Genomic DNA, 56,145 nt, shown 5'->3' with positions numbered 1-56,145 from the left:
AAAAGGATTTCGCGGGGCGGCCTCTGACAGTTCCGCCCCGGCCGGCCGTACTGCTGGAAGGGGTGAGTGCCGCCCGGCGCGACATTCGTCCCGAGTTGACCTTGGCTGTTTTTGTCGACGCGCCGCCCGAACTTCGCTGGGAGCGCGCGATCGCCCGCGACGGGGACGACAGCGTTGCGTATCGGAAGTACCTTGAGCGCTGGCGGGCCGCCGAGGACAGGCACTTCGCCGTGGACGACACAGCCGCCCAGGCGGATCTGATCATCGACGGCGCGACGGAAGGGTGGGCACGATGACCGACGAAGAGAACCGCCCGGTACGCAGGCGTGTGACCCTGACCGGCATCAGCTCGCGGGCCTGGGAACATCCGGCCGACCGGGGCGCGCTGACCGCCCTGCGCGAGCTGCGCGGCTTCGACGACGTGGTCAAGGCGTTCTTCGGCATGTGGAACGAGCGCGGCTTCCGGCTGCAGTTCCTGGCCGGCGCCATCCGGGTCGACCACCGCCAGTACCCGCGGGTCTACCAGCGCTTCACCGAAGCCGCCACCACCCTCGACGTGGTCGAGCTGCCCGAGCTCTTCGTCTCGCAGGACCCCATCATCAACGGCTCGGCGATCGGCCTCGACAAGCCGTTCATCGTGATCACCACCGGCGCCGTCGAGCGGCTGGACGACGACGAGCTGCGCGCGATGCTCGGCCACGAGATCGGCCATGTTCGCAGCGGCCACGCCGTCTACAAGACCATCCTGATGATCCTGACCCGCTGGGCGGCCAGCCTGAGCTGGCTGCCGGTGGGCGCGATCGCGTTGCGGGCGATCATCACGGCGATGCTCGAGTGGTGGCGCAAGGCCGAGCTGTCGGCCGACCGCGCCGGGCTGCTCGCCGGGCAGGACCCGTCGGCCTCGCTGCGCCTGCTGATGAAGCTGGCCGGCGGCGGCGACCTCTCGCAGATCGACACGGCCGCCTTCCTCGAGCAGGCCGCGGAGTACGAGAGCGGCGGCGACCTGCGCGACAGCATCCACAAGATCGGCATGACGCTGGGCAGCACCCACCCCGTGCCCGTGGCCCGGGCCTCCGAGCTGCGCAAGTGGGTCGACTCCGGGGCGTACGCCGAGATCCTCGGCGGCGACTACCCCCGCCGCGACTCGGACGGCGACGCCTCGGTGAGCGACGACGTGAAGGCGGCGGCGAACTCGTACCGGGAGACGTTCACGAATTCGCAGGATCCGCTCGTCGGTCTGCTCCGCAAGCTTGGCGACGGCGCCGGTGACCTGGCCGGATCGGCTGTACGGGGCGCCCGCGGGTGGATGGGAGACGCCTCACGGCGGGGCCAGCGAGACGACGAAGAAAGCTGAACGGGCCCTAAGATCTCTCTCATGAGCTTGAGTGAGACCGATCTGCGCGCGGCTGTCGCGCGGGAGTTCCCGGGGGTCCGGGCCGACCTGGAGCGGCTGGTCCGCATCCCGGGCATCGCCTTCGAGGGTTTCGACCACTCCCACGTCGAGCGGTCCGCCGAGGCCGTCGCCGAGCTGCTGCGCGGCTGCGGTCTCGACACGCAGGTCGTGGTCCGCGGTGGCCAGCCGGCCGTCATCGGGCGCAAGGCCGCCCCCGAGGGCGCGCCGACCGTCCTGCTGTACGCCCACCACGACGTGCAGCCCGTCGGCGACGTGTCGCTCTGGAGCAGCGATCCGTTCGAGCCGGTCGAGCGCGACGGCCGCCTGTACGGGCGGGGCGCCGCCGACGACAAGGCCGGCGTGATGGCCCATGTCGCCGCGTTGCGCGCCTTCGGCGACCAGCTGCCGGTCGGCGTGGTCGTCTTCGTCGAGGGCGAGGAGGAGTACGGGTCCGAGTCGCTCGACGCGATCATCGAGGAGTTCCGCGAGGAGCTGCGGTCCGACGTGATCGTGATCGCCGACTCCGGCAACTGGGACATCGGCCGCCCCGCCCTGACCACCTCGCTGCGCGGCCTGGTCAACCTGTTCGCCGAGGTCAAGGTGCTCAAGTCGGCGGTGCACAGCGGCATGTTCGGCGGCCCGGTGCCCGACGCGCTGATCACCCTGGCCCGCCTGCTGTCGACCCTGCACGACGAGAGCGGCGAGGTCGCGGTCGACGGGCTGGTCGGTCGTGAGGGCGCGAGCGTCGACTACCCGGCCGACCGGTTCCGCCACGAGGCGGGCATGCTCGACGGCGTCGAACTGATCGGCAAGGGTTCGATCACCGACCGCATCTGGACCAAGCCGTCGGTCTCGGTGCTGGGCATCGACGCGCCCCGCACGTTCGAGGCGGCCAACGCGCTCCAGCCCACGGCCAAGGCCAAGATTTCCGTACGCCTGGCGCCCGGCGACGACCCGAAGGCGGCGTACGCGGCCGTGCGGTCCCACCTCGAGAAGCACGTGCCGTGGGGCGCGCAGGTCGAGGTCACCCTGGAAGCCGACGGTGAGCCCTGCGTCATCGACGCGACCGGCCCCGCGTACGACGCCGCGCGCGCCGCCTTCCGCTCGGCCTGGGACGGCACCGACCCGGTCGACATGGGCGTGGGCGGCTCGATCCCGTTCATCGCCACCTTCCAGCAGCTGTTCCCGCAGGCCGCGATCCTGGTCACCGGCGTCGAGGACCCGCACTCGGCCGCACACGGACCGGACGAGAGCCTGCATCTCGGCGAGTTCGAGCGCGTGTGCGTGGCCGAGGCTCTGCTCCTCAAGAACGTGGCGGAGAACGTTTCGACGAAGTAAGGGGCGGCGGATGGCCGAGCTGTCGTGTGACGTGCTGGTGGTGGGCGCCGGCCCGACCGGGCTGATGCTCGCCAACTGGCTGGTCAAACTCGGGGTCGACGTGATCGTCGCCGACGGCAAGGAAGGCCCGACCCGCGAGTCGCGCGCCCTCGTCGTCCAGGCCCGCAGCCTCGAGATCTACGACCAACTGGGCCTGGCCGACCAGGTGCTCGAGGCGGCCGAGCGCGCTGACGCGCTGGCGCCCGGCTTCCTCGACCGGGTGTTCGGGCGCGTGTCGCTCGGCCGGCTCGGCGGCACCCTCACGCCCTTTCCGTTCATCGAGGTCCTCGAGCAGAGCCGCAACGAGGAGATCCTCTACGAGAACCTGCAGAAGCTGGGTGCCGGTGCTCCTAGCCGGATTGTCCGGTGGGAAACCCCGGTTACGGCGGTCAAGCAGGTGGAGGATGGCGTCGAGGCAAAGGTCGGCAACGACACCGTGCGGGCCCGCTTCTGCGTGGGCTGCGACGGGTCGAACTCGGCCGTCCGCAAGGCGCGGCGCATCGCGTACGAGGGAGTCACCAACCCGCACCGGTTCTACGTGATCGACGCGGTCGGGGCGGCCGGCCTGGTCGAGCACGCGATCAACGTACGCCCGGGTGGGAGCGACTTCCTGCTCGGCTTCCCGATGCGCGGCCGGCACGCGTGGCGCCTGCTCGGCCTGGTGCGCGACGAGGACGGCGACTCGCGGCTCACCGAGGAGGACGTGCGCCCGCGGATCAGGCGGTTCGCGGTCACGTACGGCGAATCGCGGTGGTTCGCCACGTACAAGGTGCACCACCGAGTCGCCGCGACCTTCCGGGACGGGCCGTTCTTCCTGGCCGGGGATGCGGCCCATGTGCACTCGCCGGTCGGCGGCCAGGGCATGAACACCGGCATGCAGGACGCGCACAATCTGGCCTTCAAGCTGGCCGACGTGCTGCAGGGGCGCCGCAAGGACGCGTGGCTCGACCGCTACGAGGCCGAGCGCCGCCCGGTGGCGCGCACGCTGGTGGCCACGACCGACCGGATCTTCGGCGCGATCACCTCGCAGCGGCCGGTCGCGCGGCTGCTGCGGCGAGTCCTGGTGCCGGTTGTGGCGCCGCTCGGTGTCCGTTTCGTGCCCAGGCTGTCGGGCGGCGGGCGGGTGTTCCAGTACGTCTCGCAGATCCGCGTCCACTACTGGATGACACCGAACGCGCGGGCCGCGGCCGGTGGGCGCCGCGATCCGGTAGTGGGCCGGCGGCTGCCCTGGGCAGGCGGCAACTTCGAGGTGCTGCGCGACCTCCGATGGCAAATCCACGCGTACGGCGGGGTGGCGGCAACCGACGTGCCGGACCTCGGCCTCCCGGTGCACGTCTTCGCACCCGCGCCCGGCACCGGTCTGCAGCCGGGGCGGCTCTATCTCGTACGCCCGGACGGGTTCGTGGCCGCCGAGGCCGCCGTCTCGGAGGCAGCGGTTGTCTTCCCCGCGCTGTTGCGGGGCTGAGTGTTTCGAGGCGGCCGTCACGCAGAGCAAACCGGTGCGGCGGGCGATCTCGTCCTGTTAGGATTAGAACATGCGTTCGAACACTGAGCCTGTTGTCACCCCGGGGCCTGCCTCGGTGTCTCTGGTGGTGCGGCCGATGCGCGCCGGGCCGCGCAACGCGATCGACCGTCTCCGTTCCCGTGATCGCCTGGAATCCATCGCCCGCCTGCGCTCCGCCGTGCTGGCGATGGACCAGCTCGACGTGGCCGACTGGGACGACGGCGCCCTCACCGACCATCTAGACGAGCTCTCAGCCACCCTCTGCGCCATCGACGCCCAGGTGACGCGCGTCGCCGAGGCCGTCCGGGCGCGCGGTTTCCGCATCGCCGAGCCGCGCGCCGCCTGACCTCTCAGATCCGTCGCGCGCCCGTGACGGGCCGAAAAGTGTCAGGGGGTGCTGCCAGGATGTGGGAGTGCGATTCGTAGACCTGGCGGCGACCTCGGCGGCCGTCGCGGCGACCCCGGGGCGCAAGGCGAAGGTCGAGCTGCTTGCCGGCGCCCTACGCGCGCTCGACCCCGGCGAGATCGCCGCCGGCTCGGCCTATCTGGCGGGTGAGCTGCGGCAGCGACAGACCGGGGTGGGCTATGCGAGCCTGCGCGACCGGCCGGCGCCCGCCGAGGCCCCCAGCCTCACCGTGGGTGCGGTCGATGCGCTGGTCGCCGAGATCTCAGTGGTCGCCGGGGCCGGGTCGCAGGCTCGGCGGCGCGATCTGGTGGCGGCGCTCTTCGGCGCGGCCACGGCCGACGAGCAGCGACTGCTGGTCGGCTTGTTCAGCGGCGAGCTGCGACAGGGTGCCCAGGCCGGGCTGCTCGCCGACGCGATCGCCAAGGCGGCCGAGGTGCCGCTGACCGCGGTGCGCCGGGCCCTGTTGCTCTCGGGCGACCTGAAGCAGGTCGCGGTGGCGGCGCTCGCGGGCGGGGCCGTCGCGTTGGCCGAGATCAGTCTGCGGGTGGGCACGCCGCTGACGCCGATGCTGGCCCAGAGCGCGCCCGACGTGGGGGCCGCGCTGCTGGCCACCGGCACCCCGGCCACGGTCGACGTGAAGCTCGACGGCATCCGCATCCAGGTGCACCGCTCCGGCGACGAGGTGGCGGTCTTCACCCGCAGCCTCGACGACATCACCGCCCGCATGCCCGAGGTGGTCGAGGCCGTCCGCAAGCTGCCGCTGCGCGAGGTCGTGCTCGACGGCGAGGCGATGACGCTCGACGCGGCCGGCCGCCCGCGCCCGTTCCAAGAGACGTCCAGCCGGGCCGCCACGCGCGGCGCCGCCGCTTCCCGTAAGACTGCCGTCGCCCGCGGCGCAGCGCAGGGCGGGGCGCCTCCGCTCGCTCTGGTGCCGTTCTTCTTCGACGTCCTCCACCTCGAGGGCGCCGACCTGCTCGACGAGCCGGGCCGGGTCCGGTGGGCGGCGCTGGCCGATGCCCTGCCGGCCGAGCTCCTTGTCGGTCGCACCGCCGTGACCAGTGAGGAAGAGGCGGCCGCAGCCTTCGCCGCCGCGCTCGCCGCCGGGCAGGAGGGCGTCGTCATCAAGGCGTCCGAGGCCCCCTACGACGTGGGCCGACGCGGCTCGGCCTGGGTCAAGGTCAAACCCCGGCACACGCTCGACCTCGTCGTTCTCGCCGTCGAGTGGGGCCACGGCCGGCGCAAGGGCTGGCTGTCCAACCTGCACCTGGGCGCCCGCGACCCGGAATCGGGCGGCTTCGTGATGCTCGGCAAGACCTTCAAGGGCCTCACCGACGAGCTGCTGCGCTGGCAGACCGAACGCTTCCAGCAGCTGGCCACCGCCGACGACGGCTGGGTCGTGCGGGTGCGCCCCGAACAGGTCGTCGAGATCGCCTTCGACGGCGTGCAGGCGTCCCCGCGCTACCCCGGCGGCGTGGCCCTGCGCTTCGCCCGGGTGCTCCGCTACCGGGACGACAAGCCCGCGGCCGAGGCCGACACGATCGACATGGTCCGCAGCATCGGCAGCTTCCCCCGGCCGGATCAGCCCTGACAGCGGCCGCCACGAGACCATCGCACCGGCGCAACACCGGTATCGGCGACGATCCCGGTCTCCTCTGCCATCTCGCGCGAGGCGGGCTTGGCCGGTCGACGGGCTGAGCAGCGGGCTCGAGGCCTCCGCCGACTTCGCCCCACTGGCCGCCAGGGCCGGTTGCCGCCCGGTGCGGAGGCCGAGTCGACGATCACCGTGGTCCGCGCCGACGCGCCGAGTCGACGATCACCGTGGTCCGCGCCGACGCGCCGGGCCGGCGACGACCTGAGCGCAAGAACGGGCAGCGGCGTCCGGTCCAAGGGCACCTCCGGCCAAAGGGCACGTCCTGCCCCTATGGCTCGGTGCGCCGGTCAGTCCTGGGCCGACCGGCCCTGGCCCGCGGTGTCCCGGGCACGGTCAGCATCGGAGACGCGATCACCCTGCGTAGCAGTGGCGGCGGCCCGCTTGCGGTCGGCTTCTTCTACGCGGTCGCCTCCGCTGCGGCGTCGGTCGGCTTCCTCCACGCGGTCGGCGGTGGCGGCCCGCCTGCGGTCGGCGTCGTCGATGCGGTCGCCGGATTCGGGACGCGGGCGGGCGGGGGAGCGTTCCCGGGCGGGTTGGTCGCCGCCGTGGGCCTCTTTGCGGGCGTAGTAGACGTAGGCGGCGAGTGCCATGAGCGCGAACAGCCACCACTGCACGGCGTAGCCGCCGTTCTGCCAGGCGTCCTCGTGGTCGATCGGGATGCTGGTGAAGGCGGCGTCGGCGGCGGGCACCTGCTCGGTCAGGAGGACGTAGGCGCCGTACACCGGGTAGGGCATTTCGGGCGCTAGGCGGGGCAGGGAGATCCGGCGGGTGTCGAGACGGCCGTCGCGGCGTTCCACCGCTACGGGTCGGCTTTCCGACAGGTGGATCTGGCCGACTACCGTCACCGGGCCGGTCGGCGCGGGTGGCGCCACGGGCGCGGCGAGCGCGCCGCCAGGCGGCGCCGGCACCCAGCCGCGGTCGACCAGCACTGCCGTGCCGTCGGCCAGCACGAGCGGTGTGACGATCTCGAAGCCGACGTCGCCGTTGACCGTGCGGCCGCGCGCCTGGATCTCGTGCGACGGGTCGTATTGACCGGAAACAGTCACCTTCGTCCAGGCCAAATTCTTGCCCGGAGAGGTTCCGGCCGTGCCCGGCGCGGTCGGCCGGGTGAGCACCGAGGTGAGCGGAACGGCAGCCACCGAATCAGCGGCATCGATCCGGTCGTTTGTCGCGCTGCGCTCCTCATACCGTCGCAGCTGCCAGTTGCCGAGCATCACCATGACCAAGGCGGCGGCCACCGCGAGCGCGGCCGCGGCCAGCCAGCGCGGGCTCAGCAGGAAGCGGTACACGCAACGAGGCTACCCGTCGCGCGGTCGCCGCCTGCCGGAGCCAGGTACTGTCCCTGTCCGGCAACGCAAACACCGGGCCGGCAACGGCGACAGACAGGGTGTCGGCGGCAGGACGCCAGGGCCGGGGATGATACGAAGTCGGTTCGGGATCACACCCGGCCGGCGATTGGCACCGGATCGACGCGGGAAACTTCGGCGCGGCACCGGTGCGAGACCAATCAGGAAACGTCTTGGCTGGTTGAAGCGCGAGCCGGCGGGGAAGCATCCCGGCCGGTGACTGGCACGAGGCCGGCGGGGTCACCCCGGGCCGGCAGCAGAAAGGCCCGGGAAGACACGATGAGCGCCCAGCCCCGCCTGGTCGTGAGCGCCCCCGCCTCGGGGCACGGCAAAACCGCGATCGCGGTCGGCCTGCTGGCGGCGTGCGCGGCCCGGGGTATCCCGGTGGCCGGGTTCAAGGTCGGCCCGGACCACACCGACGCCGCGTACCTCGGTCTGGCCGCCGGACGACCCGGCCGCAACCTCGACCCCCGGCTGGTCGGCGCGCAGCGCATCGCGCCGCTCTTCCAGCACGGGGCGTCCGGCAGCCAGCTGTCGGTGATCGAGGGCGCGATGGGCCTGTTCGACTCGCTGACCGGTCAGCCCGAGATCGACGGCACCGCCGCCGTGGCCGCCGTGCTGCGGGCTCCGGTCGTGCTGGTCGTCGATGTCGCCTCGATGGGGCATTCGCTGGCCGCGCTCGTGCACGGCTTCCGGATGTTCGACGAGATGGTGCACCTGGGCGGGGTCATCCTCAACCGGGTCGCGTCGTCGCGCCACGAGCAGATGCTGCGGACGGCGCTCGACGACATCGGCATGCCGGTGCTCGGGGCGCTGCGTCGCGGCGACCTGCCCAACGTGCTGCCCGCCCGGTCGCACGGCCCGGTGCCGGTCGCGCACCGCACGGTCGAGGCTGTCCGCGCGGTGCGCCGGCTCGGCGAGGCGGTGGCGGGCGGTCTCGACCTGGACCGGATCGTGGCGCTGGCCGGTTCCGCGCCCGCCCTGCCGGGGCCGCTGTGGACTCCGGCCGAGGCGGCCGGGGCCGAGGTCTTCGAGCAGCGTCCGGTGGTGGCGCTGGCCGGTGGGCCGGGCGCGCCCTACACGTACGTCGAGACGGCCGAACTGCTGACCGCGGCCGGCGCCGACGTGGCCGTGGTCGACCCGCTGCGGGACGAGGGCCTGCCCGCCGGCACCCGGGCGCTCGTGGTCGGTGCCGGACTGCCCGAGGGGTACGCCGAGGAACTCTCGGCCAATCGCCGGTTGTGTTCCTCGGTGGCCCAGTTCGCCGCCGACGGCTGGCCGGTGATCGCCGAGGGGGTGGCCCTGCCCTGGCTGGGCCGCGACCTGGACGGCCGCCCGATGTGCGGCGTGCTCGACGCCACCTCAGTGACCGGTGAGCAGACCGTCGCCGGCTATCGCGAGGCCACCGCGCCGGCCACCTCACCGCTGGCCCCGACCGGAGCCCGCATCACCGGCTACAAGCAGCACCGGGCCATCGTCACGCCGCGTGCCGGCGCCGTGCCCGCCTGGACCTGGTCGGGCGGCAACCCGGAGGGCTTCGTCTGGCGCCAGGTGCACGCTTCGCAGCTCGGCCTGCACTGGGCAGCCGCGCCCGAGATCGCCAAGCGGGTCGTCGCGGCTGCCGTGGCCGGCCCGGCGCAGCTGCTGCCGCCGATCCCGCTACGACCCGTGCCGCCGATGTCGCCGCAGGCCCCGGTCCAGCACCAGCCGGCTCAGCATCCGCCGGCCCAGTACAGGCCGGCTCCGGTCGCGCCGAATCTGAACGACACGGTGGACATCACCACGGCCTGACCAGTTCGTCAATCCGGAAAACGACGCTCCGCAAGATCGAAATGTCGGAATGCCTGACTCCGGGAAGCATCCGTGAAAACGCCCTTCGACGAGCGGGAAAGTGTCGCACCCCACCCGTAACGTGGGGTTAACAGGCATGACGCGAAGGGGGATGGCCGTGGCCGATCGTGTTCCTCTGGATTTCGACCCACCGGTGCGGGTGCTGCGGGCTCTGCTGCTCGGCGTCGACAACGGTGAGCTGGCCAATCCCACGCCGTGCCCCGGGTGGACCGTCGCCACCCTGCTCGACCATCTGATGGGCCTGTCCGTGGCCTTCACCCAGGGCGCCCACAAGCGGGTCGACGATTCCGCGCCCGAGCCCTCCGCCCACCATCTGACCCGCCACTGGCGCAGCCGCCTGCCTGTCCTGCTCGAAGATCTCGCCACCTCGTGGAAAGATCCGGCCGCCTGGACGGGCACGTCCCAGGCCGGCGGGGTCACCATGCCCGCCGCCGCGCTGGGTCACGTCGCGATGACCGAGGTGATCATGCACGGGTGGGACCTGGCCCGAGCCACCGGTCAGGAATACTTCGCCGACCCGCGCACGCTCGAGATCCTCGTCGAGTTCCTGGCGCAGGGGCCCGCCGAGGGCACGCCGGGTCTGTTCGGCCCGGTCGTGCCACTGGACGACGAGGCCGGCCTGCTCGACCAAGCGCTCGCTCTGGCCGGCCGCGACAGCCAATGGCGCCCACCGCGCCGCCGGCCGGCCGTGGCGGCCTAATCCTCGTCGCGGTCCCGATCGCGGTCCCGATCGCGGTCCCGATCGCGGTCCCGGTCGTCGTCGCGATCACGGTCGCGATCGCGGCTGCTCCAGCGGTCGACGAGGTCGTCCGAGGGCGGGGTGAACTTCGCCTTCGGACGACCCTTCAGCGCGTCCTTCAGAGTCTCGGCGACGGTGAACTTCGAGGTGGTCGACCGGTTCGAACCCACGTTCATCTCCGGGTTGTCCGGGTCGGCGACGAAGGCGGCCGCCGCCAGCTGGGGAGTGAAGCCGCAGAACCACGCCGTCTTGTTGGCGTCGGTCGTGCCGCTCTTGCCCGCGACCGGCCGCTTCAGCTTCCCGTAGACCATCTCGGAGGTGCCCCACCCGCCGCAGCCGCCGCGCGCCGCGCCGTAGCCGGTCACGCACCGGGCCGCGTCCGTGGCCGCCCGGGCCACGTCGGCGCTGACCGCGCGGTGACAGCGCGGCGTCGCCACCGGCTTGCCCTTGTAGACCGCGTCCGTACCGTCCCGGGTCCTGATCGCCTCGACCGGCAGCGGCTGGCAGTAGGTGCCCTCGGCCGCCACGGTGGCGAAGACGTTGGCCATCTCGACCGGGGTCACGTCGCTGACCCCGAGGGTGAAGGCGCCCCACTCGCTCGCGTGCTCGGGGGAGGCCAGCCTGCGGTCGACCTCGGTGCGCCACCGCAGGCCGAGCCGCTCCGCCATCTTGACGGCCTTCTCGGCGCCGACCTTCTGCTCGAGCTGGACGAAGTAGGTGTTCACCGACTTGCCGAAGCCGCTCCACATGGTCTGCCGGCCGGTCATCGAGGGTGTCGAGTTCTTGGGGCACCAGTGCACGCCGCACGTCGCCGGCCCGGGCGCGGTGATGTATTTCGAATAGAACCGGGGCGGGCTGTAGAACGAGGTGCTCAGCGGCATCCCCTCGTCCAGCGCGGCCAGCATGGTGAAGATCTTGAAGGTCGAGCCGGCCTGGTACCCGGCCATGTCGCCGCCGCCGAGCAACGGGTTCACGGTGTTCGGATAGTTGCCCTTGACGCCCTTGAACCGGCTGTGTTTGGGGTTGCCCTTCTGGTCGAGCGAGTAGCGCCGGTTGACCGCCAGGCTCAGCACCCGCCCGGTGCCGGGTTCGATGATCACCTGACCGTGCGCTATCCGGCTGCGCCGCTTCTCCTTGTCGAGGATGTGCTTCATGGCCGAGGCCTGGATCTTCGGGTCGAGCGACGTGATCACCCGGTAGCCGCCGCGCCGCAGATTCGCCTCGCGCTCCTGCGGGGTGGGCCCGAAGGCGGGTTGCTCCTTCCACCACGACCGTAGGTAGTCGCAGAAGAAGCCCCAGTTGTTGTGCTTGTTGGCGATGCCGATGCAGTCGTTGGGCGGCGAGCTGAGCTTGAGCCGGATCTTCTCGCGCTTGGCCTCGGTCGCCTGCGACAGGGTGATCGCCTTGATCTTGAGCATCTGGTCGATCACGTAGTTGCGGCGGTCGGTGGCGGCCTTGCGGTCGTTGGTGGCCGGGTCGTAGGCCGAGGGCGCCTTGACCAGACCGGCGAGCAGGGCGGCCTCGGTCAGGTTGAGTTCCCGCGGCGTCTTCGAGAAGAAGACCTGAGCGGCGGCGAAGATGCCGTACGCCCGGTGGCCGTAGTACGCGGTGTTCAGATAGCGCTCGAGGATCTGCTGCTTGGACAGGCGCTTCTCGAGCTCGATGGCCAGCCGCATCTCGCGAAGTTTGCGCTGCGTGGTCTGCTCGGTAGCCTCCAGCGCCTCCTTCGGCGTCTGCGCGCTGTCCCGCAGCGCCATCCGCACGTACTGCATGGTCAGCGTGGACGCGCCCTGGGAGACCCCGCCCGCCTGCTGGTTGGCCACGAACGCGCGGGCCACGCCCTTGGCGTCGACGCCGTTGTGCTCGTAGAAGCGGGAGTCCTCGGACGCCACGATCGCCTGGGTGACGTACGGGGACATGTCCTCGATCTTGATTGGCCGGCGGTGCTCCTCGTAGAACATCGTCAGCAGCGTCTTGCCGTCGTTGGCGTACACGTACGTGGTCTGGGCGCTCGGCACCTCGATCAACTCTTCCGGCATGGCCTGAAGAGCTTCGGTGCCGGCCTTGACGCCGAGTCCGGCGACGGCGGCCAGGGGGTAGGCGAGACCGGCGATCACGAGACCCGCGATCAGGCCGGTACGGACGAGGGGTGCGACTTTTCCGGCTGCCACCATATGAAGGTAGGACAAAAAGTCTCATGACCGTACGGATCAGCCGAAAGTGAGACGCCGACCGGGTCGGGCATTCTGATGCCATGACGATCGACCTCGGCCACCACGGCGACGCGGAGGTGGGCGCCGGCCTCGTCGATCTGGCGGTCAACGTGCGCCGCGAGCCCATGCCGGCCTGGTTGTCCGCGCCGCTGCGAGCGTCGTTGGACGATCTCGTGGCCTACCCCGACGCTGCCGGGGCCACCGCGGCCGTGGCCGCGCGGCACGGCCGGGATCCGGCCGAGGTCCTGCTGACGGCCGGCGCCGCCCAGGCGTTCGTGGTGCTGGCCCAGGCGCTGCGGGGAGCCCGCCGCCCGGTGGTCGTGCACCCGCAGTTCACCGAGCCCGAGGCAGCGCTGCGCAACGCCGGTCACCCGGTCGAGCGTGTGCTGCTGCGGGCGGAAGACGGCTTCCGGCTCGACCCCACGCTCGTACCGGCTGACTCGGACCTGGTCTTCGTCGGCAACCCCACCAACCCGACCTCGGTGCTCCACCCGGCGAGCGACATCGCGGCGCTGGCCCGGCCCGGCCGCGTGCTCGTCGTCGACGAGGCGTTCTCCGACACGACGTACCGCGCGGGGGTTCCGGGCGAGCCCGAATCGCTGGCCGGCCGGCGCGATCTTCCCGGTCTGGTCGTGCTGCGCAGCCTGACCAAGACCTGGGGTCTGGCCGGCCTGCGCATCGGCTACCTGCTGGGCCCGGCCGATCTGCTGCCGCGGCTGGCCGCCGCGCAACCGCTCTGGGCAGTCTCGACGCCCGCGCTCGCCGCGGCCACTGCCTGCGCCGGCCCGGTCGCCGTGGCCGCGGAACGCGAGATCGCGGCCCGGCTGGCCGCGGAGCGCGATCATCTGGTGCGACGGCTGCGGCACGTGCCGAACCTCACGGTCGCCGGCGATCCGGCCGCCGCGTTCGTGGCCGTACGCTTTCCCGGCGCCGACAAGACCCGCGTTGAGCTGCGTGAACGGGGTTATGCCGTCCGCCGTGGCGACACCTTTCCCGGCCTGGGCCCCGATTGGCTGCGCATCGCGGTGCGCGACACTGCCACTACCGACGCATTTGTCGACGTCTTGACCGCCGTACTCGAGGAGCGCCCGTGACCGCCGACCTGGAGGCGACGATCGCCGCCGTCCGGCCCGCCGACGAGGTGGCCATGGCCGCCGCCCGCGACCTCCAGGCGCGGCTGACCAAGCCGGCCGGCTCGCTGGGCGCGCTCGAGGAGCTCTCGGTGCGGCTGGCCGGCCTGGCCGAGGTCTGCCCGCCCCCGCTGCCCACCCCGGCCACCGTCGCCGTCTTCGCCGGGGACCACGGCGTGCACGCCCAGGGCGTCACCCCGTGGCCGCAAGAGGTCACGGCCCAGATGGTCGCGAACTTCGTGGCCGGGGGCGCGGTTGTCAACACGTTCGCGCGGCAGGCCGGCGCCGACGTCATGGTGGTCGATGTCGGCGTGGCCATCCCGCTGCACGGCGGGGCCACCCTGCTCGACGCTAACGTCCGCCGGGGCACCCGCGATCTCTCGGTGGGCCCGGCGCTGACCCGTGACGAGGCCCGGGCCGCGGTCGAGGTCGGCGTCGGCGTCGCCGCCGCGCTCGTCGAGTCCGGCGCGAAGTGCCTGCTCACCGGCGACATGGGGATCGCCAACACGACCCCCGCGGCCGCCCTGATCGCCGCCTTCACCGGCGCCGGCCCGGCCGCCGCCACCGGCCGCGGCGCCGGCATCGACGACGCGACGCTCGAGCGCAAGGTGGAGGTCGTCGGGCGGGCGCTGGCCCTGCACCGGCCCGACCCGGCCGACCCGCTCGGCGTGCTGGCCGCCGTCGGTGGCCTCGAGCACGCGGCGCTGACGGGCTTCATCCTGGGCGCGGCCGCGCACCGGGTGCCCGTGATCATCGACGGCGTGATCGCCACGTCGGCCGCCCTGGCCGCGGCCGCGTTCGCGCCCGACGCTGTGGCCGCGATGGTCGCCGGTCACCGCTCGGCCGAACCCGGCGCCACCGTCGCGCTGGCCCACCTCGGCCTCGAGCCCCTGCTCGATCTGGGTATGCGTCTGGGCGAGGGCAGCGGCGCCGCGCTCGCGCTGCCGGTCGTCACGGCCGCCGTGCGGGTGCTGCACGAGGTCGCCACGTTCGACTCGGCGGGAGTGTCGGAGAAGTGAGCAACGTCTATCCCCTCGGTCTCAAGCTGGCCGGCCGCCGGGTGCTCGTGGTCGGCGGCGGCGCGGTGGCCACGCGCCGGGTGCCGGCCCTGCTGGCCGCGGGGGCCGTGGTCGAGATCGTGTCGCCCGAGCTGACCCCGGCCCTGCGCGGCCAGGTCGACGCGGGCCGGGCCGCCTGGAGCGCCCGCCGGTTCGAGCCGGCCGACGTCGACGGCGCCTGGCTGGTGCACGTCGCCATCGACGACCCGGCCGCCGCCGAGCAGGTCAGCGCGGCCGCCGAGCAGCGGCGGGTGTTCTGCGTCCGGGCCGACGACCGCGCGGCGGCGACGGCCTGGACGCCGGCCGTCACCCGGCACGGCCAGGTCACCGTCGCGGTCACCGACGGCGGCGACCGGCGGCGCGCGATGGCCGTACGCGACCTGGTCGCGCACGCCCTCGAGAGCAGCCCGCCCGCCGCCGGAGAACACAAGGGCGTGGCCCTGGTCGGCGCCGGTCCCGGCGACCCGGAGCTGATCACCGTGAAGGGCCGCCGGCTGCTGGCCGCGGCCGACGTGGTGGTGGCCGACCGGCTCGTGCCCGGCCTGCTGCTGGGCGACCTGCGGCCCGAGGTCGAGTTCGTCGACGCGGCCAAGATCCCGTACGGGCCGGCCGCGGCCCAGGAAGAGATCAACCGCATTCTCGTCGAGCGCGCCCTCGAGGGAAAGTTCGTGGTGCGGCTCAAGGGCGGCGACCCGTTCGTCTTCGGCCGCGGCGGCGAAGAGGCGATCGCGTGCGCCGAGGCCGGCGTCCCCGTGCTCGTCGTGCCCGGCGTGACCAGTTCGATCGCCGCGCCCGCGCTGGCCGGCATCCCGGTCACCCACCGCGGCGTCGCGCACGAGTTCACCGTCGTGAGCGGGCACATCCCGCCCGGCCACCCCGACTCACTGGTCAACTGGCCGGCCCTGGCCCAGCTTCGCGGCACCTTGGTCGTACTCATGGGCCTGAAGAACCTGGGCAGGATCGCCGCCCAGCTCCTGGCCGATGGGAAGTCCCCCGAGACCCCTGCCGCCGTGGTGCAGGAAGGCTCGACCAGCCACCAGCGTTTGCTTCGCAGCACCCTCGGCGCGGTCGCCGGCGCGGTCGCCGAGGCCGGCATCCGCCCGCCGGCCGTCGTGGTGATCGGAGACGTGGTCGACGCAGCGGTATAGAAGCATCACTGTCTGGGTAGGTCGTTCGGCATGGACGGACGGCCGCAGATCACACTGACCGCGACGGTGTTGGACGCGCCCGATGCCCGCGAGCTGGCCGGCTTCTATCGGCGGCTCCTCGGGTGGAGCGCGACCCAGGAGGAGGACGACTGGGTGGTGCTCGGCGCTCCCGGCGGCGGCGCCGGGCTCTCCTTCCAGACCGAGAAGCAGTACGCGCGGCCGGTGTGGCCCGCCCAGCCCGGGCAGCCGCAGATGAGCATGCACCTGGACATCCGGGTCGAGGATCTGGAAGCGGCGTGCGAACACGCCACGCAGGCCGGTGCCACGCTCGCCGACTTCCAGCCACAGGAGACCGTCCGGGTCTTCCTCGACCCGGCCGGTCACCCGTTCTGCCTCTACGTGGACTGAGCCTCCGCCGACTCCGGGGCGCGGCCCTCGGCTGCCACCTCGAGCGCCTCGAGGAACGTCTGCGCCCACTGAGCCACGTCGTGCGTACGCAGGTGCCGCTGCATCACCCGCATCCGCCGCTTCAGCTCGGCCGGCTCGGCCGCGACGGCCCGCATCAGCGCGTCCTTCACGCCGTCGGGGTCGTGCGGGTTGCACAGGAACGACTGGCGCATCTCGGTCGCCGCCCCCGCGAACTCGCTGAGCACCAGCGCACCGCCGGTGTCGGCCCGGCAGGCGACGTATTCCTTGGCCACCAGGTTCATGCCGTCGCGGAGCGGGGTCACCATCATGACGTCGGCCGCGACGTACAACGCGGCCAGTTCCTGCTTGCTGTACGACTGGTGCAGGTAGTGCACCGCGGGCACGCCGACCCGGCCGAACTCGCCGTTGATCCGCCCGACCTCGCGCTCGACCTTGACCCGCAGCGACTGGTAGTGCTCGACGCGTTCCCGGCTGGGCGTGGCCACCTGCACCATCACCGCGTCGCCGACCTTGAGCTTTCCGTCGGCGAGCAGCTCACGGAAGGCCTTGAGGCGCAGCTCGATGCCCTTGGTGTAGTCGAGCCGGTCGACGCCCAGGATGATCGTCTTGGGATCGCCCAGCTCGGCCCGGATCTCTTTGGCCCGCGCCTGCACCTTGGGGTCGGCCGCGAGGCGTTCCATCTCCCTGGTGTCGATGCTGATCGGGAAGGCGCCCGCCTTGACCTTGCGCCCGTCGACCTGGATCGACTGGCCCTCGTAGCGCAGCCCGAGCAGGTGCCGGGCCAGGCGTACGAAGTTCTGGGCGGCCAGCCGCTGCTGGAAGCCCACCAGGTCGGCGCCGAGCAGCCCGCGCAGCACCTCGGCCCGGAACGGCATCTGCATGAACAGCTCGATCGGCGGGAACGGGATGTGCAGGAAGAACCCGATCTTGAGGTCGGGGCGCAGCTCACGCAGCATGGCCGGCACCAGTTGAAGCTGGTAGTCCTGCACCCAGACGGTGGCGCCGTCGGCCGCGACCTCGGCCGCGGCCTGGGCGAAGCGCTGGTTGACCGAGCGGTAGGCCTCACGCCAGCGACGCTTGTACACGGGCGTCTCGACGGCGTCGTGGTAGAGCGGCCAGATCGTCGCGTTGGACTGGCCCTCGTAGTAGCGCTCCAGCTCGTCGGCGCTGAGCGGCACCGGATGGATGTGGATGCCCTCGAGGTCGAACGGCTCGGGCGCCTCGCCGGTCCCGCCGGCCCACCCGATCCACGTGCCGCCGTGCTCGGTCAGCACCGGGTGAAGGGCGGTGACCAGGCCGCCCGGACTGGTACGCCACTGGCGTTCCCCGTCCGGGGTGGTGACTTCATCGACGGGCAAGCGGTTGGCGACTACGACGAAGGAACTTCGTTCGGCCACGCTGAGTGCACCTCCGGGTCGTTTCTGTTCCCACTGTGAGCCTACTGTGCGTAGCAGCACGGGGCGTGCCCAGTCTGCGCCGCCGCCCGTGGACTGAGCTGGCGGCCGGGTGCCATCCTGGGCGCGTGACACCGTCCGCTGATCTTTCCCCGCCCCGGCGGCCGATCTTCTTCCCTGTGGTCATTGCCACGGTTTTCTTGACGATCATGGCTATGACGGGGGGCTTCGTCCTGGGTGAGCGCCAGCGAGACGAGCAGCGCGTCAACAGCAACGGGCCGCTGGAGAGCGGGGCGGCGGCGCAGCCGTCGACGTCGGGCTTCGAGCCGCCGGGACCGTTCTGCCTCCAAGCCGCGCGCGACATGGCGGAGGATCAGGGCTACACCACGGAACTGTGGCAGGTGCTCAAGGTCTACGCCGATCGGACCAACAGCACCTGGTGGATCTGCACCGACGCGCAGGGCGGCCTCTATTACCAGAGCTGGACGAACGTCAGCAATCCACTTGTCCAGGGCAAGAACGCTCTCTTCCTGCCCGGCGTGAAGAGGATCGGGAAGGACAGCTACCAGGTGCAGGCGCCGGACGGCAACATCTTCGCGATCTCGTCGACAAGGTTCACGTTGACCTATCGGAGCGGGGCCGAGCCGCAGCGCGACGACGTTCGCCCCATCGACTGACAGGGGAATCCGCGAGCGTGCACCGGGGTTGTTAACAGAGGCCGACAGGGCACCTGGAAAGATTGCCCCTGCATTCTGCAACTCCCGGCGCTGATCCAGCGCCGATCCGGCACGAAATCATCGATCACGGAGGTAGGGCGCACCGTGGCCCAGTTCATTTACGTCCTGGAGAAGGCGCGCAAGGCGCACGGCGACAAGGTCGTGCTCGACAACGTGACCCTGAACTTCCTGCCGGGCGTCAAGATCGGCGTCGTCGGCCCCAACGGCGCCGGTAAGTCGACGCTGCTCAAGGTCATGGCGGGAATCGAGACGCTGAGCAACGGCGAGGCCCGCCTGATGCCCGGCTACACCGTCGGCATGCTGGCCCAGGAGCCCCCGCTCAACGAGTCCAAGACCGTCCTCGGCAACATCGAGGAAGCGGTGGCCGAGACCAAGGCCAAGCTCGACCGGTTCAACAAGATCGCCGAAGAGATGGCGACCGACTACACCGACGAGCTCATGGAAGAGATGGGCAAGCTGCAGGAGCAGCTCGACAACGTCAACGCCTGGGACCTCGACGCCCAGCTCGAGCTGGCGATGGACGCGCTGCGCTGCCCGCCGCCGGACGCCGACGTCACTCTGCTCTCCGGTGGTGAGCGCCGCCGGGTCGCGCTGTGCAAGCTGCTGCTCGAGGCGCCCGACCTGCTGCTGCTCGACGAGCCCACCAACCACCTCGACGCCGAGAGCGTGAGCTGGCTCGAACAGCACCTGGCCAAGTACGCCGGCACTGTCATCGCCATCACCCACGACCGGTACTTCCTGGACAACGTGGCCAACTGGATCCTCGAGCTCGACCGCGGGCGCACCTACCCGTACGAGGGCAACTACTCGACCTACCTCGACAAGAAGGCCCAGCGCCTGGCCGTCGAGGGTCGCAAGGACGCCAAGCTCAAGCGGCGCCTCACCGAGGAGCTCGAGTGGGTGCGGTCGAACGCCAAGGCCCGCCAGACCAAGAGCAAGGCCCGCCTCGACCGGTACGACGAGATGGCGACTGAGGCCGAGAAGACCCGCAAGCTGGACTTCGAGGAGATCCAGATCCCGCCGGGCCCGCGTCTGGGCAGCACGGTTATCGAGACGAAAGACCTGACCAAGGGCTTCGACGGCCGTACGCTCATCGACCACCTGTCGTTCTCGTTGCCGCGCAACGGCATCGTCGGCATCATCGGTCCCAACGGCGTCGGCAAGACCACCCTGTTCAAGACCATCGTCGGGCTCGAGCAGCCGGACGAGGGCACGGTCCGGGTCGGTGAGACCGTCAAGCTGTCGTACGTGGACCAGAGCCGTGAAGGCCTGCAGGGGCCCCAGACGGTGTGGGAGGTCGTCTCCGACGGTCTCGACCACCTCATGGTCGGCAAGGTCGAGATGCCGTCCCGGGCGTACGTCGCGGCCTTCGGGTTCAAGGGTCCCGACCAGCAGAAGCCGGTCAAGGTGCTCTCCGGTGGCGAGCGCAACCGGCTCAACCTCGCGCTGACGCTGAAGATCGGCGGCAACGTGATCCTGCTCGACGAGCCGACCAACGACCTCGACGTCGAAACCCTGGGCAGCCTCGAGAACGCGCTCCTCGAGTTCCCGGGCTGCGCCGTGGTCATCTCCCACGACCGGATGTTCCTCGACCGGGTTGCCACCCACATGCTCGCGTGGGAGGGCACCGACGAGGACCCCGACAAGTGGTTCTGGTTCGAGGGCAACTTCGAGGCGTACGAGAAGAACAAGGTCGAACGTCTCGGCGCCGAGGCCGCCCGCCCGCACCGCGTCACCTACCGCAAGCTGACGCGTGACTGATTCTGCCCCACGGCGGAAAACCCCAGAAAAAGGGCCTGTGAAGAAGTTCATTCACAACGTGCCCGTGCGCTGGTCCGACATGGACGCGTACGGGCACGTCAACAACGCGCGCTTCCTCACTCTGTACGAGGAGGCGCGCGTTGCCATGTTCTTCGTCGGCGCGCGCGAGCACGGGCTGGGCTCGTTCGAGGAGGGCATCGTCATCGCCCGCCACGAGGTCGACTACCTGCGCCCGGTCGACTATGGAGACCCGGTGCGCATCGAGATGTGGATCTGCGAGCAGCGCGCGGCCTCGTTCACCGTCGCCTATGAACTGTTCGACGACGACGTGCCGGCCAGCCGGGCCAGGTCGGTCTGCGTTCCGTACAACCTGGCCAACGGCCACCCGCGCCGGCTCAGCGAGGCCGAGCGCGAGTTCCTGCGGCCCTACCTCGAGTCATGAGCGCGCACGGGCTGCTCGGGGTCCCCGACGCCGGCGCCTTCCTGGCCCGGCTGACCCGGCTTGACCCCGCGGCCCCGGTGCGGTTGCGCAACACCGGTGGGCGGGTCGCCCTCTGGGGCAAGCTGCCGTGGGAAGTGCTGGTCACGCGTGAGGTGGCCGGGCACGGTCCGGGCGACGCCACGGTCGCCGCCGGTCAGCTGCTCGACGTGCTGGCCCGCGGCGGCGACGAGTTGCCCACGCTGCGGGATGCCGACTGGCGCTGGCCGCTGCCCCCGCCGGGCGGTGAGACGGTCGAGGCGGTCTCCGGCGCCGAGCTGAGCCGGTTGGCCGCGGCCGCCGCCGGCACCCTGCGCGAGGTCTCGGCGGGCGGGCTGGCGGGCCGGTCGGTGGGTCAGCGGGCCGTCCGGGACGCTCTGCTCGACCACGTGGCGCTCGTCGTCACCTCACCCACCGGGCGCTCGGTGGAGGTCTCCCAGCGACTCGTTCAGGCGATTTCCCGGATGGGTTTCCTCGGTCCGGGGGAGACTGAGGCTCCGGATACGCGGGTGCGCGTGGCGGGGAACTGGGTGGGCCTTTCGGCACCATATGGAGTGGCGTGGCTACAGGCGGTCAAGAAATTGACCGTAATGCCTATAGGTGGTCACCCGAAAGGGTGATGCATGGTCGTACGAGCGGTCCCGCCCTCCCGTTGGGGGGATGACCTCCGCGACCGGTACGGGTACCGTCGGCCCTCGGATCCACTCGCTACGTCCGGCGGTGGGTTCGCTGGGGAGTGAGGTGCACAAAGATGCCGTGGTGGTCATGGCGTCCGGGCTCGGCGGCAAGTAACGCGCCGGAGGCCGAGGATGATTCGGCGGCGCGCGGCGCTCTGCGTGTCGGTGTTCCCGCGCAGCGTGAGCCGAGCCGGCTGCCGGTCCCGGTGGAAGGCGCCAAAACCGACGAGCCCGAGGTCGTCGCTCCGGTGACGCTCACGCGCATCGGCAAGGCGCTCGATCTGCTCGACATCCGGTTCCTGGCCGACGGGGGCGGAAGCCTGCTGGCGATGTGGGAACGACACGCGGTGCTGTTCACGCTGGAGGGCCCCGACGACGAAATTCTCGTCATGCGCGCCCGCCCGCACTCAACGGTCCCACCCGACTGGGCCGACCGCGCCTACCGCGTGGTCAACGAGTGGAACCACACCCGCCGCTTCTGCAAGGCCTACGTAGGCGACCCCACAGAACGCGGCCAACTACCCATATACGCAGAACTACAGGTCCCCCTAGCCGCAGGCACACACGACGCCCTGCTAACAGAACTCCTGGACTGCGGAGCAGCAGTAGCCACAAGCTTCGTAGATTGGCTGCACGACGAAGGCGCTCTGTTATAAGGCTCCGCTTCGCTCCGCGGCGATTTGCCCCGAGAGGTCGATGAGATGGCGCACGGTTTTCCGCCGCCGCAAACCCCGCGGCGTCGAAAAACCGCACACCATCTCATCGACGGGCAAATCGCGGGTAGCTCCCGTCAGTGCCAGCACCCTGAAAAATAGGCTGTCAGAGCGGGAACATGCCGATCCGGCCGTGGTACTCCTTGCCGAGCTGGTCGGTGTCGGAGCCGACGAGCAGGCCCTGCGGGGTGGCGACGAAGACCCGGACGCCCACGCCCCGCTTGCGGGTCGGGTTCCAGGAGAGGGCGCGCCCCGTGCTCGGGCTGACCGCCCCGATGCCCACCCGCGAGACAGCGCCCGGCCCCGGCCCCTTGGCGTCGGTGCCGTGCGGGTTGTCGAAGTATCGCTGGTGCCCGCCGAGGTACACAGCCGAGCCGGTCACCGCGACCGCGTAGAGCGAGTCACCGCCGGTGCGCTGCACCCACGTCGGGTTGCGCCGCCCGGTGCCGCCGGTCTCGAAGCGGGCCGCCGAGTCGCAGAGCCGGTCGGGCGAGGACGCGCGGCCGGTGGCGGCGACGACGATGTAGGAGCCGTCGGGCGAGAATTTGACCTGCCGCAGGTACGTGTCGAAGCCCTTCATGCACTGCGGCTTGTAGGCGTCGGTGTACCAGCTGGTCAGCTGAGCCGACGGGCCGGCCACGTCGAACATCGCGATCTGCGTACGGTCGTAGCCGCTCGCCCGCAGCAGGGCGCCCACCGCGACCAGCTTGCGGCCGTCGGGCGAGATGTCGAAGTGCTCGACCCGGGTGCGGCTGAGACCGGGGGCGGTCAGCCGGGCGTCGAAGCCGGTGTCCACCGCCCCCGTGGCCGAGCTGAGACGGGCCAGCCCGGCCCGGTTGACGCCGTTGATGTTCTGGAACGTCCCGGCCGCGTACAGCCGGGAACCGCGCGCCTGGACGGCTCGCACGTCGCCCCACCCGATCCGGGCGGTGAAGGCGCTGACCCGCTGGCCGCCGAGCGTCAGCTTGGTGATGCCGCGCTGCGCGGCGCCGTTCACGGTCTTGAAGGCGCCACCGGCGTACACCGTGCCGTCGGCGCCGGGCGCGAGGGCGTAGACAGCGCCGTCGACCTGCGGGGCGAAGGTGCGGATGGCCCCGTCGCGCAGGCCGTACGCGAAGAGGTTCTTGCGGGCGAGGGTGGTCCGCCGGGCGGCGTCGGTGACCTTGGTGAACGCGCCGCCGACGACGACGGTGTCACCGACCACGGCCATCGACCAGACGGTCCCGTCCAGCACGTGCGGCGTGAAGTCGACGGGGTTGGGGGACACCACGGTGGAGTGGGCCATGTCAGCCGCGGCGGGGTGCGCGCACGCCACGACGGCGGCGGCGACGGTGGCGGCGGCGAGCAGGCGGCGGCGCATGGCGGAGCTCCTGGTCGTTATACCCGAATTAACAGGTGATCGGCGGGTTGGTCACCCACTCAACGACCTAGCCACGCCGCCGGAAACGATCAGCCCGGCTCGCTCAGGCGTTGACCATGAAGTACGCGGCGCGTTCCAGGTAGTCCCACAGCTGGTCGTGCAGGGGCTGGGGAAGCTCGAGGGAATCGACGGCGGCGCGCATGTGGGTCAGCCAGGCGTCGCGGGCGGCGGCGTCCACGACGAAGGGCGCGTGCCGCATGCGCAGGCGGGGGTGTCCGCGTGTCGACGAGTAGGTGTTGGGGCCGCCCCAGTACTGCATGAGGAACAGCGTCATTCGCTCGGCGGCGGGCGCGAGATCGCCCTCGGGGTACATCGGCCGCAGCAGCGGATCGTCGGCGATGCCCTCGTAGAAGCGGTCGACGAGGCGCCGGAACGTGGGTTCGCCGCCGACGGCGTCGAAGAAGGTCGGTGCGGTCACCTGTCCATCCTGCCAGGTGTAAGGAGCGGCGACCGCCGCGGTCACTGTCGCTCGGGTGTGACGCTGGTCGTCGCCACCGCCGGCCGGGGCGGCGCGGGTGGCGCGACGGGAGCGACCGGAGCCGGCGGTGGCGGTGGGGGCTGGCTCTCGGCGGCCGCGTCGGTGGCGGCGGCGAAGGCGGCTGAGCTGGGCCACCGGTACGCCAGGAGCGCCAGCGCGATCGTGCCGCCCACGCTCCACAGGCCGACCACCGCCGGCAGCCGGAAGTGGTCGGCGAGCAGGCCGGTGACCATCACGGCGCCGAACTGGCTGAACTGCAGGCCGGTCTGCATCACGCCGTACGCGCGGGCGCGGTAGCCGTGCGGCAGGATCAGCACGAACTTGCCGTTGAGGGTGGGCACCACGCCGCCCTGGGCGGCGCCGGACAGGGCCACCATGAGGGCGACGATCGGCGCCGGCGGCGCGGCGAGCGCCGGCACCAGCGCGAGCGCCGACAGCACGGCGAGCGGCCGCACCAGCCGGTCGCGCAGGGCGGGCCCGGCGAACCGGGTGATCAGCAGGCCGCCGATCACGAAGCCGATCGGCCCGGCCGCCATGATCAGGCCCTGGTTGAGGCCGCGGGCAGCCGGATCGGTGTCGCCCTCGGCGGCCCAGGCGGCGGCCAGTCCTTCGGGCACGATGGCGAACATGGTGAGAACGAAGACCATGATCGCGATGGACCGCAGCGTGGTCGAGCCGAACACCAGGCGGTAACCCTCGGCCGACTCGCGCAGCAGGTGGCGGCGCTCGGCGCGGTTGTGCGCGGCCGGCCGGGGCCGCACCCAGATCGCGATCAGCAGGGCCGAGACGGCAAAGGTGATCACGTCGATGATCAGGGCCACCTGCGGGTTGATCGCGGTGGCCAGGGCGGCGCCGGCCAGGTAGCCGAAGACCTGAGCGGCCTGCACGCTGGTGGCGTTGGTGGCGACCGCGATGGGCAGCATCTCGCGCCCCACCACCAGCGGCTGCAACGCCGAGCGGGCGGCCTGGGTGGGTGGGGTGCCGAGGGCGGCCAGGAAGACGATCAGCAGCATGGCCGGGATCGGCAGGTGCGGGATCAGCAGCAGCGTGATGAGCACCATGCGATAGATGTCGGCGGCGATCAGCACCCGCTGGTAGGGGTAGCGCTCGACCAGAGCCGAGAGCAGGGTGCCACCGATGACCCAGGGCAGGAACGTCACCGCGAAGGCTGCCGCCGACAGCAGCACCGACTGGCTCTGCTCGTAGACCAGGACGGTGATGGCGGCCCGGGCCAGATAGTCGCCGACCCAGTTGGTGACCAGGGAGAGGTAGAGCGCCCGGTATTCGCGAATGGCAAAGAGATCACGGAACGTGATCGGCCGCTCGCTCTCCGTAGGCGCGTCGGCACTGGCTGCCGTTCGCGCATCCGGGTCTTCGGACACCAGGCCCTCCATCGATCTCGGCATTCCGCCTGGTCAGACGGTCACCGGGGCACGCCCGCGCGGGGCCGGCGCCCGACGGGAACGTGATGCCGCATGTGCGAATGCTCAAGCGGATTCTGCCCGATCGTCCGAGCCGATGCTAGGGCGTACGGGCGGATTGTCGGCCATTCGGTCGAGGCCGGACATCACCCGGAAGAACTAATCCCAGCTCAGCTCGCCCCGCCCGGCTGCTGATCGTTCCCCGAATTTCCGAGGTACGCCGGAGGCGCCGCACCGCGCGGCAGCAATCGAGAGGCGGCGATGCGCTCGGAGAGCCCGGAGGCCTCGAGCGCCTCGGTCAGGGCCCGCCGCAACTCCCGCTGGACGGTCGCCTGGCCGTCGGCGGTGGTCTTGGCGATCGTCCGGATGGTCGCGCCGTCGACGGTCAGTTGCTCGACCCCGACCACGTCGGGCGGCTCCAGGAATTCGGTCTGGTGGTCGGGCAGCTCGGCGACGGCCTGGGCCGCTTCGCGCAGCACGGCGATGGCACGCTCGGAGTTGACGAAGCCGATCGGGATGTCGATCACGACCATGGCCCAGCCCTGGCTCTTGTTGCCGACCCGGACGATCTCGCCGTTACGGATGTACCAGAGCACCCCGCGCGCGTCGCGGATGGTGGTGATGCGCAGGCCGACGGTCTCGACCACGCCGGTCGCCTCGCCCACATCGACCGTGTCGCCGACGCCGTACTGGTCCTCGAGCAGCATGAAGAGGCCGGCGATCAGATCCTTGACCAGGCTCTGGGCGCCGAAGCCGAGGGCCACGCCGACGATGCCGGCGCTGGCCAGCAGCGGCCCGAGGTTGAAGCCGAGCTCACCGAAGACCAGCAGGGCGGCCATCGTGAACACCACGGCGCTCACGAAGCTGCGCAGCACCGACCCGATCGCCTCGGCCCGCTGCCGCCGGCGCTCGGGGATGAACTGACCGTCCTCGGCCGTGGCCGTGACCTTCTCGCGCAGCGGCCGCAGCAGGGCCGGCATCGAGGCGCGGCTCGAGGTGTGGGTCAGGCGGTCGATCGCGCGGTGCAGCAGCCACCGGATGAGCAGGGCGATCAGGATGATGCCGATGATCCGCAGCGGCTTCACGATGACCACGTAGCTGCTGTTGGCGAGCCACTGGTTGTGCGTCCACTCGTAGACCCGGCTGCAGACGACATCGGTTTTGCAGATCGCGGACACGTCGGGCGACTGGAAGTAGTCGGTGGGGGTGGGCGAGCTCGGACCGGGGTTGGGGGCTAGCAACAACACGGGGAGCCACCGTACCGGGCGCGGCCGGGCCGGCTCTCAGCCACCACTCAGCGCTGTGACCTCAGACGTTTACCGTCCAGCCACGGATTGTGCTCGCAATTTGGTCATCCATCAGGGACTATTGGCGCACGGGACCTCGTCGCCGAGGCCTCGCTACCGGACCACGGGCAGTATTCGATCGAGCAAAAGCATCAGGAGCGGTGACAAGCACCAACCCCGAAGGGTGACAGCGATGCCTGACATACGACCTACAGTGGGCTCATCCGCGTTGGTTCTGAACGCCACCTACGAGCCGCTGTGCGTCGTATCTGTGCGTCGGGCGACCATCCTGGTGCTGACGGCCAAGGCCGAGTGCGTCTCCGACGGTGACGGCCTGCTGCACAGTGTGCGCACCACCCTTCCCGTCCCGTCCGTGGTTCGCCTGACGAGGTACGTGAAGGTTCCGTACCGTACGCATGTCGGCCTCTCCCGCCGGGCGATCTTCGCGCGTGACGGGGGCCGGTGCGCCTACTGCCGAGGTTCGGCCGAGACCATCGACCACGTGTTCCCGCGCAGTCGCGGCGGCCTGCACGCGTGGGACAACGTCGTGGCGGCCTGCGCCAAGTGCAACCACAGCAAGGGCGACAAGACCCCGGCGGAGCTCGGCTGGCGGCTCCACCAGATACCAGCGGCGCCCCGGGGGGTGGCCTGGCGCGTTCTCGGACACCGCACGCCCGACCCCCGTTGGGCCGACTGGCTCGACCTCCCTGCCGCCCCCGCCGTAACGGCTGAGGCGGCTTGATTGTTTCTAGGGCTCAGTTGGTGGACCTCGCCTCGCTCCCACGTGATCCACCAGATATGCCCTAGGTCTTCTTCGCGGAGACCAGGGACGCGAAGACCACGATGTTGTCGGAATAGCCCGTGCTGCCGCCGACCCAGCGGCCGCCGCAGGTCACCAGGCGCAGTGACGGCCGGCTGTAGTCGCCGTAGACCCGCTGCACCGGCAGCTTGCCCTTGTCGAAGTGCTCGACCGAGTTCACCTCGAAGACGGCGACCGAGTTGTCGGCCCGGGTCACCTCGATGCGCTGACCCGGCTTGAGCTTCGGCAGGCCGTGGAAGACCGAGGGGCCCGTACGCGTGTCCGCGTGCCCGACGATCAGGGCCGGCCCGAATTGTCCCGGGGTGGGCCCGCCGTCGAACCAGCCGGCCTCGTTGTGACGCTTGAGCGGCGGCACCCCGACCGACCCGTCCGAGGCCAGCCCCACCTCGAGGATCGGGGCCCGCACGTTGATGGCCGGAATGCTCAGCCGCTCGGGCCGGCTCGGGTCGAGCACCGGGAACGCCCGCGGCGGGGGCTGGTTCTTCGCCGAACCGCCGAACAGCCCGGTCAGGTCGAGGTTGGTGGCCGCGCCCAGGCCCATGGCGACCACGAACAGGCCGAGGAAGAGCAGCGCGAGCGCGATCAGGCCGATCGGCCACGGCTTCTTGCCGCGCATGGGCCGGGGCGGCTGCCGGGGTTGCGGGCGGGGGCTGGGTGCGCGAAAGGGAGGGCGGCCGCGGGTGCGGGGCGGCGGCGGCAGTGGCCCCGTGATGGTGCCGGGCGGCGGGGCGACGATCTGGGCCGGGCGCTTGCGCAGCACCGACTCGGGCATGCGAGGCCCTCGCACCGGGGGCGGCTGTCGGCTGGCCATGCGGGCCTCAGCCGAGCCGCCGCCGGCGCAGGGCGACCACGCCGAGCCCGATGGCCGCCGCGATGACGGCGAGGCCGCTGCCGATCAACAGGGGCGCGCTGCGTCCCGGGGCAGTGCCGCCCGCACCGGTGGCCGGGCCGCGGGCCGGCTGCACCTTGGCCACCACGTGCAGGGTGGCCGACGCCGTGGCGCCGTCGGGGCAACGCAGGTCGATCCGGTAGTCGCCGGGGCGAGTGCTCGAGGGCACCCGCGCGGTCGCGGTCAGGAAGCCGTAGCGCGGCGCCACCGTGACCGTGCCGAACAGCCCCGAGTTGACCGTCGCTGCCTTGAGATTGTCGTCACACGAGGCGCGAAGTCCGACGTCGTCGCCCGCCGGGACCGTGCTCGGGCTCAACTCGAGAAAGACAGCGGCCCGGGCCGCCGCCGCCGGCTCGGCCGGCAAGATCGGGATGAACAGGACAGGTAGGCCCAGAGCGAGCGCCGCCAGGGCGGCGGGGACGGACAAGCGCATCGATTCCCCCTCCTGCCGTTCGAGGGCGCGTGGGCACGAACGGCGCGTGTGGGTGATTTTCGCACCCCGCGGCCAATTCCGCGTAGATCCCGACGGCGTGAGACCCGTCGGGCCGTCCGCCGGCCGCCCTTGACCAGACTGAAGACCTGCCCTATGCGACACCCGGCGACTCGGGATGTCCGTCGCTCCGCTACCGTGACTGGTGTTCGATTCATCAGGGAATTCAGGCGCCTGGGGGCGTTGAGGTTGTCGATTCTTAGTACCGTGCTGATCTATCTGATCATTCCGGCGGGTGTGATCGCGCTGGTGGCCGCGCTCGTACTGGCGGGCGGCCGCAGCGAGAAGCCTGATCGCCGCTACCGGCCGGGCCGTCCGTACACGTTCCAGCCGATCTGGTTCCTGGCCTCGCCGGAACAGGTCGTCGGCCACGACCAGCCGGCCGCGGCCGGCCGCGGGAACGGCCAGGCCGCCCTCACCGGTCCCGTGCTGGAAGACAGCACCGGCGCCCGGATCAAGGCCGGTCCGACAGGAGGCGCAAGTGACAGCTGGTGACCTGGCCGCTCAGGGTGGGCACAACCAGCCCCTGACCGAGCTCGACCACCCGGGCGGCGACACCATCGTGGCCCACAGCCATGCCGCCGACGGTCCCTTCACCACCCGACAGCTTCTCCGGCTCGACCACGCGCTGCGCGTCGCCAACGACGAGACGGGGCTGACCTTCAGCGTCTACCTCGGCGAGTTCGAGACGCCGGCCCGCGAGTTCGCCGAGAAGCTGCACAAGCAGGTCGAAAACTCCGACCACGGCGTGCTCGTCGCGGTCTCGCCCAACCAGCGCAAGCTCGAGATCGTCACCGGCAACGAGGCGCGCAAGCGCATCTCCGACCGGGACGCGAAGCTGGCCGGCCTGTCCATGGCGGCCGCGTTCGCGGGCGGCGACCTGGCCGGTGGCATCGTCGCCGGTCTCGACCAGCTGGCCACTCACGCGGGCCGCAGTTAGTCAGATCTAGGACAGCGCCCTCGCCCCGCCGCTGGTGGGACGGGGGCGCTCGTCATTGTGCGGAATCCGAAACCGAGCGGTAACAACACTGTGTAGGTAAGCTGATCACCCCGTGCAAGCGGCATCGCGGAGGTGGTCCGGGTGGTGATGACGAGTCCCGCGGCGAGCAGCCCGCCCCGGTGGACTGCGCCGGACGGGCAGTGGACCGAGCCCGATCTGCACCTCTTCCCGCAGGACGGTCACCGTTACGAGATCGTCGACGGCAGCCTGCATGTCGCACCGCCCGAGCCCGAGTCGCACGAGGCGCTGGTGCGCGCGGTCGTCACCACCCTGCGCGCGGCCGCCCCGCCGGGTTGGTGGGTCTGTGACCGACTGGGCGTCGAGATCGGCCAGAGCAACCTGGTGCCCGACGTCACCGTGCTGCGCCCCCGCTCGTCCGGGGCGATCTGGTGCGACCCGGCCGACGTGGCCCTGGTCGTCGAGGTCGAGACGAGCGCCACCCGCCGCTTCGACCGTCTGCTCAAGCCCTCGCTGTACGCCGAGGGCGGCATCCCGGCGTTCTGGCGGGTCGAGCCCGGCCGGCTGAGCCCAGTGCTGCGGACGTACGAGCTGGGCGCCGCCCGCTATCGGGCCCAGCACAGCATCGAGGGCGCCGAGCCGGTCAAGCTCGACGCCCCCTATCCCGTCCGAGTAGCCCCAGCTAGGTGGGGCAATCCCCGCCGAGCGGAGCGAGGCCATCTACACAGCGGCATCCTTCGCTCGGGCCTTGAGGGCGCGGACGACGCCGTCGCGGCCCTCGGCGACCAGGCGCCGCAGTGAGGCCGGGTGCCCGTCGCGGGCCAGCCAGGCGTCGGTGAGTTCCACCGTGCGCTCGCTGACCTGGTAGACCGGGTAGCCCATCTGCACGAACTCCTGCGCCGGCTCGCTGTCCGAGCGGGCCCACACGTCGGCCACCACGTCGAAGTACTTCTCGGCGTAGGGGACGGTCAGCTCGGTCTGCTTGGCGCTCTGGAAGCCGCTGAGCAAGGAGCGGTTGAGCCAGTTGGGCAGGTCGGCCTCGCCGGTCAGCTCGCCCCACACCCGGGCCTTGTTCTCGGCGGTGGGGATGAGCGCCCGGGCGATCGCCGCCTCCCGCTCGCCGCTGGCCGTGCGGTCGGAGTTCAGCTCGGTCTCGATCTCCTCCTCGCCGGCCGCGCCCAGCGACGCCAGCGACTGGAGCAGCGACCAGCGCAGTTCGGTGTCGACGACCAGGCCCTCGGGCACGCCCGTGCCCTCGAGCCAGCCCCGCAGCACGGCCTGTTCCTCCGGCGTACGGGAGGTGGTGATCAGCGAGCGGGCCCAGCTGAGCTGCCATCCGCTGCCCGGCTCGGCCGCTGCCAGCGACGTGCGGGCCAGCTCGGCCAGCCGTGCCCAGCCGGTCGGCGTCCAGGCCGGGTCGGCGTACTGGGCGACGGCGGTGGCCGCCTGCCGGGCCGTCCAGGTGGTGAGATTGATGTCGGTCTCGGCGGGCAGACCCGAGCAGACCAGCGTCACGTAGTCGCGGGTGGCCATCTCGCCGTCGCGCAGCATGTCCCACGCCGCGTTCCAGACCAGCGCGCGCGACAGCGACGAGTCGAGCCCGTCGATGTGCCGCACCACGACGGCCAGCGAACCCTCGTCGAGCCGCAGCTTCGTGTACGACAGGTCGTCGTCGTTGAGCAGCACGACATCGGCCGCCTTGACGCCCACCAGCGCCGGGATCTCGGTGCGCTCGCCGGTCACGTCGATCTCGAGCAGGTCGCGCCGCACGAGGCGCTTGCCCTCGAGGTCGTAGAGGCCGACCCCGATGCGGTGGGTGCGCAGCGTCGGATAGTCGGCCGGGGCCTCCTGGTGCACCAGCACGCGGGTGTAGGCGCCGTCCGGCCCCACCTCGACGATCGGGCGCAGCGTGTTGACCTGGGCCGTCTCGAGCCACTGGGCGGCGAACTTGCGGAGCTCGCGGCCGGACGCCGTCTCGAGCTCGGTGAGCAGATCGTCGAAGGTGGCGTTGCCCCACGCGTGCTTGCCGAAGTAGGCGCGCAGGCCGGCGACGAAGGAGTCCTCACCGACATAGGCGACCAGCTGCTTGACGACGCTCGCACCCTTGGCGTACGTGATGCCGTCGAAGTTGACCTCGACGGCCTCGAGGTCGGGCATCTCGGTGTAGACCGGGTGGGTCGAGGACAGCTGGTCCTGGCGGTAGCCCCAGCTCTTGCGCACGGACAGGAAGGTCGTCCAGGCGTCGGTGAAGCGGGTGGCGTGCGAGCTGCACCAGTGGCTGGCCCACTCGGCGAACGACTCGTTCAGCCACAGGTCGTTCCACCAGCGCATGGTCACGAGGTCGCCGAACCACATGTGGGCCATCTCGTGCAGGATCGTGTTCGCGCGCTGCTCGTACTCGAAGTCGGTGACCTGCGAGCGGTAGATGTAGTGCGACTCGGCGTGCGTGACGCAGCCGAAGTTCTCCATCGCGCCGGCGTTGAAGTCGGGCACCCAGAGCTGGTCGTACTTGGGCAGCGGGTAGCGCACGCCGAACTGCTCGTGGAAGAAGTCGAAGCCCTGCTTGGTGATCAGGAACAGGTCGTCCGGGTCGAGGTACTGAGCCATCGAGGCCCGGCAGTAGACGCCCAGATCGATGCCGTCGTGCGAGTCGCGCACCTCGTGGTACGGCCCCGCGCAGATCGCGGTGATGTAGGTGCTCATCCGCGGCGACTGCTGGAAGTGCACGGTCTTGGCGCCGGGGCCCGCGGCCTCGTCCCGCTCGACCGGCATGTTGGAGACGATCTTCCAGTGCTTCGGCACGGTGGCGTGCCAGGTGTAGACGCTCTTGAGGTCGGGCTGGTCGAAGCAGGCGTAGACCCGTTGGGCGTCGGCCGTCTCGAACTGGCTGTAGAGGTAGACCTCTTTGTCGACCGGGTCGAGGCTGCGCTGCAGGCCCTGGCCGCTGGCCGAGTAGAAGAAGTCGGCGTCGACCACCAGTTCGTTCTCGGCGGCGAGGCCGGTCAGGGTCAGGCCCTTCTCGGCCGAGAAGCCAGTCAGGTCGACCGGCTCGCCGTTCAGGGTCGCGGACCGCACCGACGAGGCCGCGGTCTCGATGAAGGTTTCCGCACCGGGCTCGCGGCAGGTGAACGTCACAACCGTGGTGGAGCGGAAGGTGCCGTCGCCGGGATTGCCGTAGCCGTCGGTCAGATCCAAGGTGATGTCGTATCCGGTGACCTCCAGCAGGCGTGCCCGCTCGGCCGCCTCCACCTGGGTCAAATTACGAACTCCGGCCACAGCCACTCTCCTCTGAGCGCACAAGCTTTCCTCCGCCAGCCTAGGCGGACGCCAGGTGTCCCACCTCACCCGGACCGGAACCCGCGGCGATAGCGACACCAGATAGTTGCGTGGAGGAGTATCTGACTCATGACTGAACGCGCCACGGTCGACATGTGGTTCGACCCCGCCTGCCCCTGGGCCTGGATTACCTCGCGCTGGCTGCTGGAGGTCGAGAAGGTCCGTCCCCTCGACATCCGGTTCAACGTGATGAGCCTGGCCGTGCTCAACCAGGGCCGCGACCTGCCTTCGGACTACACCAGCTTCCTCGAGAAGGCCTGGGGTCCCGTACGGGTCTGCATCGCCGCCGAGGAGGCCGCCGGCCCGCAGGTGCTCCGCGACCTCTACACCGCCCTCGGCACCCGGATCCACCTGCGCAAGTACGAGTTCGGCGAGCAGCTCTACACCGAGGCGCTGACCGAGGCCGGCCTCGACCCGGCGCTGGCCGACGCGGCTGGCAGCAACGCCTGGGACGACGCACTGCGTGGCAGCCACGACGCCGGCATGAAGCCGGTCGGGATGGACGTCGGCACCCCGGTCATCCACGCCCCCGGCCCCGGCGGGGGCGACGAGAAGATCGCCTTCTTCGGCCCGGTCGTCACCCCGGCGCCCAGGGGCGAGGCCGCGGGCCGCCTGTGGGACGGCGTGATGCTGGTCGCCGGCACTCCCGGTTTCTACGAGATCAAGCGCACACGTGACATCGGTCCGGTATTCGACTGATCCCGGCGAAAGCGCTACCGGCCGTTCCGCCACGTCGTTGGATGGGGTGATGCTCACCTCATTCCACGACGAGGCGGAAATGACTGACTCCGACGCGGTCGCCCTGTCGGCCATCACGGTGCACCGTGACGACTGGGTAAACCTCCCGCCCGAGCTGGCCGCGCTGGTGGCGCCGCCGGTCACGGTCTCGGCAGTGCCGGTCGAACGCCCGGTCGGCAGTTGGCGCCGTGGCCAGCTGGCCAGGTCACGGGGCAACATGCCCGTCGGACGGCACCGCGGAGCCGCCCGGTAACTTCTTGTGTCATGACGGTCGTGCACCCGATCAGCCGGGCCTGGGTCACCACTGGTGGCACGGGCGCCCAGAACTACGACGAATTCGCCGACGACGCCGAAATAACGTCCATCATCGCCGACAATCCGCATAGTTCGCTCGCTGTCGAGATGCCGCACCTGGCACCCGAGTCGCTGGGCAAAACCTTTGCCGCCTCGCTGCCCGACGCGGTGGCCCGGCTCGCGCTCGAGCGCGCCGAGGGCCTCTACACGCCGGCCGACGAGGTCGTCGTGCTCTACCGGATCACCGCCGCGGGCGAGCCTCCCGCGTACGGGCTGTGGTGCCTGGTCGACACCGACCAGATCTCGACCAGCGCCGACGAGCCGGGCCTGGTCATCCGCAACGAGGACGTCTTCCTCGAGAAGGTCCGCGAGCGCGTGGCCCTGGCCGAGGCGGTGGGGACGCTGCTGTCCCCGGTCCTGTTGCTGCAGACCGGTAAGGGTGAGCAGCTGCACGCGGCCCTGGCCGCCGCCACCGACGCCGCGGGCGCCCCGGCCGCGACCGACGTCGACCAGACCGGCCGCACCCACGCCATCTGGCTGCTCGGTCCCGGCCCCCAGCAGGACGAGCTGACCGCCCTGGCCGGCGGGGGCGAGCTGGTCGTGGCCGACGGCAACCACCGCAGCCTGGCCGCGCAGACCGCCGGCCTGCCACGCTTCCTGGCCGTCGTCACCACGCCCGCCTCGGTCGCCATCCAGCCCTACAACCGCCTGGTCAGCGAGCTGCCGCTGCCCCTCGACGAGCTGCTGGCGCGGCTGCGCGAGGCCGGGGCGACGGTCACCGAGGTGCCCCGGCCCGCGCGCATTCCGGGCAAGGGCACCATCGAGCTGTATGCCCCCCATCTGCCCGGGTCCTCCGCGCCGTCCGAAGGACCAGGCGTCGGTAGCGGCGCAGGGCGATCCTTCGCCGTCGGCCTGCCGGTCAACACCAACCTGGCCGACGTCGACAACCTCGACCACGCTCTGGTCGAGCGGGTGCTGCTGCGCGACGCCCTGGGGCTCGACCCGGGCGACAAGCGGATCAACTACGTGGGCGGCGACTACCCGGCCGAGTGGCTGCGGGGCGAGGTCGAGGCGGGCCGGTCCGAGCTGGCCGTGCTGATCGCGCCGGTCACCGTCGACGACTTCGTCCGGGTGAATCTCGAACGGCAGAAGCTGCCCCGCAAGAGCACCTGGTTCACGCCCAAGGCGCGGGGCGGTCTCGTCCTCAGCCAGCTCGACTGACCATGCTCAACCCCCAGGTGACGGCTGCGGCCGGGCTGCGTGCCCGGCCGCCGGCTGAGCTCTCCGACTCGTACGAAATCCTGCAGTTCGTGCGGCAGGCGATGGAGGACTCGAACGAGGCCGAGTGCGGCCCGGCCCTGCCGTTGCCGGTGGTGGCCGACGTCGACGCCGGGGGAGTGCCGGCCCGGCTCTACGCCGCCCGGGTCGACGCGCCCGTGTTCGTCTACGTGCACGGCGGCGGCTGGTGCTACGGCAGCATCGAGACCGTCGACCGGGTGTGCCGGCGCATCGCCGACCGGTCCGGCTGTGCGGTGCTCTCCGTCGGCTACCGGCTCGCGCCCGAACACGTCTTCCCGGCCGCTCTGGACGATGTCGAGACGGTCATCGCGTACGTGCGCAAGGCCGGCGCCGAGCTCGGGGTCGACCCTTCACGGCTGGCCATCGGCGGCGACAGCGCGGGTGGCCAGCTGGCCACGGTCGTGGCCCGGCGGCAGCGCGACGCGGCGACCCCGCTCGACCTCCAGGTGCTCATCTACCCCGCGATCGACCCGATGACCGCCTCCGAGTCGTACGACGAGGTCGGCTCGTACGGCCTCGACCGGGCCTCGATGCAGCGGGCCTGGGCGACGTACGCCCCCGATCCGCTGACCCGGTTCACGCCCGACGTGGCCCCGCTGGCCGCGGACGACCTGGCCGGCCTGCCACCCGCGCTGATCATCACGGCCGAGTACGACGCCCTGCGCGACGAGGGCGCCGACTACGCCGACGCGCTGCTCGCGGCCGGGGTGCCGGTGGTGCACACCCGCTACATGGGGGTGAATCATGGATTCGCCCGCAAGCTCGCGGTGATCGACGATGCCCGGGTGGCCACCGATCAGGTCGCCGCCTACCTGCGCGCGGGCCTGACCTTCTGACCGCCGCATTCGAAGAGAGAGTGAGACCATGCGCGTCTACCTGGGTTCCGACCACGCCGGTTACGAGCTGAAGATGCACCTCGTGAACCACTTGATCAAGCAGGGCCACGATGTCGTCGACGTGGGGCCGCACGTCTACGACCCGGACGACGACTACCCGGCCTTCTGCCTGCACACGGGGGCGCGGGTGGTCGCCGACGAGGGCTCGCTGGGCATCGTGATCGGCGGTTCGGGCAACGGCGAGCAGATCGCCGCCAACCTGATCGACGGCGTGCGCGCCGCGCTGGTCTGGCGCACCGAGATCGCCCAGCTGGCCCGCCAGCACAACGACGCCAACGTCATCGCCATCGGCGCCCGCGAGCACACCCTCGACGAGGCCACCGCCTTCGTCGAGACGTTCCTGGCCACCCCGTTCTCGGGCAACCCGCGCCACGCCCGCCGCATCGCCCAGCTGGCCGAGTACGAGGCGAGCCGTCCGGTGCTGCCGGAGCTTCCGGCCAGCTGATCTCAGCGGTTGCGGGGCAGTTCCTCCCGCGGCACCCAGTTCCGGCGGACGATCGTCAGGTTGCGGTCGGCGTCGGCCAGCTCCTGCTCGCTGGGGCGGGCGGCGTCCCGGGCGCGCAGCGCCGCGCCCACGCTGACCTGCGACGACCCCGAGCCGACGAGGCCGCGCAGACCGCGCTCGAGCTCCCGGTCGTCCCCGTTGCCGCCCGGCCCGGGCGGTTGACGACGGCTGCCGCCGTTGCGCGGCGGTCGCACCAGCCGCTCGATCGGCGCCGGCACGGCCGCCCCCGCCGACTCCGCTTCGGGAACCGGGTCGGCGATCGGCTCGGTCAGGGCCGCACCCGCGGCCGGCCCGGCGGTCTCGTCGGTGGTCGGCGGCGGGGACGGCACCGCGGAACCGGAGGAGGGACGCAGGCGACGTCGGCGGCGTTCGGGCTCAGCCATGCCGCCGACGCTACCGCGAGCACCGTCAGAACACCTCGAGGACGCCCGGCAGGCGGTACCACTGGAACGCTGTCGAGGGCAGGTTGCCGGTGAACTGCTGGACGCGGCCGGCCGTGGCCAGCGTGGCCAGCGTCGTGCCGCCCAGGTAGGCCGCGCCCAGCTCGGTGATCGAACAGGCGAAGTCGGGGGCGTCGTCCGTGCGTACGCAGGAAGCCTTCTCGGCGTCGCCGGTGAGCCGCCAGCGTCCGTTGTTGGCCTCGAGAACCGGATCGGTCACCTCGAACACGGCGTCGACCGGGCTCGCGTAGCGGCGGGCCTCGAGCGCGGCCGGCAGGTCGACCAGCCGGATCCAGAGCGCGTCGGCGTAGCGCCGGCCCAGCTTGCGGGGCTCGTCGACCATGAACTGCAGCGGCTCGTCGACGCTCGCGAAGTCGTACGACGCCGTCCGGGCCAGGTCGGTGCCGAACAGGAACCTCCACAGCGCCGCGTAGACGCCCGGATCGCCCGCCACCAGCTCGTTCACGCGCACGTCGGCGGCCGGGCCGTGCGAGTCCCAGTCGCTCTTCACCCGCCACAGGGCATAGCCGACAGGCCCGTCCGCGGTCTCGTAGACCACGCCGCGCATGGTGGTCGCGCCGTCGCGCATCGCGTCGTTGTCGGCCAGCAGGTAGTCCCACCAGTAGCCGGGGCGGCTCGACCAGCCCACCCGATGGATCCGTACGGCGTCGTGCACCGCGACGAGTTCGGCGCGCGCCGCCTTCGGATCGATCAGCCGGAACTTGCCGGCCGGCGCCTCGGGCCCGGTGACGGTGATCTCACGGCTGCGGACGTCGAGGCGGAGCCGGTCGGCGGCCGGGCCGTAGCCGTAGCGCGGGTAGATCGCCGTCTCGCTGGCCCAGAGCGCCGCCACGGGCTCGCGGCCGGCCTCGGCGATGTCGGTGAGCTGGCGGCGCATCATGGCGGTCAGCAGGCCCTGCCGGCGGTGGGTGGGCGCGACGCCCACGCCCGTCACGTGCGCGACCGGGATCACCGCCCCGGGCACCGTCAGGTCGCGCGTCTGAACGGCCGCGTTGCCGACGATCAGGCCGTCGTCGTCGGCCACCACCGACCGCTCGGGCTCGATGATCCGCATCTCGAGGTCACGTTGATCGTCGGTGCCATGCTCATGGAAGAGAAACAGCAACAGGTCGGCGATCCCGCGCCGATCTTCGTCGGTGGCGGCGCGCAGGCGCACGGATTCGAACATAGGACTTGTGTAACGGACCGCGGGCCCGAGAGCGAATGGTTTGCCGGGTCGCTACTCTCGATGAGGGCGGGTGGGACGCACCGCCCGACCGGAGGGGGAACCAATGCCTGAGCAACCGCAGTGGTCGGAGCGGACGCTCGACATGCCGCCACAAGACCCGTGGGCCGACGCGCCCACCACGCCGACGCAGGGTGCGCCCCCGCCGACGGCGCAGTTCCCGGCGCCCGAGGCCGCGCCGCCCGCGCCGTTCAACCAGGGCCGTGCTCAGGTGAACGCCCGGCCGCGGGCCGAGCACGAGCCGACGGGCGTGGGCTGGCCCGGCGCCCCGGCGCCGCACGCACACCACCCCATCAGCTGGAAGTGGAGCGAGCTGCGCCAAGGCGGCGAGTGGACCAGCGCCGCGGTGCTGTTCGCCTTCGTCTGCTGGGGCATATGGGCCCTGTCGGGCGAGGGCCCGTTCGGCACACCGACGATCGTGCTGGTGGTCACGCTGGCCGTCGCGGTCGGCGTCTTCTGCCTGGCCCGGGTCGTCGGCCACCTGGTGATCGAACGCCAGATGGGCCGTGTCCGGCGCACCGCCCGCGGGTCACACCTGGTCACGGCCCTCTTCCTGGCCGGCGTCGGCCTCGCCTGGCTGCAGCAGACCGAGTGGGTCATGGACGCCTTCCACTGGGTCGTCGACCTGTTCGCTAGCTGACGGGCTTGCCGCCGGTGACGCCCAGCACCTCACCGGTGGTGTAGCTCGACTCCGGGCTGGCGAAATAGACGTACGCGGCGGCCAGCTCGGCCGGCTGCCCGGCCCGGCCGAGCGGGACGTCCTCCCCGAAGGTCTTGATCTTTTCCTCGTGCATGGTGGCCGGGATGAGCGGCGTCCAGATCGGCCCTGGTGCGACCGCGTTGACCCGGATGCCCTGTTCGGCCAGATCCTCGGCCAGCGCCTTGGTGAAGGCCACGATGCCGCCCTTGGTGGTGGCGTAGTCGAGCAGGTGGGCCGAGGACTGATAGGCCTGCACCGACGCCGTGTTGATGATCGTCGCGCCCGGCTGCAGGTGCGGGACGGCCGCCCGGCAGAGCCAGAACATCGCGTACAGGTTGGTCTTCATCACCCGGTCGAACTGCTCGTCGGTGATGTCGGTGATCCCGCCCGGCTGGGCCATCTGATAGGCCGCGTTGTTGACCAGGATGTCCAGGCCGCCCAGCTCGGTCCGGGCCCGGTCGATGATCGCGCGGCAGTGCGCCTCGTCGCGGATGTCGCCCGGAACGAGCACCGCCTTGCGGCCGGCCTTCTCGATGTGCTGGGCGGTGTCGCGCGCGTCGTCCTCCTCCTCGGGCAGGTAGGAGATCAGCACGTCGGCGCCTTCCCGCGCGTACGCGATGGCGACCGCCCGCCCGATGCCGGAGTCGCCGCCGGTGATGACCGCCTTGCGGCCGCTGAGCCGGCCCGAGCCCTGGTAACTCTGTTCGCCGTGATCCGGGCGGTCCGGCATCGCCGCGGTCGAGCCGGGCGGTTCCTGGTCGCCGCCGTCGAGCGCCGGCCCGGGGTACTTGCTGCGCGGATCCAATCCGGTTACCTCCTGATTACCGTCCGAGGTGTGCTGACCAGCACGGTATGCCCGCGAACGGACCGGGTAATCCGGCCGCCGTGATTGATCAGCGAGTGGGCGTCGTCGTGATCACCTGGCAGCGGCGCGATGAGGCGGTGGCCGCGGTGCGGCGCCTTCGTGAGCTGCCGGGGCAGCCCCCGGTCGTGCTGGTGGACAACGGCTCCACCGACGGCACGGCCGAGGCCGTCCGGCGGGAGTTCCCCGAGGTCGACGTCGTGGCGCTGACCGAGAACCTGGGTGCGGTCGGCCGCAACATCGGGGTCGCCCGCCTCCGTACGCCCTATGTGGCGTTCTGCGACGACGACACCTGGTGGGAACCGGGTTCGCTGACCCGGGCGGCCGACGCCCTCGACGCTTTCCCGCGCCTGGCGCTCGTCAACGCGCGCATCGTCGTGGAGCCGGACGGCGTGGACGACCCGATCGTCGAGGAGCTGCGCGGCTCGCCCGTGCCCGGCCCCGACTGGCTGCCCGGCCCGGCGCTGGGCAGCTTCCTGGCCGGCGCCTCGGTGGTGCGGCGCGAAGCCTTCGAGCAGGCCGGCGGCTTCAGCGAGCGGCTCTGGCTGGGCGGCGAGGAGGAGCTGCTCGCCACCGACCTGCTCGGCTCGGGTTGGGAGCTGTGCTACCTGGAGGATCTGGTGGTGCACCACCGCGCGTCGGTGCTGCGCGACGCCGTCCACCGGCGGCGGGTGGGCTTGCGCAACACGCTGTGGTTCACCTGGCTGCGCCGACCGATCGGCCCGGCCCTGCGCCGCAGCGCCTTCCTGGCCCGTACGGTGCCGCACGACCGCACCTCGGCGCTGGCCGTGTGGGATGCGCTGCGGGGACTGCCCTGGCTGCTGACGGCCCGCCGGCCGCGCCCCGCCGATGTCGAGGCGCGGCTGGCCGGACTGGACGAGGCGCAACGCCGCTCGAAGGCCCGCCGCTACGCCGGTTGACCGCGCGGCTCGGAGACGTGGGCGGCGACGATCCGCCAGCCCTCGGGCAACCGCACCCACGTCTGCGACTGGCGGCCGAGCACCTCGCTGCCGGGATAGCCGAACAACGTGTTCACCACGGCGACATCCGGCCCGTAGGCCTGGATGATCGTGTCCTTGAGGCGCCGGCCGGGTGGCAGCGGCGGCTGCGCGAGCCGCCACCGCCGCTGCTCCTCCAGGCCGACCTGCATGTCGGCGAGGCCGTAACGGACGGCGTCGCCGGCGAAGAATCCGATGATCGCGTCGACGTCGTTGCGGATCAGGGCTTTCTCGTACGCCTCGAAGGCCGTACCGACCTCCGCGATGACGTCCGCGTCCACGACATTCCTCCGGTTGCGCTCGATGATCAGGAAACGGCGGGCTCTTCCTTACGCGGAGTCGGCACTCCACCTTCCGGCGCCTCGGTGAAGCTGTTGCCCTCGAAGCTCTCCTCTTCGTCCTTGTCCGGCACGCGGGGCGTCGGCTTGCCGAGCGCGAACACCACGCACACGACGGCGAGGAACAGGTAGCCGAGTGTCACCTGCCCGTCCGCGTTCCACTGCACCTTCTCGGCGTGGATGAGGCCGATGAAGCTGAGCACCGCCCCCGACCCGGCGAAGACCGCGGCGTGCCAGAACCGTTTGTCGATGATGAAGGCGACGATCGCGCCCAGCACCAGGCCGGCCAGGATCGCGCCCTCGCCCAGCGTCTTCAGCCCGTCGTAGACCACGCCCGCCCCGGCCAGCGCGCCCGTGCCGACCTCGGCCGCGGTGGTTCCGGCGGCGGCCAGCGCGTTGTCCATCTGTCCGGTGGCCCACGAGGCGATGTTCGGAATGAGCGCCGCGACCACCGCCGCCGCGTGGGCCCGCGGGGTCGCCTGGAAGGCCTGGGCGCCGATCAGCAGGCCGATGTAGAGCAGGATGGGCACGATGGCGGCGGTCGGGAAGATCGCGCCGAGCAGGCCGAACAGCCCGAAGAAGCAGAGCAGCGCGATCACCACGCCGGTCGCCATCGAGTAGCCGGTCCGGCCGCCGGCCGCCTTCCAGCCGGGGTGGCCGACATAGACCGCGGGCGGGAACGGCGAGCCCAGGCACGAGCCGATCACCGCGCCGGCGCCGTCGGCCAGCAGCACGCTGCGCAGGTTGTAGCGGTCGCCGGCGGTGGCGGCGCTCTCCACGTTGGTCATCGCCTCGGTGAAGTTGTAGACGCCGAGCGGGATCGCGGTGGCCAGCAGCGGCGCCATGTCGCGGAGCCCGTCGACCAGCAGGTCGAACTTGAGATGGGGGAAGGCGAACGCGATGTCCCGGGCGGCCGAGGTCACGTCGGGCACCGACATGGCCCCGCCGGCCCAGCCGATCGCCGTGCCGACGAGCAGCGCGGCCAATCCGATGGGGAAGTTGAACGGCAGCTTCACGTCGGTCAGCAGCCCGATCAGCAGCAGGCCGAGGACCGGCAGGGCGATCCACGCGTAGTTCCACATGTTGCCGGCCGGGTTCATCGAGATGAACGTGATCGAGATGCCGGCCAGGGTGCCGAGCAGCGCCGCCCGCGGGGTGTACTTGCGGATGTACGGGCCGACGAACGCGCCGATCAGCACGATCACGCCGATGATGAAGGCCCACGCGATCCCGGCCGTCCACGCCTGCACCGGGTTGCCGGTGTTCAGGTAGATCGGCAGCATGATCACGAAGATCACGATGAACATGTGCGGCACGCTGGGCCCGTACGGCAGCGCGGTGACGTCCGAGCGGCCTTCCTTCGCCGCCAGCCGCCGGGCCAGGAACGTGTAATAGACGTTGCCCGCGACGAGCGCGATGCCGAGCGCGGGCAGGATCACGCCGAAGACGTCGGACGCCGGCATCTTGATGACCCCGATGCACAGCGCCGTCAGGGTGAGGACGTTGACCAGCACGTTGACGCCGAAGCCGAAGAAGGCGTTGGTGTCTCCGCGTACCCAGATAGGAAGTTTGGCCGCAGTGGTGGTCGTCATTTCTGCTCCTGGAGGGCGGCGATGACAGTGGGGGAGTCGGCGACCCAGCCGAAGATGCCGCCCTGCGCGGCGATCATCTCCAGCCCGACGCGCTGGAATTCGGGAAAGTACGAGCCGACGCAATCGGCGAGCACGAGGCAGTCGTACCCGCGGTCGTTGGCCTCGCGGACCGTGGTGTGCACGCAGACCTCGGTCGTGACGCCCGTGACGATCAGTCGCCGGGCGCCGAATTTGTCGAGGATGCCGGACAGCTCGGTCGCGTAGAAGGCGCCCTTGCCCGGCTTGTCCACGACGATCTCACCGTCGACCGGCGCCAGCTCGTCGACGATGTCGTGGCCGTACTCGCCGCGCACCAGGATGCGGCCGAACGCGCCCTGCTCGCCGATGCCTCCGCGCGCCAGCTTGGCCGGTGGGCAGTCGGACAGATCGGGGAGGTGGCCTTCCCGGGTATGGACGATCGGCAGGCCGGCCGCGCGCCAGGCCGCCATGAGCGTGCTCAGTGGCTCGATGGTCCGGCTGAGCTGGGAAACGTCGTTGCCCAGGCTCTCGCCGAAGCCGCCGGGGAGAAGGAAGTCGCGCTGCATGTCGATGACGAGCAGCACGGTGCTGTCGGTGTCGAAGGAAAACGGGCCGGGGGTGGCGTCGACAGTCGGCATGGGAACCGCCTTCAGGCCGCTTGTGGGTGGTGGGCGGGGTGGCTGGACGGCTCCGTTGCCGTGATCACGTCGTCCGAGGTGGCGACGCAGCCGAAGACGCCGCCCTGCATGGTGACCATGTGCAGGGCGGCGGTGTGGTTGGACGGGTCGGTCGCGCCCGTGCAGTCGCTGAGGATCAGGCACTCGTACCCGCGGTCGTTGGCCTCGCGCATCGTCGTGTGCACGCAGACGTCCGTGGTGATACCGGTCAGGATCAGGTGGGTGATGCCGTGCGTGCGCAGGACGAGGTCGAGATTGGTGGCGTAGAACGCGCCCTTGCCCGGCTTGTCGACGATCACCTCGCCGGCCACCGGGGCGACCTCGGGCACGATCTCCCAGCCGGGTTCGCCCTTGACCAGGATCCGGCCGCACGGCCCGTCACTGCCGATCTCGGCGCCGATCCGGGCCGAGCGCCAGCGCTTGTTGGGCGGCAGGTCGGACAGGTCGGGGTCGTGCCCTTCACGGGTATGGATCACGAGCATGCCCAGGTCGCGGACGTGCTCGAGGAGCCGGGCGGTGGCCGGCAGCCCGGCCCGGGTCAGCTCGATGTCGTAACCCATCGAGTCGACGTAGCCGCCCTTGCCGCAGAAGTCGGTCTGCCAGTCGATGCAGATGAGCGCCGTCCTCGACACGGGAACCGTGCCGTCGTACGGCCAGGGGTAGGGGTCGGCCTGGACCGGCCCGATCGATGCGGTCATGTGGTGGCTCCTCTCGCACGGTAGTTACGCCAGCCGCCACTGGCCGTGATGTCAGGGGCGCCGGCCGCCGCGTACGCCTCGCACAGGAAGCCGGTGACCTCGGTGCCGTCGTCGAGGGCGACCCGGCCCAGCGACAGGGGCGCCGCGATGCCGGCCAGGAAGCTGCCGACCTCGGTGGCGGGCATCTGCCAGAGCTCGATCTCGATCGACTCCCCGGCTTCGCTGCGCACCAGGCCGGGAGCACCCGAGGGCAGGTGGTACAGGCGGTAGCAGGGTGCGGTGCGGGCTACGCCGACCAGGGTGGCGCCCCGGTCGAGCAGCTCGCCGTTGCGCGGCTCGCCGCTGAGGTGCAGTCCCACCACGGCGAGGGTCAGGCTGTTGTCGACCGGCAGCGAGCGGGCCAGCAGGGCCAGGGTGTCGTCGCTGAAGGCCGGCCCGAACAGGGTGATCGAGGCGGGCCGGCCGTCCGCGGTGAAGCCGTTGGGTACGGTCACGGCGGCCAGGTCGAGCAGGTTGGCGAACTGCGTATAGCGACCCAGGGTGAGATTGTGGCCGATCAGATCCTCGCCGATCTCACTATGAGTGAAGGTGGTGCCGATCGTCGGAAGGGCCAGGACGTCGATCCGTTCCCACATGCGGTCAGCCGCGTTCCGCAGTTCCTGCAGGCGATGCTGGGCGCGGAAAGCGTCGACCGCCGTGAACCCGTGGCCGGTCTCCAGGACGGCCCGGGTCACCGGGAGCACCGATTCCGGATGCGCCTGCAGGAAGTCATCCAGGTCGGCCAGCCGCTCCGCCACCCACGGCCCGCGATACAGCAGGTCACCGGCCTCGAGCAGCGGTCCGACGTCCACCGTCACGTCGCACCCGAACCGGGCGAAGGCCTTTTCCTGCCCGGCATCTCCGAAGAAATCCAGGGCTTCCGGTACGCCGATCCGCGGCTCGGCCAGCAACGGCCGGCATCCCTCGCGTGACCACGGGTCTTCCCGTACGCGACCCCGCGCGACCCGCATCACCCGGTCCGCCGTGGGCACGTCCCGGGCGAAGATCGAGACACAGTCGAGCGAGCGGCACGCCGGCACCACCCCGAGCGTGCTCAGCAGACCCCGGGTCGGCTTGATCCCGACGATGCCGTTGAGCGCGGCCGGCACCCGGCCCGACCCCGCGGTGTCCGTGCCGAGCGCGAAGGCCACAGTGCCGTCAGCCACCGCGACCGCCGACCCGGAACTCGACCCGCCCGAGATGAGCCCGCCCCCGAAGACGCTCTCCGGCGCGCCGTAGGGGGAGCGCGCCCCGGTCAGCCCGGTGGCGAACTGGTCGAGGTTCGTCTTGCCGACCACGATCGCGCCCGCCTCGACCAGGCGCTGCACGACCGGCGCGTTCCGTTCCGGCAGGTACGCGAAATCGGGGCAGCCGGCCGTCGTCGGCAGGCCGGCCACGTCGATGTTGTCCTTGACGGCGAACGGCATCCCGGCCAGCGGCAGCCGGGGGTCCACCTGCTCGGCGCGTTCTCGCAGCTCATCGGCGCCGAATGCGCTGATCCAGACGTCCGGCCGGCCGCGTACGGCTTCGACGATCGCGTTCGCATCCACATCGTCGATTGTCGACAATTCTGTTACGGGGAATGCTGCGCTTTGTAACGGCGCGATTTCCCTTAGCTCAGATACGTCCGGGCGCCGTGCGCGCTCAACGCCTCGAGGATCGCCGCGGTGTCGCCGCGCTCGACCGCGGCGAACAGCCGCTCGTGCCGGGCCACACCGTCCTCGGCACGGGCCACCTCGGCCTCGCGCCGCATGTTGACCGCCATGTAGAGCTGGATGCGCACCAGCACCGAGCCGTACAGCTCGGCCAGCTGGCGGTTGCCGCTCAGGGCAACCACCGCGATGTGGAACCGGCGGTGCGCGTCGGCCAGCTCGAGCCGGTCACCGGCTTCGGTGGCCGTCCGCATCACATCGAGCGCGGCCCGCAGCGCCGTCAGGTCGGGATCGGCCGGAATCGTGGAGACGGCGTGCCGCTCGAGAACATCCCGCACCTCGTACAGCTCACGCACGTCGTCGTCGGAGAGCGTCGCCACCCGGGCGCCACGCCGCGGAATATGCTCGACCAGCCCCTGCTGGGCCAGCAGCCGCATGGCCTCCCGCAGCGGCGCCCGGCTGATCCCGAGCCGGCGCGTGAGCTGTTCCTCGACGAGGCGCTCGCCCGGGTCGGTGTGCCCACCGAGAATCTCATGACGGAGACGCTCGACGGCCAGCTCGACAAGGCTGTACGTCTGAAGCTCCCCGGTGCTCACGCGACGAGTCTGCCAGCCCGCGCACAACGCCGCGTCAGGCGCTGTCCCGTTTGTCGTCGTGGCGTCGCCGACCTTCGCGCACGCTGGGCCACATAGCCACCAAAATCATGACCACCCCAACAATGATGAGCGCTGTCCACAGCACGGTCATCGTGCGAGGCTACGCCGTCCCCACCCCCTTGGCAGGGTGCCGTAGTGCGCCATCCGCGCATTCAGCCCAAGCCCACCCCGCCCCCTCTTCGACGGCACGTGCCACACCGGCCCTCCCGGCGGTGCCTGGGCGGCCGCCTGAACGCGCACAGCCAGCCGCTCGCACGACGTCGGCTTCGTGGCAACTCGCGGGGCTGTGCAGGTTCTTCCGAGATCCAGGCCTCGGCTCGCCGGCCAGCCGCAGTTCAGGGAGGTGCAGCCCGCACCCAACCTCGGTCGCCCATGATCGCGCTGAGTGACCCGACCCGAACCTCACAGTGCGATTTAAGCCAGACCTAATAGACGGACATCAAAGCACAGGACTAAATTCTCCGCGGGTATCTGGAGCACCATCCTCCAGAAGCTCCCGGCCGAGGCACCCAAGCCGGCCGAGACGCGCGGCGCCGGGTGGCGGCCCGGCGCCGCGCCCCGAACCACCAAGAAACCCGCCACACATGCCAGCCTCGACCGCTAATCCAGCGCCGCCAACCCCCGCACGTCGGCTACGCCACCACGTCGGCTACTCACGACGTCCAGCGCATCAGCGGCGTCACCGTGTGCAGCACATCGGCAGCGCCACCACGTCGCCTACTCAGCACGCCCACCACGTCGGCGACACGGGATACCCAGCGCCTCGACGACGCCCGGCCCACTAAGTCGACTGGCCACGCTCCGCACACACAGCGCCCCCACGGCACTCCGGACCCAGCCTCACCGCGAGCAAACACATCCCGCCGCTCTCCGGCGCCCAAACCCAGCCCGTGACGCACCCACACCCGCGTCAGCCTCAGCCGTGCCGCTCGGCCCCCGGCAGAGCACATAGCCCGTACAAAAAATGATCGAACCAACCACCAAGAGCAAGAAAGCCTTCACCCCCCCAGCCGAAATCGAACCAACCAAGAGCAAGAAGGCCTTCACCCCCAGCCGAACTGGATGCCGAAGGCGACAGGAGCCGAACCCCCCGCCCCGCCACCAACGGCCGCGACACACCGCAACGTGGGGTCTGGGGGCTCGGCCCCCAGGAAGAATGCGAGGAGGCCAGTCCGCGCGTTCTGCGGACAGACCTCCCCACCGACGAGCGGGCGACGAGAATCGAACTCGCGTAATCAGTTTGGAAGACTGAGGCTCTACCATTGAGCTACGCCCGCAACGCCCCCGTCTTGGACGGGGATGCTCGCACAGCTTACTGAATCATCTCCCGTTCACGCGAACCGGATTCCCCGGCAGGTGACTCCAGCGCACGCTCGTGGAAGCGGACCGCATACACTGGCCGTCGCCACGGGGTGTGGCGCAGCTTGGTAGCGCACTCGCTTTGGGAGCGAGGGGCCGTGGGTTCAAATCCCGCCACCCCGACTGACATCAACTATCCGCAGCAACAAGGAGTACGCCTGTGAAGAGCACCGTCGAGACACTGAGCCCGACTCGGGTGAAGCTCGCCATCGAGGTGCCGTTCGACGAGCTCAAGCCGAGCCTGCAGAAGGCGTACCGGGAGATCGGCGCGCAGGTGCAGGTGCCGGGCTTCCGTCGCGGCAAGATCCCTTCAGCGGTCATCGACCAGCGTGTCGGGCGTGGCGCGGTCCTCAACGAGGCCGTTCAAGAGGCGATTCCTCAGCAGATCCTGGCTGCCGTGCGTGAGCACGACGTCAAGACGCTGGGCCGCCCCGAGGTCGAGATCACCGAGTTCGGCGACAACGAGCCGCTGAAGTTCACCGCCGAGGTCGACGTCCGTCCCGAGATCACCGTGCCCGATCTCAAGACCATTTCGGTCACGGTCCCGGCGGTCGAGATCGGCGACAACGAGATCGACGAGCAGATCAACGGGCTGCGGGAGCGTTTCGCCACCCTGAAGACGGTGGAGCGGCCGGCCGCCGAGGGCGACTACGTGCAGCTCGACCTGAAGGCGACCGTGGACGGCACCGAGGTGCCGGGCGGTTCGGCGACGAACATCTCGCACGAGGTGGGCAGCAAGCAGCTGCTCCCGGGCCTCGACGAGGTTCTCGTGGGCCTGGTGGCCGGCGCCGACGCCCAGTTCACGACGCAGCTGGTCGGTGGCGACTTCGCCGGCCGGGACGCGGACGTCGAGGTGACGGTCCGCAGCGTGAAGGACAAGCAGCTGCCCGAGGTCGACGACGATTTCGCGCAGATGGCCAGCGAGTTCGACACGCTGGAGGAGCTGCGCAACGACCTGCGTGAGCGGCTGACCAAGGTCAAGAAGGTCGAGCAGATCTACGCGGCTCGTGACGAGGCGCTGAAGCAGCTGGTCGAGACGGCCGACATCCCGGCGCCCGAGGGCGTCGTCAAGGACGAGGTCGAGGGCCGCAAGCAGGCCATGACCGACCAGCTGGAGCGGATCGGCGCGACCCTGCAGGACTACCTGAGCTCCGAGGACAAGACCGAGGAGCAGATCGACCAGGAGCTGACCGAGGCCGCTCAGGAGGGCGTCCGCATCCAGCTGCTGCTCGACACGATCGCCGACGCCGAGGACGTTCAGGTCTCCGACGACGAGTTCGGTCACGAGATCGTGCACCGTGCGCAGCGCGCTCAGATGCAGCCTCAGGAGTACTACGACCAGCTGGTGCAGTCGGGTGCGGCCTCGGCCGTGTTCGGCGATGTGCGCCGCGGCAAGGCCCTGGCTTCGGTGATGGAGCAGGTCGAGATGAAGGACAGCGAAGGCACCGTGCTGACCCTCGACGACCTCCGCGCCGCCGGCGAGGACGAGCACGCGGGCCACAACCACTGAGGTTCTAGCTATAGAACGCGATCGCCCCGCTGACGATGAGACGGTGTTTTCCGTCACCGCGCTCTTTGCGGCGACGGAAAACCACCGTCTCATCGTCAGCCTCAGAGGGGCATCGCGTTCCGGCTGGCTCAGCCGCGTGCGCTGTCAGCGAACACCTGCCCGAGCGGGAAGCTGATGCGCAATGGACCGGTTAGGTTGGTCGTACGACGGACAACTTGCCGGCCGCCACCGGCCGACACAGTCAGCTGTGAAGGGCTGCCATGACCGATCTTCATCTCCCCGCGAGCCCCGTGCTCCGCGGTGATTCCCTCAGTGGCAACCTCGACGACTCGGTCTTCAACCGCCTGCTGCGTGAGCGCATCATCTTCCTCGGCAGCGAGGTGACCGACTCGGTTGCCAACCGCATCTGCGCGCAGCTGCTGCTGCTTTCCGCCGAGGACCCTGAGCGCGACATCAACCTTTGGATCAACTCGCCCGGTGGCTCGGTCTACTCGGGTATGGCGATCTACGACACGATGCAGTTCATCGACAACGACGTTCAGACCGTCGCGATGGGCATGGCCGCGTCGATGGGCCAGCTGCTGCTCTGCGCCGGCGCCCCGGGCAAGCGATTCTCGCTGCCGCACGCGCGAATCATGATGCACCAGCCGTCCGGTGGCATGGGCGGCACGGCCGCCGACATCGCCATCCAGGCCGAGCAGATGCTGTACACCAAGCGCATGTTCCAGGAGCGGGTCGCCTTCCACACCGGCCAGACCCAGGAGCAGATCGAGCAGGACTCCGACCGTGACCGCTGGTTCACGGCTCAGGAGGCCATGGATTACGGCTTCATCGACAAGGTGATCACCGGGGCCACTCAGGTTCCCGAGGGCGCCGGAACGCTGAACTGAGGAGCTGAAAGATGACTGACATGACCCTGCCCTCCGGGTTCGCGCCGGTGCACAACCGCTACGTGCTGCCTTCCTTCGTCGAGCGTTCCTCGAACGGGATGATGAAGGAGACAAACCCGTACAACAAGATGTTCGAGGACCGGATCATCTTCCTCGGCGTGCAGGTGGACGATGCGTCGGCCAACGACGTGATGGCCCAGCTGCTGACGCTGGAGAGCTCCGACCCGGACCGCGACATCCTGATGTACATCAACTCGCCCGGCGGCTCCTTCACCGCCATGACGGCGATCTACGACACGATGCAGTACGTCCGCCCCGACATCTCGACGGTCTGCCTCGGGCAGGCCGCCAGCGCCGCCGCGGTTCTGCTGGCCGGCGGTACGGCGGGCAAGCGCATGGCGCTGCCGAACTCGCGTGTGCTGATCCACCAGCCGGCCACCGAGGGTGGTTACGGCCAGGGCTCGGACATCGAGATCCAGGCGCGTGAGATCCTCCGCATGCGCACCCAGATGGAGCAGATGATCTCGCGGCACACCGGCCGCCCGCCCGAGCAGGTCCGCAAGGACGTCGACCGCGACAAGATCATGACGGCCGACGAGGCCAAGGAGTACGGCATCGTCGACGTCGTGCTGGCGAGCCGCAAGAAGAGCCTGCAGTCGGTGGGCTCCGGCAGCTGAGGCATCATGTCGGGGGCCGGCCGGTGCCAAATAGACTGGCCGACCCCTGACACGCCCGTTTTGGGGGGTCGGAGAACCGCACCTTTGCGGGTAACGTCGAGCATGCAGCCTCAGTTACGCGGTTCGGCAGACGATGAGATGGCAACGAGGCAATCAGTCCTCAGATCAGGGCCGGCGCAAGCCGGCCGATGAGCTCAAGGAGTACGTAGGTGGCACGGATCGGCGACGGCGGCGACCTACTGAAGTGCTCCTTCTGTGGGAAGTCCCAGAAGCAGGTCAAAAAGCTCATCGCGGGCCCTGGGGTCTATATCTGCGACGAGTGCATTGACCTCTGCAACGAGATCATCGAAGAGGAGTTGGCCGAGACCGGCGAGGTGAAGTGGGAAGAGCTTCCCAAGCCGATGGAGATCTGCCAGTTCCTCGACCAGTACGTGGTGGGTCAGGAACAGGCCAAGAAGGCGCTCTCGGTCGCCGTCTACAACCACTACAAGCGGATCCAGGCCGAGTCGAGCGGCGCGCCCGGTGCGGGCAGTGACGTCGAGGTGGCCAAGTCCAACATCATGCTCATCGGCCCCACGGGCTGCGGCAAGACCCACCTGGCGCAGACGCTGGCTCGCATGCTGAACGTGCCGTTCGCGATCGCGGACGCCACGGCTCTGACCGAGGCCGGCTACGTGGGCGAGGATGTGGAAAACATCCTGCTCAAGCTGATCCAGGCCGCCGACTACGACGTCAAGCGGGCCGAGCAGGGCATCATCTACATCGACGAGGTCGACAAGATCGCCCGCAAGAGCGAGAACCCGTCGATCACCCGCGACGTCTCCGGTGAGGGCGTCCAGCAGGCTCTGCTGAAGATCCTCGAGGGCACGGTGGCCAACGTTCCGCCCCAGGGCGGCCGGAAGCACCCCCACCAGGAATTCATCCAGATCGACACCACCAACGTGCTGTTCATCGTGGGTGGCGCGTTCGCCGGCCTCGATCGCATCATCGAGTCGCGGGTGGGTCACGGCGGTGTCGGTTTCGGCGCTCACCTGCGCTCGATCTCCGAGCGGAACACCGACGACATCTTCAGCCGCGTCATGCCGGAAGACATGCTGAAGTTCGGCCTGATTCCCGAGTTCATCGGTCGTCTGCCGGTCATCACCACGGTCCGCAACCTCGACCGCGAGGCTCTGATCAAGATCTTGACCGAGCCCCGCAACGCCTACGTGAAGCAGTACCAGCGCCTCTTCGAGCTGGACGGGGTCGAACTCGAGTTCGACTTCGGCGCTCTCGAGGCCATCGCCGACCAGGCGATGCTGCGCGGCACGGGCGCCCGCGGTCTCCGCGCCATCATGGAAGAGGTTCTGCTCTCCGTGATGTACGAGGTGCCGAGCAACCCCGACGCCGCTCGTGTGGTCATCAACCGCGAGGTGGTTCTCGAGAACGTGAACCCCACGATCGTCCCGCGCGAGTTCGTCGGCCGCCGCCGTCGCGAGCGCGAGGAAAAGTCGGCCTGACGTTGTCAGAAGCCGCCGCTGTCGTTCCTCCGGGTGCGACGGCGGCGGCTTTTTCGCGTACGCGGTGAGTCCCTACCCGCTCGTGCCGGGCACTTCGGCGTGGCGGTTGGTGAGCGTCTCGAGCACGGTGGTGGCCCACCGGATGTTCGTCTGCTCGTACATTCGCCCCGCCATGAGTGTCAGGTAGGGCCCGACCTGGTCGCTCTCGCGCAGGAACTGGTCTTCGTCGCGCCCCGCCAGCATCCGCTCCCGCAGCTGGTCGTACTGGGCGAGCTTCTCGCGCGACCGTCCGATCCGCTCGGTGGCCGCAGCGAGGATCGCCTCGGGCCGTTCCGGGTCGACGGCCTGCAACTTGACGAGGAACTCGTCGCGCATCGCCGGCGGCTTGGCCGGTCGCTCGCCGAACGCCCGCAGCTCTTCGCGTCCCTCGGCGGTCAGCACGAACACCCGCTTGTTGGGCCGGCGGCTCTGCTCCACCACCCGGGCGCTGACCAGGCCGTCCTGTTCGAGCCGTTCCAGATCCCGGTAGAGCTGCTGCGGAGTGGCTGACCAGAAGTTGGCGACTCCCACATCGAACCGCTTGGCCAGCTCGTACCCCGACGCTTCGCCCTGCGCCAGGGCCGCCAGCAGTGCGTGGCGCAGCGACATCTGGACACCTCCTCGAGCGCAGGTTAGCGTAATCCGCACCTATTCAATTAGTTGACTATAGGGGCCCGCCTTGCACCCGTTCCGAGCCGCCATCGAAGCCCAGGACATCGACGCTGCCCTGGCACTGCTCCACGAGGACGTCGTCTTCCGCAGCCCGGTTGTCTTCACTCCCTATCGCGGCCGTTTCGCCGTGGCCCCGATCCTCAAGGCCGTCGTTCAGGTCTTCGAGGACTTCCACTACACCCGCGAGCTGACCTCCCCGCCCGACCACGCCCTGCTGTTCCGCGCCCGCATCGGGGACATGCACCTCGAGGGCTGCGACTTCCTCCAGGAGGCCCCGGACGGCCAGATCACCGAATTCACGGTGATGATCCGCCCGTTGAAGGGCATCCACGCGCTGGCCGAAGCCATGCAGTCACGCCTGGCCTGACCCGGGTTCTCGCCATGCCCTCGCAGATCTCATCCCGGACGCGGCCATGATCACCGTTCGCGAGATCGAGACGCCGCCCGGCCTCGAGGCCCTCGCCGGCCTGAAACCCGTTGACTACCGCGAGTCGTTCACCTTCACCACGTCGGTCGACCGGCCAGCGGAGCAGTGGGCGCGGCAGACCCTGGAGCGCTGCCCTCGGGGTACCCGGGCGCAAATGATCGCCGTCTGGACGCTGCTGGGCATCCCGCTGGCGCCACCGTGGTCGCGTGCCCAGGTGCTTGGATGGCGGATCCTTCACAACAGTTCCTCTCACATCGTCCTCGAATCGCGGGCCGCGACCGGCGTGACCGCGCGTCTCGTCCTGCACAGCACGGGAACCGACGTGACCCAGGCGATGCTGGTCCGTTTCGACCGCCCCCTCGGGCGCCGGATCTGGACCCGCCTGGCCCCGAAACACCGGCGCTTCCTGCGTGCGCTCCTGGCCCGGGCGGCCGCATCGCCCCCGCCCGCATCGCCCCCGCCCGCGTTCCCTCCGTCTGCATCGCCTCCGTCTGCCTCGCCTCCTCACGCCTGACCGGTCGCGGCTTCGATCGAGTAGGTGGGAGTCAACCGTGGAGCCGCCGCCACGGGTAGGGCCATCGGTAGGGGGTCGGGACAGTTCTTTGGTACTGCCTCCTCCCGGTGAGGGTTGGGCTGCGCCCGGAGCGCTCGTAGGCTTCAGGAATGCGTGTTGCGGTGTGTCAGGTGAACTCGCGGGCCGACCGGGATCACAACCTCGTGGTGGCCCGCGATCTGCTCGAACGCGCGGCAGCGGCCGGGGCCGAACTGGCGGTGCTGCCGGAATACGTCGACTACCTCGGTCCGGGGCAGACGGCGCCCAAGGCCGAGCCGATCGAGGGCGACTTCGCGGAGTTCTTCTCGAACGCGGCGCGTGAGATCGGCATCTGGGTGCACACCGGCTCGTTCCACGAAAGCGGGCCCGACGCCGATCACACCTACAACACGTCCCTGGTCTTCGACCCCGACGGTGGACTGGTCGCGCGCTACCGCAAGATCCATCTGTACGACGTGGAGATCGCCGGCCGGGTCTCCTATCAGGAATCCCGATCGGTGGCGCCCGGCGACGAGACTGTCGTGGCCAAGATCGCCGGCGTCCGCACGGGCCTGTCGATCTGCTACGACCTGCGTTTCCCCGAGCTCTACCGCCGGCTCGCCGTCGAGGGTGACGCGCGCGTCCTGGTCGTGCCGGCCGCTTTCATGATGCACACCGGCCGTGACCACTGGGAGGTCCTGCTGCGGGCCCGGGCGATCGAGAACCAGTGCTACGTCGTGGCGGCCGGCCAGATCGGAGACCACGACCCCGGCCGTACGTGCTTCGGCCGCAGCATGATCATCGACCCCTGGGGGACCGTGCTGGCCCAGGCGCCCGACACCGTCGGCGTGGTGACCGCCGACCTCGACTTCGACCGTCTCGACAAGATCCGCACAGAACTGCCGAGCCTCGCCAACCGGCGCCTCTAGGTTCTGTTGCGTGGGCGGGATCCGGGCCTCGCCAAAGCCCCGCCTCAACTACGAGACAGAACCTGGTTCCGGCTGGAAGGGCGCTCGTCCGGTAGCCGGTGTTTGAGGTGTGTGCTCAGTGGGTCACCGCTGAGGTGTCAGCGGCGTCACAGAAGCTGGATCAAGTAGCCGACCAGGGCGAAGCCGATGACCGCGCCGCCCGACAGGAGCATTGCGCCCCCCATGCGGGAAGGCCCTCGCACGAGGAGCCGGCGCACCGAGACAACCAGCGTGACCAGCACAAGAGCGCCGATGACGAACTGGCCGAACGGCATGATCATGTCTACGAGCACGTCGGCCGCCAGCGTCCGCGAAGCTCCCATGTGCCCACTCTTTCACGTCGCGAAGCGGTTTCGGGTCGTCTCGGAGCACAGATGGGCACGGGGGTCGATTTGCATGAGCGGCACCCGGTCGCGTAACTTTCTCTCTGCCCGAGGGAAACCCGGACGAACGGCGCGAAAGCGACGCTCGCACGGCGTTCCCGATGGGTAGGCGTTACGGTTGACCGGCATGGCCGGGTGGAGCAGGGCAGGGCGACTTGCGCTAGCGAAACCAACCGGGTAAGTTAGTCAAGCCAGCGGGAACCGGGCAAGCAGATCACTCAGTGATCGTCGGCCGGTCCGCGAGGCCACTCTCACGATCTACCCGCCGGAAAGCGGGTGCCTGTCGTGGGGAAAACTTGGGCGATGCGAGCACGATTTCAGATCTTGCGCTTGCGAAGTCGACCAGGTAAGTTTGAGCGGTTGCCCCGGAGCGGTTGGCCGGGTGTGGTTGTTCTTTGAGAACTCAACAGGGTGCTTGATAAGCCAGTGCCAATTAGT

At 70.4% G+C, this 56,145-nt stretch carries 55 protein-coding genes, 2 tRNA genes and 1 pseudogene (1 of these 58 only partly in view); 36 read left to right on the top strand and 22 right to left on the bottom strand.

The genetic code is table 11. The features are described from left to right. From LXN57_RS43755 to LXN57_RS43730, 6 genes are all read left to right on the top strand, one after another. Window positions 1–296, top strand: the 3' portion of a protein-coding gene (locus LXN57_RS43755) for a uridine kinase family protein (RefSeq protein WP_251804216.1). The gene continues 271 nt to the left of window position 1, outside the view; the window shows 296 of its 567 coding nt (coding positions 272–567); its start codon lies beyond the left edge, outside the window; it ends in the stop codon at window positions 294–296. Beyond that, a complete protein-coding gene (locus tag LXN57_RS43750) occupies window positions 293–1,354 on the top strand; it encodes a M48 family metallopeptidase (RefSeq protein WP_251804215.1) in 1,062 nt (353 codons plus the stop codon). The genes LXN57_RS43755 and LXN57_RS43750 overlap by 4 nt, the downstream gene beginning before the upstream one ends. Window positions 1,355–1,375: 21 nt before the next feature. Then, complete coding sequence (locus LXN57_RS43745; RefSeq protein ID WP_251804214.1) at window positions 1,376–2,731, top strand: dipeptidase; 1,356 nt, start codon at window positions 1,376–1,378, stop codon at window positions 2,729–2,731. 10 nt (window positions 2,732–2,741) lie between these two features. Beyond that, window positions 2,742–4,235 carry an FAD-dependent monooxygenase gene (locus LXN57_RS43740; protein ID WP_251804213.1) on the top strand — a complete coding sequence of 498 codons (1,494 nt, stop codon included), beginning with the start codon at window positions 2,742–2,744 and terminating at the stop codon, window positions 4,233–4,235. Between the two features lie 70 nt (window positions 4,236–4,305). After that, window positions 4,306–4,620, top strand: coding sequence for a hypothetical protein (locus LXN57_RS43735; protein ID WP_251804212.1), 315 nt, complete (start codon window positions 4,306–4,308; stop codon window positions 4,618–4,620). Between the two features lie 67 nt (window positions 4,621–4,687). Beyond that, entirely contained in the window at window positions 4,688–6,268 is a 1,581-nt protein-coding gene (locus LXN57_RS43730) for an ATP-dependent DNA ligase (RefSeq protein WP_251804211.1), read from the top strand. A gap of 569 nt (window positions 6,269–6,837) precedes the next feature. Here the strand turns inward: LXN57_RS43730 and LXN57_RS43725 are convergent. After that, a pseudogene (locus LXN57_RS43725) lies at window positions 6,838–7,620 on the bottom strand (SURF1 family cytochrome oxidase biogenesis protein); the annotation flags it as partial. Between the two features lie 336 nt (window positions 7,621–7,956). On the opposite strand from LXN57_RS43725, the gene LXN57_RS43720 reads away from it, so the two are divergent. Both LXN57_RS43720 and LXN57_RS43715 read left to right on the top strand, forming a co-directional pair. Next, a complete protein-coding gene (locus LXN57_RS43720; RefSeq protein WP_251804209.1) occupies window positions 7,957–9,468 on the top strand; it encodes a cobyrinic acid a,c-diamide synthase CobB in 1,512 nt (503 codons plus the stop codon). A gap of 136 nt (window positions 9,469–9,604) precedes the next feature. Then, complete coding sequence (locus tag LXN57_RS43715; RefSeq protein ID WP_251804208.1) at window positions 9,605–10,228, top strand: TIGR03086 family metal-binding protein; 624 nt, start codon at window positions 9,605–9,607, stop codon at window positions 10,226–10,228. On the opposite strand, the gene LXN57_RS43710 is transcribed toward LXN57_RS43715, so the two are convergent. Continuing rightward, the gene (locus LXN57_RS43710) at window positions 10,225–12,456 is read right to left on the bottom strand and encodes a transglycosylase domain-containing protein (RefSeq protein ID WP_251804207.1); all 2,232 of its coding nucleotides are present in this window, start codon (window positions 12,454–12,456) and stop codon (window positions 10,225–10,227) included. The genes LXN57_RS43715 and LXN57_RS43710 overlap by 4 nt on opposite strands. Before the next feature lie 65 nt (window positions 12,457–12,521). On the opposite strand from LXN57_RS43710, the gene cobC reads away from it, so the two are divergent. Genes cobC through LXN57_RS43690 form a run of 4 tightly spaced genes read left to right on the top strand, consistent with a single transcriptional unit; the run spans window position 12,522 to window position 16,224 of the window. Next, a complete protein-coding gene (gene cobC / locus LXN57_RS43705; protein WP_251804206.1) occupies window positions 12,522–13,574 on the top strand; it encodes an Rv2231c family histidinol phosphate aminotransferase CobC in 1,053 nt (350 codons plus the stop codon). Further along, the gene (gene cobT, locus LXN57_RS43700) at window positions 13,571–14,629 is read left to right on the top strand and encodes a nicotinate-nucleotide--dimethylbenzimidazole phosphoribosyltransferase (RefSeq protein ID WP_285904748.1); all 1,059 of its coding nucleotides are present in this window, start codon (window positions 13,571–13,573) and stop codon (window positions 14,627–14,629) included. Before cobC ends, cobT begins: the two co-directional genes overlap by 4 nt. Further along, entirely contained in the window at window positions 14,626–15,816 is a 1,191-nt protein-coding gene (gene cobA / locus LXN57_RS43695) for a uroporphyrinogen-III C-methyltransferase (protein WP_251804205.1), read from the top strand. The genes cobT and cobA overlap by 4 nt, the downstream gene beginning before the upstream one ends. Window positions 15,817–15,846: 30 nt before the next feature. After that, window positions 15,847–16,224 (top strand): VOC family protein, encoded by a 378-nt coding sequence (locus tag LXN57_RS43690; RefSeq protein WP_251804204.1) that lies wholly within the window; start codon window positions 15,847–15,849, stop codon window positions 16,222–16,224. Here LXN57_RS43690 and LXN57_RS43685 read toward each other — a convergent pair. Continuing rightward, on the bottom strand, window positions 16,212–17,642 hold the full coding sequence (locus LXN57_RS43685) for an alpha,alpha-trehalose-phosphate synthase (UDP-forming) (RefSeq protein WP_251804203.1): 1,431 nt from the start codon (window positions 17,640–17,642) through the stop codon (window positions 16,212–16,214). The two genes, LXN57_RS43690 and LXN57_RS43685, sit on opposite strands and share 13 nt — an antisense overlap. 125 nt (window positions 17,643–17,767) lie before the next feature. Here LXN57_RS43685 and LXN57_RS43680 point away from each other — a divergent pair, with 125 nt between their 5' ends. The 5 genes from LXN57_RS43680 (at window position 17,768) to LXN57_RS43660 (ending at window position 21,948) form a co-directional block, all read left to right on the top strand. Further along, the gene (locus tag LXN57_RS43680; RefSeq protein WP_251804202.1) at window positions 17,768–18,316 is read left to right on the top strand and encodes a hypothetical protein; all 549 of its coding nucleotides are present in this window, start codon (window positions 17,768–17,770) and stop codon (window positions 18,314–18,316) included. Between the two features lie 144 nt (window positions 18,317–18,460). Beyond that, on the top strand, window positions 18,461–20,137 hold the full coding sequence (gene ettA / locus LXN57_RS43675) for an energy-dependent translational throttle protein EttA (RefSeq protein WP_251804201.1): 1,677 nt from the start codon (window positions 18,461–18,463) through the stop codon (window positions 20,135–20,137). Between the two features lie 37 nt (window positions 20,138–20,174). Next, window positions 20,175–20,579 carry an acyl-CoA thioesterase gene (locus LXN57_RS43670; RefSeq protein ID WP_251804200.1) on the top strand — a complete coding sequence of 135 codons (405 nt, stop codon included), beginning with the start codon at window positions 20,175–20,177 and terminating at the stop codon, window positions 20,577–20,579. Beyond that, entirely contained in the window at window positions 20,576–21,235 is a 660-nt protein-coding gene (locus LXN57_RS43665) for a DUF8185 domain-containing protein (protein ID WP_251804199.1), read from the top strand. Before LXN57_RS43670 ends, LXN57_RS43665 begins: the two co-directional genes overlap by 4 nt. A 131-nt stretch (window positions 21,236–21,366) precedes the next feature. Continuing rightward, the gene (locus tag LXN57_RS43660) at window positions 21,367–21,948 is read left to right on the top strand and encodes a type III secretion system chaperone family protein (protein ID WP_251804198.1); all 582 of its coding nucleotides are present in this window, start codon (window positions 21,367–21,369) and stop codon (window positions 21,946–21,948) included. A gap of 163 nt (window positions 21,949–22,111) precedes the next feature. On the opposite strand, the gene LXN57_RS43655 is transcribed toward LXN57_RS43660, so the two are convergent. The 4 genes from LXN57_RS43655 to LXN57_RS43640 form a co-directional block, all read right to left on the bottom strand. Next, window positions 22,112–23,365: a delta-60 repeat domain-containing protein gene (locus LXN57_RS43655; protein WP_251804197.1), complete on the bottom strand. Its 1,254-nt coding sequence runs from the start codon at window positions 23,363–23,365 to the stop codon at window positions 22,112–22,114. Window positions 23,366–23,468: 103 nt separating this feature from the next. Then, window positions 23,469–23,843: a globin gene (locus tag LXN57_RS43650; protein ID WP_251804196.1), complete on the bottom strand. Its 375-nt coding sequence runs from the start codon at window positions 23,841–23,843 to the stop codon at window positions 23,469–23,471. 41 nt (window positions 23,844–23,884) lie between these two features. Next, entirely contained in the window at window positions 23,885–25,285 is a 1,401-nt protein-coding gene (locus LXN57_RS43645; RefSeq protein WP_251804195.1) for an MFS transporter, read from the bottom strand. Between the two features lie 209 nt (window positions 25,286–25,494). Continuing rightward, the gene (locus tag LXN57_RS43640) at window positions 25,495–26,571 is read right to left on the bottom strand and encodes a mechanosensitive ion channel family protein (RefSeq protein ID WP_251804194.1); all 1,077 of its coding nucleotides are present in this window, start codon (window positions 26,569–26,571) and stop codon (window positions 25,495–25,497) included. Between the two features lie 232 nt (window positions 26,572–26,803). Between LXN57_RS43640 and LXN57_RS43635 the strand changes: the two genes are divergently transcribed. Next, on the top strand, window positions 26,804–27,352 hold the full coding sequence (locus LXN57_RS43635; RefSeq protein ID WP_251804193.1) for an HNH endonuclease: 549 nt from the start codon (window positions 26,804–26,806) through the stop codon (window positions 27,350–27,352). A 61-nt stretch (window positions 27,353–27,413) separates the two neighbouring features. Here the strand turns inward: LXN57_RS43635 and LXN57_RS43630 are convergent, their stop codons facing one another. Both LXN57_RS43630 and LXN57_RS43625 read right to left on the bottom strand, forming a co-directional pair. Then, window positions 27,414–28,202, bottom strand: a complete 789-nt coding sequence (locus tag LXN57_RS43630) for a class F sortase (RefSeq protein WP_251804192.1) — start codon at window positions 28,200–28,202, stop codon at window positions 27,414–27,416. A gap of 46 nt (window positions 28,203–28,248) precedes the next feature. Then, window positions 28,249–28,752, bottom strand: a complete 504-nt coding sequence (locus LXN57_RS43625) for a hypothetical protein (protein WP_251804191.1) — start codon at window positions 28,750–28,752, stop codon at window positions 28,249–28,251. A 264-nt stretch (window positions 28,753–29,016) separates the two neighbouring features. Between LXN57_RS43625 and ctaJ the strand changes: the two genes are divergently transcribed. The 3 genes from ctaJ to LXN57_RS43610 all read left to right on the top strand — a co-directional run bounded on the left by ctaJ (window position 29,017) and on the right by LXN57_RS43610 (window position 30,568). Next, window positions 29,017–29,304: an aa3-type cytochrome oxidase subunit CtaJ gene (gene ctaJ, locus LXN57_RS43620; RefSeq protein WP_251804190.1), complete on the top strand. Its 288-nt coding sequence runs from the start codon at window positions 29,017–29,019 to the stop codon at window positions 29,302–29,304. 64 nt (window positions 29,305–29,368) lie between these two features. Then, window positions 29,369–29,749 (top strand): DUF5130 family protein, encoded by a 381-nt coding sequence (locus LXN57_RS43615; RefSeq protein WP_251804229.1) that lies wholly within the window; start codon window positions 29,369–29,371, stop codon window positions 29,747–29,749. A gap of 147 nt (window positions 29,750–29,896) precedes the next feature. Then, the gene (locus LXN57_RS43610) at window positions 29,897–30,568 is read left to right on the top strand and encodes a Uma2 family endonuclease (protein ID WP_251804228.1); all 672 of its coding nucleotides are present in this window, start codon (window positions 29,897–29,899) and stop codon (window positions 30,566–30,568) included. Here the strand turns inward: LXN57_RS43610 and pepN are convergent. Further along, window positions 30,488–33,043, bottom strand: a complete 2,556-nt coding sequence (gene pepN, locus LXN57_RS43605) for an aminopeptidase N (RefSeq protein WP_251804189.1) — start codon at window positions 33,041–33,043, stop codon at window positions 30,488–30,490. The genes LXN57_RS43610 and pepN overlap by 81 nt on opposite strands. Window positions 33,044–33,172: 129 nt before the next feature. On the opposite strand from pepN, the gene LXN57_RS43600 reads away from it, so the two are divergent. From LXN57_RS43600 to LXN57_RS43580, 5 genes are all read left to right on the top strand, one after another. Next, complete coding sequence (locus tag LXN57_RS43600; RefSeq protein WP_251804188.1) at window positions 33,173–33,802, top strand: mycothiol-dependent nitroreductase Rv2466c family protein; 630 nt, start codon at window positions 33,173–33,175, stop codon at window positions 33,800–33,802. 79 nt (window positions 33,803–33,881) lie between these two features. Beyond that, on the top strand, window positions 33,882–34,094 hold the full coding sequence (locus tag LXN57_RS43595) for a hypothetical protein (protein ID WP_251804187.1): 213 nt from the start codon (window positions 33,882–33,884) through the stop codon (window positions 34,092–34,094). A gap of 11 nt (window positions 34,095–34,105) precedes the next feature. After that, window positions 34,106–35,356 carry a DUF1015 family protein gene (locus LXN57_RS43590; protein WP_251804186.1) on the top strand — a complete coding sequence of 417 codons (1,251 nt, stop codon included), beginning with the start codon at window positions 34,106–34,108 and terminating at the stop codon, window positions 35,354–35,356. Between the two features lie 2 nt (window positions 35,357–35,358). Further along, window positions 35,359–36,270, top strand: a complete 912-nt coding sequence (locus LXN57_RS43585; RefSeq protein ID WP_251804185.1) for an alpha/beta hydrolase — start codon at window positions 35,359–35,361, stop codon at window positions 36,268–36,270. 28 nt (window positions 36,271–36,298) lie between these two features. Continuing rightward, complete coding sequence (locus LXN57_RS43580) at window positions 36,299–36,775, top strand: ribose-5-phosphate isomerase (RefSeq protein ID WP_251804184.1); 477 nt, start codon at window positions 36,299–36,301, stop codon at window positions 36,773–36,775. A gap of 2 nt (window positions 36,776–36,777) precedes the next feature. Here LXN57_RS43580 and LXN57_RS48695 read toward each other — a convergent pair whose 3' ends face one another. Further along, window positions 36,778–37,218 carry a hypothetical protein gene (locus LXN57_RS48695; RefSeq protein ID WP_438872980.1) on the bottom strand — a complete coding sequence of 147 codons (441 nt, stop codon included), beginning with the start codon at window positions 37,216–37,218 and terminating at the stop codon, window positions 36,778–36,780. A 25-nt stretch (window positions 37,219–37,243) separates the two neighbouring features. Further along, a complete protein-coding gene (locus tag LXN57_RS43570; RefSeq protein WP_251804183.1) occupies window positions 37,244–38,464 on the bottom strand; it encodes a GNAT family N-acetyltransferase in 1,221 nt (406 codons plus the stop codon). A gap of 103 nt (window positions 38,465–38,567) precedes the next feature. Between LXN57_RS43570 and LXN57_RS43565 the strand changes: the two genes are divergently transcribed. Next, a complete protein-coding gene (locus LXN57_RS43565) occupies window positions 38,568–39,161 on the top strand; it encodes a DNA-directed RNA polymerase II (RefSeq protein ID WP_251804182.1) in 594 nt (197 codons plus the stop codon). Here the strand turns inward: LXN57_RS43565 and LXN57_RS43560 are convergent. Next, on the bottom strand, window positions 39,154–40,026 hold the full coding sequence (locus LXN57_RS43560; RefSeq protein ID WP_369077307.1) for an SDR family oxidoreductase: 873 nt from the start codon (window positions 40,024–40,026) through the stop codon (window positions 39,154–39,156). The genes LXN57_RS43565 and LXN57_RS43560 overlap by 8 nt on opposite strands. Window positions 40,027–40,106: 80 nt before the next feature. Between LXN57_RS43560 and LXN57_RS43555 the strand changes: the two genes are divergently transcribed. Then, window positions 40,107–41,003 carry a glycosyltransferase family 2 protein gene (locus LXN57_RS43555; protein ID WP_251804181.1) on the top strand — a complete coding sequence of 299 codons (897 nt, stop codon included), beginning with the start codon at window positions 40,107–40,109 and terminating at the stop codon, window positions 41,001–41,003. Here the strand turns inward: LXN57_RS43555 and LXN57_RS43550 are convergent. From LXN57_RS43550 to LXN57_RS43520, 7 genes are all read right to left on the bottom strand, one after another. Further along, window positions 40,991–41,362 carry an AtzH-like domain-containing protein gene (locus LXN57_RS43550; protein ID WP_251804180.1) on the bottom strand — a complete coding sequence of 124 codons (372 nt, stop codon included), beginning with the start codon at window positions 41,360–41,362 and terminating at the stop codon, window positions 40,991–40,993. The two genes, LXN57_RS43555 and LXN57_RS43550, sit on opposite strands and share 13 nt — an antisense overlap. 26 nt (window positions 41,363–41,388) lie before the next feature. After that, window positions 41,389–43,011 carry a regulator gene (locus LXN57_RS43545; protein ID WP_251804179.1) on the bottom strand — a complete coding sequence of 541 codons (1,623 nt, stop codon included), beginning with the start codon at window positions 43,009–43,011 and terminating at the stop codon, window positions 41,389–41,391. Beyond that, window positions 43,008–43,667, bottom strand: a complete 660-nt coding sequence (locus LXN57_RS43540; RefSeq protein ID WP_251804178.1) for a cysteine hydrolase family protein — start codon at window positions 43,665–43,667, stop codon at window positions 43,008–43,010. The genes LXN57_RS43545 and LXN57_RS43540 overlap by 4 nt, the downstream gene beginning before the upstream one ends. Window positions 43,668–43,678: 11 nt before the next feature. After that, entirely contained in the window at window positions 43,679–44,404 is a 726-nt protein-coding gene (biuH, locus tag LXN57_RS43535; RefSeq protein ID WP_251804177.1) for a biuret amidohydrolase, read from the bottom strand. Next, window positions 44,401–45,993 (bottom strand): allophanate hydrolase, encoded by a 1,593-nt coding sequence (atzF, locus tag LXN57_RS43530; protein ID WP_251804176.1) that lies wholly within the window; start codon window positions 45,991–45,993, stop codon window positions 44,401–44,403. Before atzF ends, biuH begins: the two co-directional genes overlap by 4 nt. Before the next feature lie 62 nt (window positions 45,994–46,055). After that, complete coding sequence (locus LXN57_RS43525; RefSeq protein WP_251804175.1) at window positions 46,056–46,691, bottom strand: GntR family transcriptional regulator; 636 nt, start codon at window positions 46,689–46,691, stop codon at window positions 46,056–46,058. A gap of 1,266 nt (window positions 46,692–47,957) precedes the next feature. Further along, window positions 47,958–48,028, bottom strand: a tRNA-Gly gene (locus LXN57_RS43520). 131 nt (window positions 48,029–48,159) lie between these two features. Here LXN57_RS43520 and LXN57_RS43515 point away from each other — a divergent pair. The 5 genes from LXN57_RS43515 (at window position 48,160) to clpX (ending at window position 52,686) form a co-directional block, all read left to right on the top strand. After that, window positions 48,160–48,233: transfer RNA gene (locus tag LXN57_RS43515), tRNA-Pro, on the top strand. A gap of 37 nt (window positions 48,234–48,270) precedes the next feature. Continuing rightward, a complete protein-coding gene (gene tig, locus LXN57_RS43510) occupies window positions 48,271–49,620 on the top strand; it encodes a trigger factor (RefSeq protein WP_251804174.1) in 1,350 nt (449 codons plus the stop codon). A gap of 260 nt (window positions 49,621–49,880) precedes the next feature. Further along, complete coding sequence (locus tag LXN57_RS43505) at window positions 49,881–50,510, top strand: ClpP family protease (protein WP_221381114.1); 630 nt, start codon at window positions 49,881–49,883, stop codon at window positions 50,508–50,510. An 11-nt stretch (window positions 50,511–50,521) separates the two neighbouring features. Next, window positions 50,522–51,187 (top strand): ATP-dependent Clp protease proteolytic subunit, encoded by a 666-nt coding sequence (locus LXN57_RS43500; protein WP_221381113.1) that lies wholly within the window; start codon window positions 50,522–50,524, stop codon window positions 51,185–51,187. 209 nt (window positions 51,188–51,396) lie between these two features. Next, on the top strand, window positions 51,397–52,686 hold the full coding sequence (gene clpX / locus LXN57_RS43495; RefSeq protein ID WP_221381112.1) for an ATP-dependent Clp protease ATP-binding subunit ClpX: 1,290 nt from the start codon (window positions 51,397–51,399) through the stop codon (window positions 52,684–52,686). A 72-nt stretch (window positions 52,687–52,758) separates the two neighbouring features. Here the strand turns inward: clpX and LXN57_RS43490 are convergent, their stop codons facing one another. After that, window positions 52,759–53,334, bottom strand: a complete 576-nt coding sequence (locus LXN57_RS43490; protein ID WP_251804173.1) for a PadR family transcriptional regulator — start codon at window positions 53,332–53,334, stop codon at window positions 52,759–52,761. A 70-nt stretch (window positions 53,335–53,404) separates the two neighbouring features. Between LXN57_RS43490 and LXN57_RS43485 the strand changes: the two genes are divergently transcribed. From LXN57_RS43485 to LXN57_RS43475, 3 genes are all read left to right on the top strand, one after another. Then, a complete protein-coding gene (locus tag LXN57_RS43485) occupies window positions 53,405–53,764 on the top strand; it encodes a nuclear transport factor 2 family protein (RefSeq protein WP_251804172.1) in 360 nt (119 codons plus the stop codon). A 46-nt stretch (window positions 53,765–53,810) separates the two neighbouring features. Continuing rightward, window positions 53,811–54,338, top strand: a complete 528-nt coding sequence (locus LXN57_RS43480; protein ID WP_251804171.1) for a hypothetical protein — start codon at window positions 53,811–53,813, stop codon at window positions 54,336–54,338. A 149-nt stretch (window positions 54,339–54,487) separates the two neighbouring features. Beyond that, entirely contained in the window at window positions 54,488–55,285 is a 798-nt protein-coding gene (locus LXN57_RS43475) for a carbon-nitrogen hydrolase family protein (RefSeq protein ID WP_251804170.1), read from the top strand. 146 nt (window positions 55,286–55,431) lie between these two features. On the opposite strand, the gene LXN57_RS43470 is transcribed toward LXN57_RS43475, so the two are convergent. Further along, window positions 55,432–55,647 carry a hypothetical protein gene (locus LXN57_RS43470; RefSeq protein WP_251804169.1) on the bottom strand — a complete coding sequence of 72 codons (216 nt, stop codon included), beginning with the start codon at window positions 55,645–55,647 and terminating at the stop codon, window positions 55,432–55,434. Window positions 55,648–56,145 lie beyond the last annotated feature (498 nt).

Origin of the sequence: Paractinoplanes hotanensis, assembly GCF_023717965.1 — a bacterium.
GTDB classification, from domain to species: Bacteria; Actinomycetota; Actinomycetes; order Mycobacteriales; family Micromonosporaceae; genus Actinoplanes; species Actinoplanes polyasparticus.
This window is presented reverse-complemented; position numbering and strand designations above follow the sequence as displayed.

Bases quoted from the DNA above. Each gene is read 5' to 3' on its own strand.
- LXN57_RS43750 (WP_251804215.1), top strand. From the start codon at position 293: ATGACCGACGAAGAGAACCGCCCGGTACGCAGGCGTGTGACCCTGACC.
- LXN57_RS43745 (WP_251804214.1), top strand. From the start codon at position 1,376: ATGAGCTTGAGTGAGACCGATCTGCGCGCGGCTGTCGCGCGGGAGTTC.
- LXN57_RS43740 (WP_251804213.1), top strand. From the start codon at position 2,742: ATGGCCGAGCTGTCGTGTGACGTGCTGGTGGTGGGCGCCGGCCCGACC.
- LXN57_RS43735 (WP_251804212.1), top strand. From the start codon at position 4,306: ATGCGTTCGAACACTGAGCCTGTTGTCACCCCGGGGCCTGCCTCGGTG.
- LXN57_RS43720 (WP_251804209.1), top strand. From the start codon at position 7,957: ATGAGCGCCCAGCCCCGCCTGGTCGTGAGCGCCCCCGCCTCGGGGCAC.
- LXN57_RS43715 (WP_251804208.1), top strand. From the start codon at position 9,605: ATGACGCGAAGGGGGATGGCCGTGGCCGATCGTGTTCCTCTGGATTTC.
- cobC (WP_251804206.1), top strand. From the start codon at position 12,522: ATGACGATCGACCTCGGCCACCACGGCGACGCGGAGGTGGGCGCCGGC.
- LXN57_RS43690 (WP_251804204.1), top strand. From the start codon at position 15,847: ATGGACGGACGGCCGCAGATCACACTGACCGCGACGGTGTTGGACGCG.
- LXN57_RS43665 (WP_251804199.1), top strand. From the start codon at position 20,576: ATGAGCGCGCACGGGCTGCTCGGGGTCCCCGACGCCGGCGCCTTCCTG.
- LXN57_RS43660 (WP_251804198.1), top strand. From the start codon at position 21,367: ATGCCGTGGTGGTCATGGCGTCCGGGCTCGGCGGCAAGTAACGCGCCG.
- LXN57_RS43655 (WP_251804197.1), bottom strand. From the start codon at position 23,365: ATGCGCCGCCGCCTGCTCGCCGCCGCCACCGTCGCCGCCGCCGTCGTG.
- LXN57_RS43635 (WP_251804193.1), top strand. From the start codon at position 26,804: ATGCCTGACATACGACCTACAGTGGGCTCATCCGCGTTGGTTCTGAAC.
- LXN57_RS43630 (WP_251804192.1), bottom strand. From the start codon at position 28,202: ATGCCCGAGTCGGTGCTGCGCAAGCGCCCGGCCCAGATCGTCGCCCCG.
- LXN57_RS43625 (WP_251804191.1), bottom strand. From the start codon at position 28,752: ATGCGCTTGTCCGTCCCCGCCGCCCTGGCGGCGCTCGCTCTGGGCCTA.
- LXN57_RS43610 (WP_251804228.1), top strand. From the start codon at position 29,897: ATGACGAGTCCCGCGGCGAGCAGCCCGCCCCGGTGGACTGCGCCGGAC.
- LXN57_RS43600 (WP_251804188.1), top strand. From the start codon at position 33,173: ATGACTGAACGCGCCACGGTCGACATGTGGTTCGACCCCGCCTGCCCC.
- LXN57_RS43595 (WP_251804187.1), top strand. From the start codon at position 33,882: ATGACTGACTCCGACGCGGTCGCCCTGTCGGCCATCACGGTGCACCGT.
- LXN57_RS43590 (WP_251804186.1), top strand. From the start codon at position 34,106: ATGACGGTCGTGCACCCGATCAGCCGGGCCTGGGTCACCACTGGTGGC.
- LXN57_RS43585 (WP_251804185.1), top strand. From the start codon at position 35,359: ATGCTCAACCCCCAGGTGACGGCTGCGGCCGGGCTGCGTGCCCGGCCG.
- LXN57_RS43580 (WP_251804184.1), top strand. From the start codon at position 36,299: ATGCGCGTCTACCTGGGTTCCGACCACGCCGGTTACGAGCTGAAGATG.
- LXN57_RS48695 (WP_438872980.1), bottom strand. From the start codon at position 37,218: ATGGCTGAGCCCGAACGCCGCCGACGTCGCCTGCGTCCCTCCTCCGGT.
- LXN57_RS43570 (WP_251804183.1), bottom strand. From the start codon at position 38,464: ATGTTCGAATCCGTGCGCCTGCGCGCCGCCACCGACGAAGATCGGCGC.
- LXN57_RS43565 (WP_251804182.1), top strand. From the start codon at position 38,568: ATGCCTGAGCAACCGCAGTGGTCGGAGCGGACGCTCGACATGCCGCCA.
- LXN57_RS43545 (WP_251804179.1), bottom strand. From the start codon at position 43,011: ATGACGACCACCACTGCGGCCAAACTTCCTATCTGGGTACGCGGAGAC.
- LXN57_RS43540 (WP_251804178.1), bottom strand. From the start codon at position 43,667: ATGCCGACTGTCGACGCCACCCCCGGCCCGTTTTCCTTCGACACCGAC.
- biuH (WP_251804177.1), bottom strand. From the start codon at position 44,404: ATGACCGCATCGATCGGGCCGGTCCAGGCCGACCCCTACCCCTGGCCG.
- LXN57_RS43505 (WP_221381114.1), top strand. From the start codon at position 49,881: ATGACCGATCTTCATCTCCCCGCGAGCCCCGTGCTCCGCGGTGATTCC.
- LXN57_RS43500 (WP_221381113.1), top strand. From the start codon at position 50,522: ATGACTGACATGACCCTGCCCTCCGGGTTCGCGCCGGTGCACAACCGC.
- LXN57_RS43490 (WP_251804173.1), bottom strand. From the start codon at position 53,334: ATGTCGCTGCGCCACGCACTGCTGGCGGCCCTGGCGCAGGGCGAAGCG.
- LXN57_RS43480 (WP_251804171.1), top strand. From the start codon at position 53,811: ATGATCACCGTTCGCGAGATCGAGACGCCGCCCGGCCTCGAGGCCCTC.
- LXN57_RS43475 (WP_251804170.1), top strand. From the start codon at position 54,488: ATGCGTGTTGCGGTGTGTCAGGTGAACTCGCGGGCCGACCGGGATCAC.
- LXN57_RS43470 (WP_251804169.1), bottom strand. From the start codon at position 55,647: ATGGGAGCTTCGCGGACGCTGGCGGCCGACGTGCTCGTAGACATGATC.